This is a genomic window from Exiguobacterium sp. ERU653, assembly GCF_018617775.1.
Taxonomy (GTDB): Bacteria; Bacillota; Bacilli; order Exiguobacteriales; family Exiguobacteriaceae; genus Exiguobacterium; species Exiguobacterium marinum.
Genome location: NZ_JACSKV010000003.1, coordinates 115,343 through 172,187, shown reverse-complemented (window position 1 = coordinate 172,187; position 56,845 = coordinate 115,343). Strand labels below are relative to the sequence as shown.

At 46.8% G+C, this 56,845-nt stretch carries 58 protein-coding genes, 1 tRNA gene and 2 riboswitches (2 of these 61 cut by a window edge); of the genes, 39 read left to right on the top strand and 20 right to left on the bottom strand.

All coding sequences use genetic code 11. The features are described 5' to 3' along the window. Positions 1–146: the final stretch of a glutaminase A gene (glsA, locus tag KNO95_RS12360; RefSeq protein ID WP_026826866.1), read on the top strand. 796 nt of this gene lie to the left of the window's left edge; 146 of the gene's 942 nt are visible here — the last part of the coding sequence; the start codon falls outside the window, past its left edge; it ends in the stop codon at positions 144–146. Here glsA and KNO95_RS12355 read toward each other — a convergent pair. Further along, complete coding sequence (locus KNO95_RS12355) at positions 143–916, bottom strand: CHAD domain-containing protein (RefSeq protein ID WP_214704320.1); 774 nt, start codon at positions 914–916, stop codon at positions 143–145. The two genes, glsA and KNO95_RS12355, sit on opposite strands and share 4 nt — an antisense overlap. A gap of 38 nt (positions 917–954) precedes the next feature. Between KNO95_RS12355 and KNO95_RS12350 the strand changes: the two genes are divergently transcribed. The 4 genes from KNO95_RS12350 to KNO95_RS12335 all read left to right on the top strand — a co-directional run bounded on the left by KNO95_RS12350 (position 955) and on the right by KNO95_RS12335 (position 5,595). After that, positions 955–2,313 (top strand): MATE family efflux transporter, encoded by a 1,359-nt coding sequence (locus KNO95_RS12350; protein WP_026826864.1) that lies wholly within the window; start codon positions 955–957, stop codon positions 2,311–2,313. Between the two features lie 118 nt (positions 2,314–2,431). Continuing rightward, a complete protein-coding gene (gene nagA, locus KNO95_RS12345) occupies positions 2,432–3,580 on the top strand; it encodes an N-acetylglucosamine-6-phosphate deacetylase (protein ID WP_214879122.1) in 1,149 nt (382 codons plus the stop codon). After that, positions 3,577–4,341, top strand: coding sequence for a glucosamine-6-phosphate deaminase (nagB, locus tag KNO95_RS12340; RefSeq protein ID WP_026826862.1), 765 nt, complete (start codon positions 3,577–3,579; stop codon positions 4,339–4,341). Before nagA ends, nagB begins: the two co-directional genes overlap by 4 nt. Before the next feature lie 150 nt (positions 4,342–4,491). Further along, positions 4,492–5,595, top strand: coding sequence for an LCP family protein (locus tag KNO95_RS12335; RefSeq protein ID WP_026826861.1), 1,104 nt, complete (start codon positions 4,492–4,494; stop codon positions 5,593–5,595). Positions 5,596–6,095: 500 nt separating this feature from the next. Here the strand turns inward: KNO95_RS12335 and KNO95_RS12330 are convergent, their stop codons facing one another. Then, complete coding sequence (locus tag KNO95_RS12330; protein ID WP_026826860.1) at positions 6,096–6,824, bottom strand: GntR family transcriptional regulator; 729 nt, start codon at positions 6,822–6,824, stop codon at positions 6,096–6,098. Between the two features lie 99 nt (positions 6,825–6,923). Between KNO95_RS12330 and KNO95_RS12325 the strand changes: the two genes are divergently transcribed. The 11 genes from KNO95_RS12325 (at position 6,924) to KNO95_RS12270 (ending at position 17,400) form a co-directional block, all read left to right on the top strand. Then, positions 6,924–8,084, top strand: a complete 1,161-nt coding sequence (locus tag KNO95_RS12325; protein WP_214879121.1) for an alanyl-tRNA editing protein — start codon at positions 6,924–6,926, stop codon at positions 8,082–8,084. Continuing rightward, entirely contained in the window at positions 8,078–8,506 is a 429-nt protein-coding gene (locus KNO95_RS12320; protein ID WP_214879120.1) for a GNAT family N-acetyltransferase, read from the top strand. Before KNO95_RS12325 ends, KNO95_RS12320 begins: the two co-directional genes overlap by 7 nt. Positions 8,507–8,584: 78 nt before the next feature. Continuing rightward, positions 8,585–8,764: riboswitch (Lysine riboswitch) on the top strand. A 114-nt stretch (positions 8,765–8,878) separates the two neighbouring features. After that, the gene (locus KNO95_RS12310; protein ID WP_034771246.1) at positions 8,879–10,078 is read left to right on the top strand and encodes an aspartate kinase; all 1,200 of its coding nucleotides are present in this window, start codon (positions 8,879–8,881) and stop codon (positions 10,076–10,078) included. Between the two features lie 12 nt (positions 10,079–10,090). After that, a complete protein-coding gene (locus KNO95_RS12305; RefSeq protein ID WP_214879119.1) occupies positions 10,091–11,086 on the top strand; it encodes an aspartate-semialdehyde dehydrogenase in 996 nt (331 codons plus the stop codon). A gap of 12 nt (positions 11,087–11,098) precedes the next feature. Beyond that, entirely contained in the window at positions 11,099–11,980 is an 882-nt protein-coding gene (dapA, locus tag KNO95_RS12300) for a 4-hydroxy-tetrahydrodipicolinate synthase (RefSeq protein ID WP_214879118.1), read from the top strand. After that, entirely contained in the window at positions 11,977–12,726 is a 750-nt protein-coding gene (gene dapB, locus KNO95_RS12295; protein ID WP_214879117.1) for a 4-hydroxy-tetrahydrodipicolinate reductase, read from the top strand. Before dapA ends, dapB begins: the two co-directional genes overlap by 4 nt. Further along, a complete protein-coding gene (gene dapD, locus KNO95_RS12290) occupies positions 12,704–13,411 on the top strand; it encodes a 2,3,4,5-tetrahydropyridine-2,6-dicarboxylate N-acetyltransferase (RefSeq protein ID WP_214879115.1) in 708 nt (235 codons plus the stop codon). The genes dapB and dapD overlap by 23 nt, the downstream gene beginning before the upstream one ends. A 49-nt stretch (positions 13,412–13,460) precedes the next feature. Next, positions 13,461–14,387 (top strand): branched-chain amino acid transaminase, encoded by a 927-nt coding sequence (locus KNO95_RS12285; RefSeq protein ID WP_026826852.1) that lies wholly within the window; start codon positions 13,461–13,463, stop codon positions 14,385–14,387. Positions 14,388–14,401: 14 nt separating this feature from the next. Continuing rightward, positions 14,402–15,490 carry an alanine racemase gene (gene alr, locus KNO95_RS12280; protein ID WP_214879113.1) on the top strand — a complete coding sequence of 363 codons (1,089 nt, stop codon included), beginning with the start codon at positions 14,402–14,404 and terminating at the stop codon, positions 15,488–15,490. Then, positions 15,460–16,752: a diaminopimelate decarboxylase gene (lysA, locus tag KNO95_RS12275; RefSeq protein ID WP_214879111.1), complete on the top strand. Its 1,293-nt coding sequence runs from the start codon at positions 15,460–15,462 to the stop codon at positions 16,750–16,752. The genes alr and lysA overlap by 31 nt, the downstream gene beginning before the upstream one ends. 93 nt (positions 16,753–16,845) lie before the next feature. Further along, complete coding sequence (locus KNO95_RS12270; RefSeq protein ID WP_214879109.1) at positions 16,846–17,400, top strand: nitroreductase family protein; 555 nt, start codon at positions 16,846–16,848, stop codon at positions 17,398–17,400. Positions 17,401–17,502: 102 nt separating this feature from the next. On the opposite strand, the gene KNO95_RS12265 is transcribed toward KNO95_RS12270, so the two are convergent. Both KNO95_RS12265 and KNO95_RS12260 read right to left on the bottom strand, forming a co-directional pair. Beyond that, the gene (locus KNO95_RS12265) at positions 17,503–17,688 is read right to left on the bottom strand and encodes a hypothetical protein (RefSeq protein ID WP_214879107.1); all 186 of its coding nucleotides are present in this window, start codon (positions 17,686–17,688) and stop codon (positions 17,503–17,505) included. A gap of 112 nt (positions 17,689–17,800) precedes the next feature. Continuing rightward, complete coding sequence (locus tag KNO95_RS12260) at positions 17,801–18,334, bottom strand: gamma carbonic anhydrase family protein (protein WP_214879105.1); 534 nt, start codon at positions 18,332–18,334, stop codon at positions 17,801–17,803. Between the two features lie 119 nt (positions 18,335–18,453). Here KNO95_RS12260 and ade point away from each other — a divergent pair, with 119 nt between their 5' ends. From ade to KNO95_RS12245, 3 genes are all read left to right on the top strand, one after another. Beyond that, complete coding sequence (gene ade, locus KNO95_RS12255) at positions 18,454–20,163, top strand: adenine deaminase (RefSeq protein WP_214879103.1); 1,710 nt, start codon at positions 18,454–18,456, stop codon at positions 20,161–20,163. Positions 20,164–20,281: 118 nt separating this feature from the next. Next, complete coding sequence (locus KNO95_RS12250) at positions 20,282–20,566, top strand: hypothetical protein (RefSeq protein ID WP_026826845.1); 285 nt, start codon at positions 20,282–20,284, stop codon at positions 20,564–20,566. A gap of 57 nt (positions 20,567–20,623) precedes the next feature. Continuing rightward, a riboswitch (Lysine riboswitch) is annotated at positions 20,624–20,799 on the top strand. A 112-nt stretch (positions 20,800–20,911) separates the two neighbouring features. Further along, a complete protein-coding gene (locus KNO95_RS12245; RefSeq protein WP_026826844.1) occupies positions 20,912–22,504 on the top strand; it encodes a Na+/H+ antiporter NhaC family protein in 1,593 nt (530 codons plus the stop codon). A gap of 282 nt (positions 22,505–22,786) precedes the next feature. Here the strand turns inward: KNO95_RS12245 and KNO95_RS12240 are convergent, their stop codons facing one another. Next, on the bottom strand, positions 22,787–24,412 hold the full coding sequence (locus KNO95_RS12240; protein ID WP_214879101.1) for a peptide ABC transporter substrate-binding protein: 1,626 nt from the start codon (positions 24,410–24,412) through the stop codon (positions 22,787–22,789). A gap of 223 nt (positions 24,413–24,635) precedes the next feature. Here KNO95_RS12240 and KNO95_RS12235 point away from each other — a divergent pair, with 223 nt between their 5' ends. After that, a complete protein-coding gene (locus KNO95_RS12235; protein ID WP_214879099.1) occupies positions 24,636–26,039 on the top strand; it encodes a basic amino acid/polyamine antiporter in 1,404 nt (467 codons plus the stop codon). A 17-nt stretch (positions 26,040–26,056) separates the two neighbouring features. Here KNO95_RS12235 and KNO95_RS12230 read toward each other — a convergent pair whose 3' ends face one another. After that, positions 26,057–28,111 carry a sensor domain-containing protein gene (locus KNO95_RS12230; protein ID WP_026826841.1) on the bottom strand — a complete coding sequence of 685 codons (2,055 nt, stop codon included), beginning with the start codon at positions 28,109–28,111 and terminating at the stop codon, positions 26,057–26,059. A 155-nt stretch (positions 28,112–28,266) separates the two neighbouring features. On the opposite strand from KNO95_RS12230, the gene KNO95_RS12225 reads away from it, so the two are divergent. From KNO95_RS12225 to KNO95_RS12215, 3 genes are all read left to right on the top strand, one after another. Further along, on the top strand, positions 28,267–29,469 hold the full coding sequence (locus KNO95_RS12225) for an ornithine--oxo-acid transaminase (RefSeq protein WP_026826840.1): 1,203 nt from the start codon (positions 28,267–28,269) through the stop codon (positions 29,467–29,469). A gap of 79 nt (positions 29,470–29,548) precedes the next feature. Continuing rightward, positions 29,549–29,941 carry a fluoride efflux transporter CrcB gene (gene crcB, locus KNO95_RS12220; protein WP_026826839.1) on the top strand — a complete coding sequence of 131 codons (393 nt, stop codon included), beginning with the start codon at positions 29,549–29,551 and terminating at the stop codon, positions 29,939–29,941. Next, the gene (locus KNO95_RS12215) at positions 29,938–30,279 is read left to right on the top strand and encodes a fluoride efflux transporter FluC (RefSeq protein WP_026826838.1); all 342 of its coding nucleotides are present in this window, start codon (positions 29,938–29,940) and stop codon (positions 30,277–30,279) included. Before crcB ends, KNO95_RS12215 begins: the two co-directional genes overlap by 4 nt. A 34-nt stretch (positions 30,280–30,313) precedes the next feature. On the opposite strand, the gene yhfH is transcribed toward KNO95_RS12215, so the two are convergent. Continuing rightward, positions 30,314–30,472: a protein YhfH gene (gene yhfH, locus KNO95_RS12210; protein ID WP_074032998.1), complete on the bottom strand. Its 159-nt coding sequence runs from the start codon at positions 30,470–30,472 to the stop codon at positions 30,314–30,316. A gap of 151 nt (positions 30,473–30,623) precedes the next feature. Between yhfH and KNO95_RS12205 the strand changes: the two genes are divergently transcribed. After that, on the top strand, positions 30,624–30,986 hold the full coding sequence (locus KNO95_RS12205) for an ArsR/SmtB family transcription factor (protein WP_026826837.1): 363 nt from the start codon (positions 30,624–30,626) through the stop codon (positions 30,984–30,986). Between the two features lie 111 nt (positions 30,987–31,097). Then, entirely contained in the window at positions 31,098–33,140 is a 2,043-nt protein-coding gene (locus KNO95_RS12200; protein WP_026826836.1) for a heavy metal translocating P-type ATPase, read from the top strand. Positions 33,141–33,185: 45 nt separating this feature from the next. On the opposite strand, the gene KNO95_RS12195 is transcribed toward KNO95_RS12200, so the two are convergent. Next, positions 33,186–33,809: a hypothetical protein gene (locus KNO95_RS12195; protein ID WP_026826835.1), complete on the bottom strand. Its 624-nt coding sequence runs from the start codon at positions 33,807–33,809 to the stop codon at positions 33,186–33,188. Between the two features lie 158 nt (positions 33,810–33,967). Here KNO95_RS12195 and KNO95_RS12190 point away from each other — a divergent pair, with 158 nt between their 5' ends. Then, on the top strand, positions 33,968–36,037 hold the full coding sequence (locus KNO95_RS12190) for an alpha-amylase family protein (protein ID WP_026826834.1): 2,070 nt from the start codon (positions 33,968–33,970) through the stop codon (positions 36,035–36,037). Positions 36,038–36,063: 26 nt separating this feature from the next. Here the strand turns inward: KNO95_RS12190 and KNO95_RS12185 are convergent, their stop codons facing one another. From KNO95_RS12185 to KNO95_RS12175, 3 genes are all read right to left on the bottom strand, one after another. Further along, positions 36,064–38,679 (bottom strand): putative bifunctional diguanylate cyclase/phosphodiesterase, encoded by a 2,616-nt coding sequence (locus tag KNO95_RS12185; RefSeq protein ID WP_353048132.1) that lies wholly within the window; start codon positions 38,677–38,679, stop codon positions 36,064–36,066. 105 nt (positions 38,680–38,784) lie between these two features. After that, positions 38,785–39,651 (bottom strand): YitT family protein, encoded by an 867-nt coding sequence (locus KNO95_RS12180; RefSeq protein WP_026826832.1) that lies wholly within the window; start codon positions 39,649–39,651, stop codon positions 38,785–38,787. Positions 39,652–39,726: 75 nt separating this feature from the next. Further along, a complete protein-coding gene (locus KNO95_RS12175) occupies positions 39,727–40,134 on the bottom strand; it encodes a YkvA family protein (protein WP_026826831.1) in 408 nt (135 codons plus the stop codon). Positions 40,135–40,247: 113 nt separating this feature from the next. Between KNO95_RS12175 and KNO95_RS12170 the strand changes: the two genes are divergently transcribed. Next, positions 40,248–41,486, top strand: a complete 1,239-nt coding sequence (locus KNO95_RS12170; RefSeq protein WP_200868287.1) for an aminopeptidase — start codon at positions 40,248–40,250, stop codon at positions 41,484–41,486. Between the two features lie 38 nt (positions 41,487–41,524). Here the strand turns inward: KNO95_RS12170 and KNO95_RS12165 are convergent, their stop codons facing one another. Further along, positions 41,525–42,307 carry an alpha/beta hydrolase gene (locus KNO95_RS12165; RefSeq protein ID WP_026826829.1) on the bottom strand — a complete coding sequence of 261 codons (783 nt, stop codon included), beginning with the start codon at positions 42,305–42,307 and terminating at the stop codon, positions 41,525–41,527. Positions 42,308–42,422: 115 nt separating this feature from the next. On the opposite strand from KNO95_RS12165, the gene KNO95_RS12160 reads away from it, so the two are divergent. From KNO95_RS12160 to KNO95_RS12135, 6 genes are all read left to right on the top strand, one after another. Further along, positions 42,423–43,004, top strand: coding sequence for a TetR/AcrR family transcriptional regulator (locus KNO95_RS12160; RefSeq protein ID WP_214701061.1), 582 nt, complete (start codon positions 42,423–42,425; stop codon positions 43,002–43,004). Beyond that, complete coding sequence (locus KNO95_RS12155) at positions 42,997–43,341, top strand: DMT family transporter (protein WP_026826827.1); 345 nt, start codon at positions 42,997–42,999, stop codon at positions 43,339–43,341. Before KNO95_RS12160 ends, KNO95_RS12155 begins: the two co-directional genes overlap by 8 nt. Further along, positions 43,338–43,652 carry a DMT family transporter gene (locus tag KNO95_RS12150; RefSeq protein WP_026826826.1) on the top strand — a complete coding sequence of 105 codons (315 nt, stop codon included), beginning with the start codon at positions 43,338–43,340 and terminating at the stop codon, positions 43,650–43,652. The genes KNO95_RS12155 and KNO95_RS12150 overlap by 4 nt, the downstream gene beginning before the upstream one ends. Before the next feature lie 71 nt (positions 43,653–43,723). Further along, positions 43,724–44,281 carry a GNAT family N-acetyltransferase gene (locus tag KNO95_RS12145; protein ID WP_084483617.1) on the top strand — a complete coding sequence of 186 codons (558 nt, stop codon included), beginning with the start codon at positions 43,724–43,726 and terminating at the stop codon, positions 44,279–44,281. 85 nt (positions 44,282–44,366) lie between these two features. After that, a tRNA-Val gene (locus KNO95_RS12140) sits at positions 44,367–44,439 on the top strand. Between the two features lie 147 nt (positions 44,440–44,586). After that, positions 44,587–45,282, top strand: coding sequence for a DUF554 domain-containing protein (locus KNO95_RS12135; protein WP_026826824.1), 696 nt, complete (start codon positions 44,587–44,589; stop codon positions 45,280–45,282). Positions 45,283–45,305: 23 nt separating this feature from the next. On the opposite strand, the gene KNO95_RS12130 is transcribed toward KNO95_RS12135, so the two are convergent. The 4 genes from KNO95_RS12130 to KNO95_RS12115 form a co-directional block, all read right to left on the bottom strand. Then, a complete protein-coding gene (locus KNO95_RS12130) occupies positions 45,306–45,524 on the bottom strand; it encodes a FeoB-associated Cys-rich membrane protein (RefSeq protein WP_026826823.1) in 219 nt (72 codons plus the stop codon). An 11-nt stretch (positions 45,525–45,535) separates the two neighbouring features. Beyond that, complete coding sequence (gene feoB, locus KNO95_RS12125) at positions 45,536–47,512, bottom strand: ferrous iron transport protein B (RefSeq protein WP_026826822.1); 1,977 nt, start codon at positions 47,510–47,512, stop codon at positions 45,536–45,538. Next, positions 47,509–47,745: a FeoA family protein gene (locus KNO95_RS12120; protein WP_034771241.1), complete on the bottom strand. Its 237-nt coding sequence runs from the start codon at positions 47,743–47,745 to the stop codon at positions 47,509–47,511. The genes feoB and KNO95_RS12120 overlap by 4 nt, the downstream gene beginning before the upstream one ends. A gap of 145 nt (positions 47,746–47,890) precedes the next feature. After that, entirely contained in the window at positions 47,891–48,679 is a 789-nt protein-coding gene (locus KNO95_RS12115; protein WP_034771239.1) for a pyrroline-5-carboxylate reductase family protein, read from the bottom strand. A 192-nt stretch (positions 48,680–48,871) separates the two neighbouring features. On the opposite strand from KNO95_RS12115, the gene yidD reads away from it, so the two are divergent. After that, positions 48,872–49,141: a membrane protein insertion efficiency factor YidD gene (gene yidD / locus KNO95_RS12110; protein ID WP_015880777.1), complete on the top strand. Its 270-nt coding sequence runs from the start codon at positions 48,872–48,874 to the stop codon at positions 49,139–49,141. Positions 49,142–49,333: 192 nt separating this feature from the next. Continuing rightward, positions 49,334–50,623: an alanine/glycine:cation symporter family protein gene (locus KNO95_RS12105; RefSeq protein WP_251129403.1), complete on the top strand. Its 1,290-nt coding sequence runs from the start codon at positions 49,334–49,336 to the stop codon at positions 50,621–50,623. 17 nt (positions 50,624–50,640) lie between these two features. On the opposite strand, the gene KNO95_RS12100 is transcribed toward KNO95_RS12105, so the two are convergent. Next, positions 50,641–51,006 (bottom strand): potassium channel family protein, encoded by a 366-nt coding sequence (locus KNO95_RS12100; RefSeq protein WP_015880779.1) that lies wholly within the window; start codon positions 51,004–51,006, stop codon positions 50,641–50,643. 87 nt (positions 51,007–51,093) lie between these two features. On the opposite strand from KNO95_RS12100, the gene KNO95_RS12095 reads away from it, so the two are divergent. After that, positions 51,094–52,332 carry a cytochrome P450 gene (locus tag KNO95_RS12095; RefSeq protein ID WP_026826818.1) on the top strand — a complete coding sequence of 413 codons (1,239 nt, stop codon included), beginning with the start codon at positions 51,094–51,096 and terminating at the stop codon, positions 52,330–52,332. Positions 52,333–52,386: 54 nt separating this feature from the next. Here KNO95_RS12095 and KNO95_RS12090 read toward each other — a convergent pair whose 3' ends face one another. Continuing rightward, the gene (locus tag KNO95_RS12090; RefSeq protein WP_026826817.1) at positions 52,387–53,136 is read right to left on the bottom strand and encodes a sugar nucleotide-binding protein; all 750 of its coding nucleotides are present in this window, start codon (positions 53,134–53,136) and stop codon (positions 52,387–52,389) included. A 100-nt stretch (positions 53,137–53,236) separates the two neighbouring features. Here KNO95_RS12090 and KNO95_RS12085 point away from each other — a divergent pair, with 100 nt between their 5' ends. Then, positions 53,237–53,812: a GNAT family N-acetyltransferase gene (locus KNO95_RS12085; protein WP_026826816.1), complete on the top strand. Its 576-nt coding sequence runs from the start codon at positions 53,237–53,239 to the stop codon at positions 53,810–53,812. A gap of 73 nt (positions 53,813–53,885) precedes the next feature. After that, a complete protein-coding gene (locus KNO95_RS12080) occupies positions 53,886–54,695 on the top strand; it encodes a DUF368 domain-containing protein (RefSeq protein WP_026826815.1) in 810 nt (269 codons plus the stop codon). Between the two features lie 38 nt (positions 54,696–54,733). On the opposite strand, the gene KNO95_RS12075 is transcribed toward KNO95_RS12080, so the two are convergent. Beyond that, entirely contained in the window at positions 54,734–55,288 is a 555-nt protein-coding gene (locus tag KNO95_RS12075; protein WP_026826814.1) for a methyltransferase family protein, read from the bottom strand. Between the two features lie 169 nt (positions 55,289–55,457). Between KNO95_RS12075 and KNO95_RS12070 the strand changes: the two genes are divergently transcribed. Next, positions 55,458–56,504 carry an NAD(P)/FAD-dependent oxidoreductase gene (locus KNO95_RS12070; RefSeq protein ID WP_026826813.1) on the top strand — a complete coding sequence of 349 codons (1,047 nt, stop codon included), beginning with the start codon at positions 55,458–55,460 and terminating at the stop codon, positions 56,502–56,504. 11 nt (positions 56,505–56,515) lie between these two features. Here KNO95_RS12070 and KNO95_RS12065 read toward each other — a convergent pair whose 3' ends face one another. Then, a protein-coding gene (locus KNO95_RS12065; protein WP_407636720.1) for a VOC family protein crosses the window boundary here: on the bottom strand, positions 56,516–56,845 show its 3' portion. 84 nt of this gene lie beyond the right edge of the window; 330 of the gene's 414 nt are visible here — the last part of the coding sequence; its start codon lies beyond the right edge, outside the window; its stop codon occupies positions 56,516–56,518.

Sequence of the window (56,845 nt, the reverse complement as noted above, 5' to 3'; positions counted from 1 at the left end):
GTGCGATTTTAGCAGTCGGTAACCATGAACTGGATTTGAGTAATGTCGGGTTTGGAATCTTTGGTCCGGCGCTTGATTCGAAAGGGAATTCAATCGCAGGTATGAAACTGTTAGAACTATTGATTGAACGGTATACCTCGCGCTAAATCGATAAATGTTCCACTGACGTGTCTAACTCTTCTTGTAACGTTTCGATTTTTGCATCATACACAGACTGCAAATCTTCAGGTGGCTTGAAGGTCCGCCAACGCTTTAACAGTTGGTCATGGTCGTTCATCTCACCAAGCTCAGTTTGCATCCTCTTTAACGTGCGGACGGTATCCATGGAGGCATCTGTTTCATAGTTCAACAAATACTCATGTAAATAACGTTCACGCTTGACGGCTAAACGAACTTTATGGAGTGCTTCAACTTGTTCATTTCTGTCCGGTTGCTCATGATAAATACGGATTCGTTGGTTACGTTCTTCTTTCGCCTTTTCTAACATTGGAGAGGCGTTCATTTTTTTAAACGCACGAAATAACGGCCCACCGATGAAACGGCGAATTTGTTGATCGAGCGAAGGCGTCATTTTTTCACTGACGCGTGTCGAGAGAATGGTTCGTTCGATGGCGCGTTGCTTCTCGACCACTTGAAGAAACAATGCATCGAGTTCATTCTGTGACTCAAAGTTTTCAATCAGTACATCGAGGTCTCGTACATGTCCGAGTACTTCCATCAACTGTTTGAGTTGCCGGAACGTCGCAGGTTTTGTCTCATAGATTTGCATGAACGTGATCAGCTTTCGTAAATGAACGCGGGCGCGATGAATGTCCTCCGAATTGGTGAAAGTGAGGGCCTCGGTCACGTAATGATTAAACGTATTCCACGTTTCTAACAGCTCAAATTTTAATTTTTCTGCATGCCGTTGATTCATGATATTATTTCCTTTCTGAAAAGAGATGAGGGTTGTCCATGTACCAAACACATTCATTAAACGAAAAAACAAAACTGTTCTTTACGATTTTCTTTCCAATCTTAGTCACGCAAGTGTCTTTTTATTTGATTAGCTTTTTTGATACCGTCATGTCTGGACGTGCCGGAGCGGTCGACTTGGCAGGTGTCGGTGTTGGTTCAAGTCTTTGGATGCCGGTCTACACCGGACTCAGTGGCATCCTATTGGCCGTGGCGCCAATCGTATCGCAAGCACTTGGTGCACGGGACCGACAACAGATTCAACGGACGCTGTTCCAAGGCATCTATCTAGCCGTCATACTAAGTGTCATCACGTTGACATTAGGCTCGTTCCTCGTGCCAATTGCAATCGAGGGAATGGGGCTCAGTACGGAAGGGAAGCGGATTGCAACCCAATACTTACTTGCTCTTGGTTTCGGTGTCTTGCCGATGTTTTTGTTCAACGTGCTTCGCACGCTCATGGATGCGCTCGGCAAGACGAGAGTTTCAATGATCCTCATACTATTAGGGTTACCCATTAATGTCGGATTAAATTACATCTTCATTTTCGGGAAACTTGGTGTTCCGGCATATGGCGGCGTCGGAGCGGGAATTGCCTCGAGCATCACCTACTGGTTGCTCTTTTTCATGGCCTTGTTCTTCGTGAGGAATGGAAAACCGTTCCGAGAATACAAATTTTTACGGACGACTGAGCGTATCGTCTGGCTCAGACAAAAAGAGTTATTGCAACTCGGGACACCAATCGGGCTAGCAATCTTCGCCGAGGTCAGCATCTTTGCAGCAGTCACGCTATTGCTCAGCTCATACGGTGACCAAATCGTCGCGGCACACCAAGCCGCCATTAACTTCGCTTCGTTCGTGTACATGCTCCCGTTGTCGGCATCGAGCGCGTTGACGATTGTCGTCGGATACGAACTCGGTGCGAAACGATTACAGGACGCCGTTCGATATGCGAAAATCGGAATTTCGCTTTGTCTAGGTGTCTCCATCTTCTCTGGTGCCTTGTTGTTTTGGCAAAACGAGCGGGTCGCAGCCATTTATACGAATGATCCGACGGTCGTGGACCTCGCTGCCCACTTCATGATTTTCGCCGTGTTCTTCCAGTTATCAGATGCAGTCGCGGCACCGATTCAAGGGATTTTACGAGGATTCAAGGACGTCAATATCACGCTGCTTCTCTCGCTCGTTGCCTATTGGGTCATCGGCTTACCTCTTGGTTATGTCTTGACGGAACATGCTGGGTTTGGTCCGGATGGGTATTGGATTGGCTTGATTGCCGGGCTCGCAGCCGGAGCGGTCTTATTATTTCTCCGACTCGTATGGATTGTTCGACGCTACGGGACGCTCGAATCGACGTAATGATGCAAAGGTTGTTCGCAATTGTGAACAATCTTTTATTTATTATAAATTGGTCTATACAACTATACTTTTATTAGTTATGATAACATGGAGGAAAACAAAAAGGAGTGGTGAACCGATGTCGACATTGATCAATGCTCGTATCGTGTCAGCGGAGCAAACATGGGAACGTGGATATATCAGATGGAATGGTCAAACGATTGATGAGATTGGATCGATGGAACAGTTTGAACAACAGGATGAGCACGTGATTGATGTCGCGGGGGCGCTCGTGACACCAGGTTTGATCGATGTTCATATCCACGGGGGATATGAAGTCGATACGATGGACGCGGATGAATCACGACTTCGTCGATTGAGTGAACACATGCTACAAGAAGGTGTCACTTCTTTTTTCGCGACGACAATCACACAATCAAAAGAGGCGATTGAGCACGCATTGACGGCAGTCCGAAACGTAATTGAAGCGCAGGATACGACACTCATCGGGATTCACTTGGAAGGTCCTTTCGTCAATGTGGAGATGGCTGGGGCACAACCGGCGGAATATATTATCGATCCGGATGCCGAGCAGTTTCGGAAGTGGCAAGAGCTTGCGGGTGGGCATATTCGCCTCGTCACGTATGCACCGGAACGGCCGGGTGCCCGTGCATTTGAAGCGGCACTTCGCGAATCAAGTACAATCGGTTCAGCCGGTCATACGAGCGCGACATTTGAAGAGAACAAACAGGCGGGCATCAAACACGGGACACACCTGTATAACCAAATGCGTGGATTGCATCACCGCGAACCAGGTACGGTCGGATATTGTCTATTAGAGAAAGGTGTCATCGCGGAAATTATTCCGGACGGCATTCACAGCCGTCCAGAGATGGTTGACTTTGCGTTCCGTTTAAAAGGACCAGATGAACTCGTCGTCATCACGGATGCGATGCGAGCGAAGGGACTTCCGGACGGACAGTATGAACTCGGCGGTCAACCGGTCAAAGTCGAGGATGGGGCTGCGCGACTTCAAGCCGGGAATCTTGCGGGCAGTGTGTTGACGATGGATGCTGCATTCCGAAACATTCAGGCATATACGGGATGTACAGTGGAAGAGGCGGTCAAAATGACCGCGACGAATGCAGCTAAGGAATTTGGATTGACGACAAAAGGGGACATCAAATCGGGGTTTGATGCAGACCTAGTCGTATGGAATCGCGCGACACATGTTCAGATGACTTTTGTCAAAGGTAAGATCGTATATGAACGGGAGGAACAAGGATGAACGTACTAGTCGCAAAGACGGCGAACGATGCGGAACGAATCGCCTACACGCTAATTAAAGAACGGATTTCAGGGAAACATGACTTCGTACTCGGTCTCGCAACCGGTAGCACACCAGTCGGGATGTATCAGATGTTTAAGCAGGACGCGCTCGATTGTAGCCACGTGACGAGCGTCAATTTGGATGAATATATCGGACTATCACCCGAACATCCTCAAAGCTACAATCGCTTTATGAAAGATCGCCTCTTTGATGAAGTGCCATTCAAACAAAGTCATCTTCCAAAAGGTGATGCGTCGGACCCAGAAGCGGAGGCGGCGCGCTATGAAGGGCTCGTCCGAACGCTCGGTGTCGACTTACAACTTCTCGGGATTGGCGAGAATGGACACATCGCATTCAATGAACCGGGGACGGCACTCGATGCCAAGACACACGTGACCGAGCTCACGGAATCGACCCGTGAAGCCAATCGTCGCTTTTTTGACCGCCTTGAAGACGTACCGACTCATGCGATCACGATGGGACTCGACACGATTATGAATGCCCGTGAAATCGTCCTTGTGGCTATAGGTGAGCGGAAGGCGGAAGCGGTACAGCACATGATTGAAAGTGTTCCGACAGTCGACTGGCCGGCCACAATCCTTCAAGCGCATCCAGGTGTGACAGTCGTACTCGACGAAGCGGCGGCATCGCGCTGCGCAGATGCTCTTCAAGCCCGTGGACGAGAAGCAGCAACACGATTTTTCACCATTCGGGATTAACGAACCTGCGGAATCATCTCCGCGGGTTTTTCTGTGTTCAACTGTGGGAAAGTGTAAAGAAATGAATTTGTCATCAAAACGTTTTCGACAAATTTGACACTTTCCTCTATAATGAGTGAAGCTCATTATTTTGACTCGAAGGAGACCGCGATGAATTCTAGAACACATACTCGTAGACAGCGAAAAGGTCCGTCTGCGTTTTATAAGATATTTAGTGCCCTTGTGCTGATTGCGATTATTGCTGGATCTAGCATTTACGGTACAGCGTTTTATAAAGCTCACAATATGTTGTCCGGCACCCAAGTCACGCTAGAGGACGACCCGACAGTCGAACCGACTCGTTTTGACAAAGAAGATACGGAGTCGTTCTTGATTTTAGGGACAGACCTTTCGCCACAAAAGAAAGCACGTGGAGAATTCGGACGCTCGGACGTTATGATCGTTGTTATCTTGAACAAGAAAGAAAAACAGACGACGATGCTCAGCGTTCCGCGCGATTCGTATGTCAATATCGACTACACGGGCTACAACATCCCTTATGGAAAGACGGGACTTGACCAAGATAAGATTACACACGCCTATTACTTTGGTTCGATGGATGAAACGAATCCAAATAATGGGATGCGGATGGCGACGAATACGATTGAAGATTTGGTCGGCGTAGAAATCGATCATGTCGTTTCGTTAAACTTCCAAGGGTTTGTCGATTTCATTGATGCCGTAGGTGGCGTTGAAATTGATGTCCCGTTCTCTTCACAACAAAACAGCTATGATGCATCACGTGAAACGGTCCAAATCGAACAGGGACTTCAACAGCTTTCTGGCGAAGAGGCACTTGCCTATGTCCGAAACCGATATGACGATCCCCGTGGAGACATTGGACGTGGACAACGTCAAATGGAAGTAATCAATGCCGTGCTCGAACAATCACTCGGCACTTCACTCCTTAACAACTATGATAAGGTCCTGAAAGCCGTTGGGGACAATATGCAGACAACGCTTGGACCAAATGACTATATGCGTTTGATTGAAGATGTCGGGGCATTGCACGATACGGTACAATATCAACTGACAGGTGAAGGTGCCCGAGCAGATGACGGTCACTTCTACTATTTCTTGAATGAGCCGCTTCTTGAAGAAGTGCGTTATCGCGTGCAACAAGCGGATGCGGGTAACCGTGTCGAGCCGATGTCAGATACAGAACTTGAGTCTTACACGTTAGACCCGAACGGGGTAACGTACGAAGCTCAATAAAGTTTAACTTACGAAAAATGCAAAACGCGCTCAGAATTCATTTTCTGAGCGTTTTTTATGTGGCAATGTATTTCAGGTCAGACCGCTTTTTTGTGTGGGATTTCTCGAAAAATGATTTAGTTGATGATTTTCCCACTCAAAAATTTGGTATCACAGTAAGGACAGCGATATACATCCTCCACATCAGTGTCATGGTCAAATCGTAATGGGAGTCGTCTTTTACACTGTGGACATTTCCATAAAGTGAGGGATATGACGAGGAAGATTACAAATGAAGATGCTCCTAAAATCGCCAACCATGTCGAGCCTATAAGGATATTGATCAGACTAATTGGAATCGAGATAAATAAACAAAGTAATGCGATTTTTCGATATTTCATGATATCGATTACCTTATGCAATGTCCTCCCCCCCTTTAACATCTATATACGTAGAATAAGATTGTTTAGCTCCAATATGAGTCGAAAAGAGGGTAGAAAATCGTATTTCTGTTTCGTGCGTTATATGCGATCCATGGCGACGGTCAAAGAGTACGAGTCTCCACGGAAAAGGGAACGACTATATTCAAACATGCCGCCATCATCGAGATACGTTCGCTGGTCAATCAACAGTACCGGAGCGTTCGGAGAGATAGTGAGGAGCTTGGCTTCTTCAGGACCGGCGCTTCGAGCTTCGAGTGTCTGCGTGGCATTCTTCAGACGTAGTCCACGTTGTTCGGCGTACGCATAAATAGAGCCCGTGGCGTCATCTTGCGTCAGATCCGGCAATAAATGGACTGGGATATAGGCTGTTTCGAGCGCAAGCGGATTGTCATCTGCGAGTCGTAGCCGCTTCATTTCATAAACAGGTGTCTGATTTGGGATGCTCAGTTGCTGGGCGATGAGATCCGTTGCCGGAATGACCTCGTACGATAAGAGACGACTGAGTGGTCGCATGCCTCGATGTTTGATTTCTTCAGAAAAACTCGTCAGTCCGGATAATGTCATCGCAATCTTTTGACTCGCGACAAAGGTGCCCCGTCCTTTTTGACGGCTCAAATAACCGGCGTTGACGAGATTCATAATCGCTTGACGAATTGTCATTCGACTGACATGAAATTGCTCGGAAAATTCACGCTCTGAAGGCAGGGTGTCTCCTGGTTTTAACAATCCGTCATCAATTTGTTGCTTTAAGTACGCTTCAATTTGATAATAAATAGGTAACGGAGATTGTTTATCAATTTCTAACATATCATTTCGCTCCTGACTGAGAAGGTGTATGTTTCATTATAGACGAAATTAAACTAGTTGTCTGAACAGATTTTTTAAAGAGAAAAGGTGGAGGGGAAGATGAATCAACACACATTGGAAACAGTCGTAACTGCGGTCAAAATGGATCAATCAGGTTATTGGCATACACTTGAGAACAGTCCGTTTTATGCAGAAGGCGGTGGACAGCCAGCCGATCGGGGATGGATTGGATCACATGAAGTATTAGATATACAACTCATTGAAGACGAGGTTCGGCACCTCTTGCACGAGTCCTTACCGATTGGTACAACGGTAGAGGCTCGAATCGATGAAGATGTGAGACGTGATCATTCGATTCAACATACTGCTCAACATCTTTTAACGGCAATCTTAGAGGACCGTCACGGCATTCGCACGCTCAGCTTTGGAATCGGGTCAGCCGACTCGTCCATTGAGATTGAAACGACAACGATGGACTGGCCACAAATTAACGCACTTGAGCATGAGTTGCAACAACTGGTCTACGAGAACCGTCCGATTCATGTGTATGAGATACCGGAGGAAGAAGTGGATCGAACGCGTTTACGGAAGGCGACCGATCGCATGGGGATGATTCGCATCGTAGAAATCGAAGGGATTGACTACAATGCATGCGGCGGCACCCACGTGGGGACAACCGGACAACTCGGTACGATTCACGTGACGGCGATGAAGAAAGTCAGAGGGAATATTCGCTTGACGTATGTGGCCGGTGACCGGGCACTCAAGGCGACCCAACAAGCGCGAGAAGCGTTACGTTCGATTCACCATACATTCTCGACAACGAATGAATCCGTGGCAGAGCGTGTGATTGAAGAACATACGATTCGTCTAGAACGTGAAAAAGAGATTAAGACGCTAGAAGAACGGATTGCGAAAGCGAAAGTAGAGGCAGTGTTGAAAGAAGATAACTATGTAGCGTTACATGTGGGGCGGACCGAAGCTGAAACGTTGACGACCGCCATCATCGAACGGATTGCCGCGACGGGACGAATTGCGGTTGGAGCCAACTATGGCACGCAGAAATTGTTTGTCATGCATGATGGGACGCATGATATCGCCGTCGGTAAATTTTTGAAAACCGCCCTTCAAGAGATGCAGATTGGTCGTGGCGGCGGAAACCATAAGCAGGCACAAGCACGATTCACATCCGTGTCTGAGCTGGAGCGAGGGATGGAAGAAATCGTGAAACGATTGCAGGAAGGGGTGCTTTCATGTTGACGATTCAAAGTGGGCAAGAAGCTCATTTGATTCAACAGGCGAGACAAGTGAGAGAAGTTGTATTCATTCAGGAACAAGGAATTGATGCGAGTTTAGAATATGACGACTTAGACGATGTGTGTACACATGTGGTCGGTCTCCTTGACTCGGAGCCTGTGACGACGGCACGCCTTCGTCCCATCGATTCGAACATCGGAAAAGTAGAACGGGTGGCGACAATCGAGTCGGCACGGGGACATGGATATGGGAAAGATGTCATGAACGAAGTCGAACGTGTGGCAAAACATCGAGGGTTGGGTGAATTACGATTAGGCGCACAACTGACGGCGCTTCCGTTTTATGAAAAACTCGGGTACGAGGCATTCGGAAACGAGTTTTTGGATGCGGATATTCCGCATCGTATGATGAAGAAAACGTGGTAACTCTTTTTTTGAAATATCCCATTTTTCTAAAAAAAGGTTGGCAAGAAGATTTCGTTTTGTTATAACTAATACTAACAACTGACAGATAGAGGTTGCGAATGACATGAGTAAGCTTGGTTGAAACGGACGCATTCCGGACCGGGCCGAAAGGGGAAATTCGCCGAAGTCGACGTTCACGTGCGTGTGAACGAAGGCTGGGGTAGTCGTGAACAACGCCTACACTGCCATGGTCAACTACCATGGAGCGCTATCTACGGAACGATTCTTTAATCGTTTTTCAACTGCGCGTACAAGCGGCAGACCGTAGGGAGAGTGCTTCCTACCGGTCTGCCGCTTTTTCTGTTGGTGCACATCTTGAAAGTGGGGAACTTGATGACAACCGTACTGAAATTTGGTGGTAGCTCTGTTGCCACAATCGAACAAATACAAGCCATTTCAGATTATTTACAGACACGTGTGGCGACCGGAGAGAAGTTGGTCGTCGTCGTGTCGGCGATGGGCAAGACGACGGACTCACTCCTGTCACTCGCCAAACAAATCACCGACCGTCCGATGATTCGAGAACTCGACCGTCTACTCGCCGTCGGTGAAGAACAGACAATCAGTTTACTCAGTATCGCCTTGAACTCGAGGGGCGTGCCGGCCATCTCTCTCACCGGGCAACAAGCCGGGATCGATACGATGGGTATTCATACGAAGAGCAAAATCAAAGCGATTCGAAAAGAAGTGTTGCACGAGAAGTTGCGTCAATACGATGTCTTGATCGTCGCTGGATTCCAAGGCGTGAATGAAGCGGGTGACGTCACGACGCTCGGACGCGGCGGTTCGGACACGACGGCAGTCGCACTCGCAGCCGTACTCAGTCAACGCTGTGAAATATATACGGACGTGGCTGGTGTATATACGACAGACCCACGGATTCACCCGGCGGCGAAACGTCTAGACACCGTTTCATACGACGAGATGATGGAGATGAGTGCACTCGGCTCCAAAGTGATGGAAATGCGAAGCGTCGAGCTCGCAAAAAAATATGATGTCAATATTTTTGTCGGAAAGACGCTGTCGAGCGAAGGAGGAACATGGATCATGGATACGACGCAAGCAATGGAACAGAAAGCGGTCACGAGTGTGAGTGTCGTTAAGAACGTACTCAGTGTCTCAATCAAACATATCCCCCATACAGCAGCCGGGGTCGCGGACATCTTTGAACGATTGTCAGAACGTCATGTCAATATCGATATGATTTCGCAGACAGCGTTTGACGGGGAAGTGTTCCTATCATTCACATGTCCGCTAGATGAGGAAGCGTTTTTAGAAGAGGCACTCGCAGAGTTGACGGCGACCTTGTCGCAAATCAAAATCGATCGTCACACGGAACATGCAAAAATTTCTGTCGTCGGAATCGGTATGCGAGACGCGACAGGCGTCGCATCAGAGCTCTTTGCGACATTCCGCGAGATGGGGATTCCATTCTATCAAGTCACGACATCTGAAATCAGTATTTCCTATACGATTCAAGATCAAGACGTTGAAGCGGCAGTCGCAGCCATTGCGGCCCGATTCAACTTATAAGGGGGTAGCACGATGTATAATGTAGCGGTCGTCGGTGCAACAGGTGCCGTCGGACAAAAAATGATTGACGTCTTAACAGAATATGAATTTCCAATCAGCGAACTGAGACTCTATGCTTCAGCCCGTTCAGCAGGGAAAACGGTCGAAGTGAACGGGCAACCGGTCGTGATTCGCGAATTGACCGATGCGATTTATGCAGATCCGATCGATATCGCACTCTTCTCTGCTGGTGGGAGCATCAGTGAGCAATATGCCCCGCGATTGAGTGAGCAAGGGGTCATCGTCATCGACAACTCAAGCGCATTTCGAATGCAAGAAGGAATTCCACTCATCGTACCGGAAGTGAATCGGGTCGAACTCAGTCCGGAGAAGACGCTCATTGCAAATCCGAATTGTTCAACGATTCAATCGGTCGTCGCGCTCGCGTCTCTATCGGAAGTATACGGACTGACACGGGTTGCGTACACATCCTATCAAGCGGTATCGGGATCGGGTCAAAAAGGAATCGATGACCTCGAACGCGGTGCGCGTGGAGAGGCGCCGACGAATTATCCGTATCCGATTTATGATAACGTCTTGCCGCACATCGATGTGTTCTTAGAGAATGGTTACACGAAAGAAGAACAAAAAATGATTGAGGAGACGCGCAAAATTTTGAACGCGCCGAACCTCGGCGTGACGGCCACTTGTGTCCGGGTGCCGGTACGAAATAGTCACGCGGTCTCGATCACGGTGTCGCTCGAGCGGGATGCGACAGTCGCAGAAGTAAAAGCCGTCCTCGCCGATGCGCCTGGTGTCGTGTTAATGGACAATCCATCCGAACTGGCCTATCCGACACCACTTGATGCGAATGGGACGGATGAGGTGTATGTCGGACGAATTCGCCGAGACGACTCGCAGTCGAATACGTTCCATCTGTGGTGCGTCGCGGATAACGTTCGAAAAGGGGCGGCGGCGAATGCCGTTCAAATCGCACAATGTATGATTGGTCAAACAGCGACGAAATAAGGAGGAGATGACATGTTCACAGGAGTGGCAACAGCGCTCGCGACCCCATTTCAAGAAAATGGGCAGTTGAATCTAGAAGCATGGGCAGCATTGATTGAAGAGCAAATTCAGGAAGGTGTGAGTGGTCTTGTCATCGGCGGGACGACCGGCGAAGGGATGACGCTCACAGACGCAGAGTTTGAGACGTTGCTCGTTCGAGCGGTCGAGGTCGCGAACGGTCGAGCGTTGATTATCGCAGGAACCGGGTCAAACAATACAGCTGTCAGTATCGAAAAAACAAAACGGGCAGCAGAACTTGGAGCGGAGATGGTGATGGTCGTCACACCGTACTACAACAAGTCGACACAGGCTGGGCTGATTGCACATTTCACCGCGATCGCGGATGCGTCACCCATTCCGCTCATGCTCTATAACGTTCCGTCACGGACTGGTGTCGCGTTGGCGCCTGAAACGGTCGGAGAACTCGCAGAACATCCACGCATCACGGCCTTAAAAGAAGCGAGCGGGGATATCTCGGTCATGGCGCAGATGATGGCTCACATTCCAGAAGGATTCACCGTTTACTGTGGAAATGACGATCAAATTTTGCCATATATGGCTTGGGGCGCACAAGGGGTCGTTTCGGTTTTATCAAACGTTTACCCAGGTGCGACGGTCGCACTAGCTGAAACTCTCTTGGCAGGTGATCTAGAGACGGCCCGCGCATGGCAACTTCGCTTGCTCCCTGTCATCGATGAGCTGTTCGCAGAAGTGAATCCGATTCCGGTGAAGGCGGCTCTTCAAGCGAGAGGGTTCGCATTTGGTGCTCCACGCCTACCGCTCGTCCCGATGAGCGCGACGGCTGAAGCGAAGTTGCTGTCAGCAATGGAGCAATTCAATGAGGTGAGACAATGAATGTTCTCATCCACGGATTTGGTGCGATGGGACGGATTGTCGAAGAAGTCGCTCATGCGCAAGGTGTGAACGTCTCGGCAATCGTCTCACCGGGAAGTGAAGAGCATCTGGCATCATTAGACGAGGTAGACGCCCCGGTCGATGTCGTGATCGACTTTTCGAATCCGGCACTTCTCCCTGACTTACTCGCGTTCGGACGGTCACGCAATATTCCACTCGTCATCGCGACGACCGGCTTCACACCGGAAGAATTGGCCGCCATCGAGACGGCTTCACAAGACATCCCAGTTTTTCAGTCTTACAACACGTCTTACGGGATTGCACTCTTGAAACAGTTACTCGACCAACTCGTCCCTCTTACGCTCGGTTATGACATCGAAGTGATCGAGGCACACCACCGGAAAAAAGTCGATGCCCCGAGCGGTACGGCAGAATTATTGGCCCGTGCCATCGAAGCGAAGCGTGAGGTGACACCGATTTACGAGCGAACGTCACGGCGTGAAGCGCGTGGAACTGAGGAGTTGGGCATGCATTCCATCCGTGGTGGCACGATTTTCGGTGAGCATGCTGTGCTCTTCGCCGGAGATGATGAAATGATTGAATTGAAACATACCGCGTTATCCAAACGCGTCTTTGCAAACGGAGCCCTTGCCGCTGCGGCAACGATCATCGATCGCCCGGCAGGACTATATAATCTATCGAACTTATACGAGGAGGCTACTCATGTTACTCACAAACGCTTATGAAATCGCACAATATATTAAAGATGCTAAAAAGGAAACACCAGTAAAGCTTTACGTCAACGGTCAATTGGCGGGGCTTGAAATCGAGGAAGCAAAAGCATTTGGAACAGATGAATCGAAACTGTTCTTGACGACGGCAGAACGCGCGGCCACGTTCTTAGAAGCCAATGCGTCGGTCATCACGGATTCACATCTCGAATACGACCGTCGCAACAGTGCCGTACCGATGCTCGATACGACACAGCTCAATGCACGAATCGAACCAGGTTCGTTCATCCGAGACCACGTCCAAATCGGGAACAACGCGGTCGTCATGATGGGAGCTGTCGTCAATATTGGAGCTGTCATTGGAGATGGTTCGATGGTCGACATGAATGCTGTCATCGGGGCACGCGGAACGCTCGGGAAAAACGTTCACCTTGGCGCGGGTGCCGTGGTCGCTGGTGTCCTTGAGCCACCTTCAAAAGATCCGGTCATCATCGAAGATGGCGTCATGGTCGGAGCGAACGCGGTCATCTTGGAAGGGGTTCGTGTTGGTGAAAATGCGGTTGTCGCGGCAGGCAGTGTCGTCACACAAGACGTCCCTCCAGGTGTCGTCGTTGCGGGAACACCGGCACGAATCATCAAACAGAAAGATGAAAAAACTTCTGAAAAAACGCAACTTGTTGATGACTTACGCTCTCTCTAACGTATAATAGACAGAAAATATAAACAACGAGGAATGGGAGAGTTTTATTATGGAACAGTATGGACAATGGATGTGGAAAGACGGGGCTTGGATTGAGCCGACTGACGCAAACACGAGTATCATGACACACGCGATTCACTACGGAAGTGGGTTCTTTGAAGGGATTCGTGCCTACCATACGGAGGAAGGCCCCGCCATCTTCCGATTGCGTGAGCACTTGGAGCGACTCGTTCGCTCGTGTGCATACTACCACGTCACACTACCGTATACGGTGGATGAGCTCGAACAAGCGACGATGGAATTGATTGAACGAAACGGATTTGAAGCATGTTACATCCGTCCGTTCGTCTTCCTTGGAACACCATGGCAAGCACTTATGCCGACGACGGAGACGAAGGTACATGTTGCCATCTCGTGTTGGCCGCTCGGCGAATATTTCAGCAAGACAGTTGGGATTCGGGCAAAAGTGGCCTCGTATCGCCGTGTGTCTTCTACAATGATGCCGATGCAAGCGAAAGCGGCATCAAACTATATGAACTCACAACTATTAAAAGGAGAGGCGCTTCGTGATGGATTTGATGAAGCGATCGCCCTCGATATGAATGGGAACGTCAGTGAGGCGAGTGTCGCGAACATCTTCCTCGTCAAAGGGAAGACGATCACGACACCATCACTCGACTGTTCTGTATTAGATGGCATCACACGTCAAACGGTCATGCAACTTGCGCGAGAAGCAGGTTATGAAGTCGTGGAGCGCCATATCGGACGCGACGAGCTGTACGTGGTCGATGAAATCTTCTTGACAGGAACAGCGGCCGAGGTGACGAGCGTCATCGAAGTCGACCATATCTCGATCGGTAGCGGCGTCCAGACGGTCGCGACAGAAATGTTGTCACGCTATCGTGAGGCCGTGACAGGACAACTTCCAGAACACCGCGACTGGATTACGTTCGTTAAATCAGCAGTGAAAGAGTAAAGGGGTTTTACAGTATGGGAGTCACAATTGACTTGAGTGCGATTCGCAAAAACAAACGTCGGATTGAAACGCTAGGACGCCCTGTGTTTGCGGTCGTGAAAAACAATGCCTATAACCTAGGAATGGAGCCAGTTGTGACGACTTTGTACGATGAAGGGGTCCGTCATTTCATGGTGACCACGCTCGAAGAAGCGATTGAAGTACGAACGCATGCGGAAAAGGCTCGTGTCCTCGTCATGAACCCGGTATATACGTGGCAACACGTGCATGCCCATGACTTTGATGTTGCTATCGGGTCGTATGAATGGCTCGTCTCACAGCGGGAGCATCTCGATGGTGTTCGCCTACATCTAAAACTAGATGTCGGCATGAATCGATTCGGTGCCAAAACATTTGAAGAAGCGCTACAAATCATCGCCTTCTGTCAGGATGAAGGGTTAAACCTCGTTGGGTTATGTACACATTTCCCGCTTGCGGATGCAGACAATGCGGAAGTCGAGCATAGCGTTCAAGTCGAACGTTTTGCCGACTGGTCGACACGTTTGATGGAACGTCATACGTTTGAATTGATTCATGCGGCAAACAGTGCGGCCACGCTTCAAGATGATTCACGTCTGCATCATTGCACACATGTGCGTGTCGGGATCTTCTTATACGGCTATTCTTCGGTCGAGCCGGTCGAATGGTTAGTTCCTGCTTTTCACTGGGAGACGGAAGTGGTCGCGGTCCATGACATTGAAGCGGGGGCTCATGTCGGATATGGGACGGGATACAAGGCCGAAACGAAGGAACGAATCGCCGTTCTTCCGGTCGGATACGGGGATGGATTGATGCGAGCGAGACGTCATTTACCCGTTCACATTGACGGGAAAGCTTATCCGTTCGTCAGTAACATTTTTATGAGCCATAGCTTCATCAAAGTCGACGAGGATGTGCACATCGGCGACCAGGTCACGTTGTACGGTATAGAAACAAAAATCGATGATGTGACACGTATTGGCTACGCCAACAACTCAGAACAGCTCTGTGCCCGTTCGTGGCGCATTCCACATCGCTTTGAAGGAGGAATTGTATGTACACCACCAATCAATCAGAATGTTTGATCGAAGGTGTGTCCGTCCGTGAACTTCAAGCGACGTACGGGACACCTTTATACATCATGAGTGAAGGAGAACTAGAGCGTCGTCTCGGGATTGTTCAGGATACGTTTTTAGACAAGTATCCGAACACGTATGCGTTATACGCGTCAAAAGCGTTATCGATTGCGGCCGTGTATGAAAAAGTAATGGCGGCAGGAATGAGCATCGACGTCGTCTCAAGGGGTGAGATGTACGTGGCACTGCATGCCGGTGTACCGGCGGAGCGCATTCACGTCCACGGGTCGAACAAGACGATTCTTGACTTCACATACGCGCTCGAACAAGGGATTACACACTTTACCATCGACAATATGCGTGAAATTAGCCTCTTGTCAGGACTTGCGGCTGAATATAATCGCGAAGTCGATGTGCTTCTCCGCATCGTGCCTCAAGTCGTTGGAGGTGCCCATGCGGCGATTCAAACGGGTGGGGTTGATACAAAATTCGGTTTCCCGACGCATGACGATACGTATTTAGATGCTGTTCGTGCGACGTTGGAAGCCGAGCATTTACAGTTGAAGGGAATCCATTGTCACGTCGGCTCTCAAATTCAAGATCCGACTCTCTTTACCAACACGGTGAAGACGATGGTCCGGTTCATGGATAACATTCGTCAGGAAACCGGGTATACGACGGACGTCTTGAACATCGGTGGTGGCTTCGGTGTCGCTTACTTGGATGAAGACGAATATCTCGATTTTGCCCGGACGATGGAGCAAGTCATGGAGACATTGGTTGAAGAAGTGAGCGCTCGCGAGCTCCCACTTCCGAAAGTCGGAATTGAGCCAGGGCGTTGGCTCGTCGCCAATGCAGGTGCCACGCTTTATGAAGTGGGGACCATCAAAGAAGTGAGCGGTGTTCGTACATTTGTGTCCGTCGATGGCGGGATGACGGATAATATCCGTCCGGCATTGTATGACGCGGAGTACGAAGTCGTGGCAGCGACACGAATGAATGAAGAGAAGACGCTCGAGGCAAAAATTGTCGGAGCGTGCTGCGAGTCGGGAGATATCATCTCGAACCGCTCGTTGATTCCTTCTGTCACACCGGGTGATTTATTACTCGTCAAGGCAACGGGGGCGTATAACTTCTCGATGGCGAGCAACTATAACCAGATGCTTCGTCCCGCTGTTGTCTTCGTGAAGGACGGGACACATCGCCTCGTCGTCCGTCGCCAAACGTTTGAAGACTTGGTGGCATGTGAAGTCATTGGACAATCGACGTAAGACTACAGAGCAATCTGTAGTCTTTTTTGATTTTGAAATGAGAACGTTTTTCAATTATGATAGAGAAGAGAAAAAAAGGGGGAAGTGACGGTCATGACAAGGACAGTAGCACAAAAGTTAATTGAAGAAAGACGTACGGTCCGTATGTTCAGAGAAGAACCCATTGATACGAAAGTGCTCTATGAAGTGTTGCAATCGGCACATCATGCACCATTTCACAATAAAGTCGAACCATGGAACGTGTATGTGTTCAACGGGGACGGGAAACAGGTATTACTCGATGCGCTCGAACCAGCCTTCTCGGAGGCGTCAGAAGGGCAACGTGAAAAGGTGACCGGTCGTATTTTAAATGCGGCAACCTGTATATATGTGACGGCAAAACATTTTGAGACGGACAAAGGAAATCGTGATGCGTTGCTCGCGACGGCGACGTTTATTCAAAATATCCAACTCTTGTTTAATGAACGTGAAATCGGGATGGTGTGGCGGACAGGTGGACTATTTGACGATGCACGGTTGAAAGAGATGATTGGAGCGGAAGGGGAAACCTTTATCGGTTTACTTCAAATCGGTAAATATGATGTCGAGGATATCCCTTCACCAAAAGCGCGACAACCGATTGACTCACATCTCATCATGTTCGAATAAAAAAGCGAGCGAGGGGATGGCCCTTCGCTCGCTTGATCTATATATTGGTCATTTATCGCTTCAATTTAGTTGCGAGCCAATCTTGAATCACAGGTGTTGGAATCATCTAGTCGTTCCTCCGTTTTTAGAATCTTCTTCTCTACTATTATCCAAATGCATACGTTCCCAAACCTCACGATGCGTACCGTGAAGAGTGTCATCGAAAGAATCATCGATATGAAGGCCATAACTCGGATCGATGGATGAGGCGTACAGGTCTAGCATGAGTTGATCATGGTTCGGATACATAGAGTGGGCTCCTTTCAATACGTCAGCTTGGCTACAACTTCAGTATACAAAGGAACTATGTAGAAAATTCGAGAGAAACGTTAACATTTTATGAATCTTGTAAACGCTTTCATTAATTAGGTGTCTCACATAGTGGGATACACGACTGTTTATATTGTTCAGCGCGTTTCGCATACTTCTTTACCGTTCTTTCCATAATAAAACGGTCTTCATCGTTCAACGGACGGACGACTTTTGCGGGAACACCCATCACCATCACCCCTTCAGGAATTTGCATGTTCGGCGTGACGAGCGCACCGGCTGCAACGAACGATCCTTTTCCGACCTTCGCTCCGTCGAGTACGGTGGCATGCATACCGATTAGGCAATTTTCTTCGATCTCACAACCGTGAATCATCGCCATATGACCGATTGAGACACGGTCATGGATGATAGTCGGTGAGCCTTCATATTGATGGATCATCGAACCATCCTGGATGTTGACGTAAGAACCGATTTGAATAGGCCCTTCGTCTCCTCGAATGACGGTATTGAACCAGACTCCCGAGTGAGCCCCAATCGTCACGTCACCAATCACATGTGCTCCCGGTGCAACATAAGCCGTCGGATCGACTTGAGGTATCAGTTTTTCTAATTTATATTGCATCTTTGTAACCCCTTTCAGATAAATATGTTATCATTGTCGCACAACTTGAAAAAGAAATTGCAACGAAAAGAATATTCTTGGTAAGATAGTTAAAATACGTGGAATAAGGAGAACGAGAGATGGAGAAACAACATTTGATTGACATCGCCGCAAAGAAAAAGAAAGCGGCCGTCGTCTTTAAAGACGTCGCTGTGATTGACGTGTACAGTCGTGAAACGATTCGTACAGACGTCGCCATCGATGCAGGGTATATCGTAGCAATTGGGGACGGATATGAGGGGGAAGTCGAATACCACGACCCGGCATGGACACTCGCACCATCCTTTATCGACTCACACGTCCATATCGAGTCATCGATGGTCCCGCCACATGAGTTTGCAAAAGCCGTCTTGCCACTAGGCGTCACGACAGTGATTGCCGACCCGCACGAAATTGCGAACGTGAACGGAGCGCTCGGAATTGAATATATGTTAGCAGATGCGAAAGGTCTTCCACTCGATGTCCGGATGATGCTACCGAGCTGTGTACCGGCGACACCGTTTGAACATGCGGGTGCAAAACTGTATGCTGAAGACTTGGCTCCATTTTTAGGGGACCCAGGGGTGCATGGCTTAGGTGAAGTCATGGACTATCCATCGGTTGAAGCGGGAAGTGAAGACATGCTTCAAAAGATTGCGCAGACGGAGCAAGTGGGTAAAGTGGTCGACGGACATGCTTCAGGTCTAAATCCTGACCAATTGAACGTCTATCGCTCTGCTGGAATCATGACAGACCATGAATGTACAACTGCTGAAGAGGCGATGGAACGGGTACGGCGCGGCTTTTACGTTCAGATTCGTGAGGGCTCAGTTGCTCGAAACGTGGAAAAGGTCAGTCTAGCCGTGACAGAAAGCAACGCCCATCGCTTCCTTTTCTGTACGGACGATAAGCACTTAGATGACTTAGTCGCGGAAGGTGGGATCGACTACAACATCCGTACCGCCATCAAGCAAGGCGTCAAGCCGGAAACGGCTTATGCTATCGCAAGTCTGCATGCTGCAGAGGCCTATGGATTGAAAGAGGTCGGAGCGATTGCGCCTGGTAAGAAAGCGAACTTCGTTATCTTGTCAGACGTCGAATCCGTTAAAATCGAACAAGTGTATGTCAATGGTGCGCTCGTCGCCGAAGCGGGGAATGCGACATTTGAAGCCGCTGGAGTCGAAGTACCAAAGCCGATGAAAGGTGAGCTCGCGTTACCTGAATTGACAGCTGACTCATTCCAACTCGAGCCAAGTGAGGAAGCGGTCGATGTCATTCAAGTGCTGCCGAACAGCTTATTGACGAAACGACAGCGCCTTTCGTTCCAACCGGATTCTTCAGGAGCGGATTTATCACAAGATATCGCAACGCTCGCTGTGATCGAACGCCATCACGGAACAGGGCACATGGCGCTTGCTCCGGTCACGGGATTCGGGTTAAAACGAGGAGCGCTTGCGGCTACTGTAGCCCATGACAGTCATAACTTGGTCATTGCTGGAGTCAGCCCGGAAGATATGTTGCTCGCAGCTCAAACGCTTGAAAAAGTAGGTGGTGGAGTCGTGGCTGTATCGGAAGGGAAAGTGCTCGCCGTGCTTCCACTTGAAATCGGAGGCCTCATGACGAAACGTCCATACCGAGAAGTGGCGGACATTTTGGAACAGTTGAATGATGCACTCGATATTGTTGGGGCACACCGCCATTTCAATCCGTATTTGACAATGTCATTCCTCGCTTTACCGGTCATACCTGATTTGAAATTGACCGATATGGGGTTGTTCGACGTGACCACTTTCTCATTTATCAAGTCTTGACTCGGTCTAACGTATGATTTTTGTTAAGAACGGTCGATAACGATTGAATGCCTGACAGTAAGTTGGTATAGTTACGTCAAGTTTCATCGGGTCAACATTGAAAGGGGGGATATTACAGATGGAACAAGTTGCCTATAATCGGTCGTATGATGAACATGAGGAATTGATCAATTCTGTATATCGTGCTTTCAAGGACCGATGTGAAGAATTACCGGAAGAAACGCAAACGAAACGTCGTTTGCGACGACTGATTTTTTCTACGATCAAGGAACAGACGAAGTCTCATCCTGACCGGTTCGTGTTGTATCACTTCTTCAACGATTTCTTTAAAGCAGTAGAGTCAAATGACCAAGAAGCGCTTGCGGTCTTGAAACGAATCATTCGTGATGAAAAAAACTATTGATATGTGACATCAACCTGTGATAATTTAGACGTAACTTTAAATGAATATTCGTGCTATCGATGAGGTAGAGGTGCGATGCTGATGAGTAAGTAGTCGGAGGATGACAACGATGAGGACTACAAAAAGGCAGGATCGCCGAAGTGCAACACCATGTCTGTGTGGTTGTGCTGGGCTGACGGGAAATACCCGTCGGACTGCCATACATATTATACGTATGGAGCGCTCCAAGTCGGCTAAGAAAGACGGAACATCCAGCGAGGGTGTCGGCTTTGTTGCCGATGCCCTCGCTTTGCGTTTTTTTAAGCATAGGGGGGCCTCATCCTAATCAAAAAGGAGGAATTTAGAATGGTAGATTATTCAACTTCGGTACTCTCGCTCGTACCGGCATTACTTGCAATTATTATGGCGATTACAACAAGAAAGGTCATCCCGTCGCTCGGTGCCGGGATTATCGCAGGGATATTACTACTGCACAATTTTAATCTGCTCGACTCGATTCAATACTTGTGGTCGAACATCATTGCTCTATTTTGGTCGGACGGAGCAATCAATGAATGGAACGTCTTGTTGATTGCGTTCTTGCTCCTTCTCGGTATTTTATCGTCGATTATTCAGACATCAGGTGGGGCACGTGCATTCGGTGAATGGGCTGCGGCGAACGTCAAGACAGCGCGCGGTGCACGTCTCGTGTCGTTCGGACTTGGTATTTTGATCTTTATCGATGACTACTTCAACAGCTTAGCGGTTGGTAACATCAGTCGTCCACTTACGGATCGAAAAAACATCTCACGTGCAAAACTGGCCTATACGATTGACTCAACGGCAGCACCTGTCTGTGTCATCAGTCCACTTTCGAGTTGGGGCGCATATATCATCGCCATCATCGCGGGGATTTTAACGAAATACTCGATTGACAGCTACTCATCTTTTTCAGCGTTCATTCAAATCATTCCAATGAACTTCTATGCAATCTTTGCACTTTTGTTGACAGCTTATGTAGCATTTACTGGACTTGCAATCGGACCGATGCGCACGCATGAACTTCGTGCCCTCCAAGGCGAATTGTACGATTCCGCAAAAGGGAAACCAATGGGAATGAGTGAAGACTTACATGAGCACGAAGGTGGAAAAGTACGTGATTTGATCGTTCCGATTATCACGCTCATCATTGCGACGGTATCAGCCATGCTGTACACAGGAGGCCAAGCACTCGCGGCAGACGGGCAAGACTTTTCGTTGATTGGCGCATTCGAATCGACAGACGTGACACGTTCGCTCGTAGCCGGTGTCGTCATTAGTTTAATTGTCGCACTTCTTCTTCTCGTCGGACGTAAAATTCCTGGACGTGACTATGGGAAGGCGGTACGAGAAGGTGTTCGCGCGATGTGGCCAGCTGTCCTTATTCTGTTATTCGCTTGGACAATCATTGCGGTCATCAGTGATATGCAGACAGGTGAATATTTGGCAAGTTTCGTGACGGATACGATTGCCGCTTCTTACTTGCCGCTCCTTCTCTTCTTGATTGCCGGTCTCATGGCGTTCTCTACAGGGACGAGCTGGGGAACGTTTGGTTTGATGCTTCCGATTGGAGCTGACTTGATCATGGCGGTTGAGCCAGAACTTCTCCTTGCGTCCCTTGCTGCTGTGTTGGCCGGTGCGGTGTTCGGCGACCACTGCTCACCAATCTCCGATACAACGATTCTCAGCTCAACAGGCGCTGGATCACACCATATTGATCACGTGTTGACGCAACTGCCATATGCAATTCTCGCAGCGACTGTGTCCGCAATCGGATACTTAGTGCTCGGGATTTCAGGGTCAATCTGGATTGGTTTCTTCGCTGCATTGATTTCGTTCATCGTATTGGTTGGAATCGCACAAGTGATTTCAAAACGCGGGAAAGTACCTGCTGAACTTCGCGCAAAGCGTGAAGCATAATAGCTTGAAAATGACTTCCATCTCACCGATGGAAGTCATTTTTTGTGTTACCTTCAACATGCGAATAAGACTGTCGAGCAGTGTACGAACCAAAAAACAACTGTGATGAGGTAAAGAGATGGGTGTCGAAGTGAGGTCAGATGGAAAGAGAACCATGGTATTTCGAGTAACCGGAATGGGGGATGTCAAAAAACAATACGATGTTCTTATCATCGACTCCAAAAAATATTTAATACAGAAAAACCTCCCTAATCCCCGTAGGAATCAGAGAGGTTACACTCATTATTTGACGTCAAGCCATTTGAAACTTGCATCGGCACCGAACGGGTGGCGATACATGTTTTCGATGTTTGAGCGTTCTAAGTATGCCTCACCTTTTTGATAAATCGGAGCGATGGCATAGTCTTCTTCGAGAAGGATGCGTTCAGCTTCTTGCATTGATTCCCAACGCTTCATCTGATCAGCTTCTTTTTTCGCTGATTGAACCAACTGATCATACTCGTCGTTTGAGTACTCCATACGGTTAAATGGACCATCTGTGACCCACATGTCGAGGTATGTCATCGGATCCTGATAATCAGGGCCCCAACCAGCGGCAGAGACATCATATTCGCCTTTTCCTTCGAGATCAAGGAAGTTTTTAAACGGTTGTTGTTTAATATTGAGTGTCAAACCAGGCAAGTTTTTCTCGAGCTCACCTTTGATGAATTCGTTGACTTTCTTGAACGCTTCCTCATCACGTGAGAGGAATTCGAGTTCAATCGTTTCGACTCCAAGTTCCTGTAATCCTTTCTCCCAAGCTGCTTTTGCTTCATCCACGTTATAGCTGAGGAGATCTGGATGTTTCTCCCGGAAGTCAGCACCGTCTTCTGTGAACGTGAAGTCTTTCGCCACGATAAAGTTCGCTGGTTCTGAACCGTCCGTTAAGATAACATCCGTCACACTCTGCTTGTCGAACCCTTTCGCAAGTGCTTCACGAATGTTGACGTTTTGAAGATACTCATTTTTTTGATTGAAGCGAAGGAAGTTGATTCGAGCATCAGCACGTGTCTTGAATTCGTCGCTATCCTCAAATTGTGGAACGAACTCAGATGAAAGGAGCGTGTAGTCCGCTTCGCCTGACTCGAACAAGTTGACACCTGTTGACACGTCTTTTACGACCTTGACGTTGATGGTATCCATCTTCACATTTTCTGCATCCCAATACTCTGGGTTTTTCTTATAGACCCAACCGGCATTGTCTTGCCACTCACTCAAGACGTAAGGACCGTTATAAAGCGTTTGGTCGACTGTCATCGCGAATTTTTCGCCCTGCTCTTCGACGAACTCTTGTTTTTGCGGCATATACGTAGGGAAGCCGGTCAATCCTAAGAAATACGGAGCTGGCGCTTCCAATTGCACCTCAAGCGTCTTCTCGTCGACTGCTTTCGCACCGAGGTCGTCAAGTGATGCTTCGCCTGCAAGAATTTTGTTCGCATTTTTTAAGTCTTGAAGAATATACGCATACTCGGCACCTGTTTCAGGGTTGAGTGCACGCTTCCAAGAGTAGACAAAATCCTCAGCTGTAATGGGAGAACCGTCTGACCAGTTAGCGTCACGTAGTTTGAACGTGTATGTAAGACCATCCTCTGATACTTCCACATCTTCAGCAATCCCTGGTGTCGGTTGGTTGTTCTCGTCTAAACGATATAACCCTTCAAATACGTTGTTTGTCACGATGATTGATGTCGAGTCTGTTGTAAGAGTCGGATCGAGCTGCGGTAAATCCGTTGCCGATACCATCGTAATTTCTTTTTTATTGTCGCTCGAAGATGAACCTTCTGAACTTGATGAATCGTCTCCTGTACTACAAGCTGCCGTCGCAAGTAATGCGACCCCCGATAAAGCTAGCCATTTTTTATTACGCATTATACAACCTCCCGAAAATTCTGATAATTTAGAATATGTTGTAATTAAACTACATATGAGATAAATATGCAATGGAATTTTGCAAATTATTCGAAAATATAAACTTATTTAGAATGTCTATCCTTCAATCCTTTCAGGAAGTACAATAAACAAAACTCCGAATGATTATACAGTATATATGTATAGTTATTCGAAGGCTTAGAGTGATAGTGGAGGCGTTAACTTGAAACAAAATTCAGCCGGAATCGGCTTTTTCGGTCTCGCGGCAATGGTCGTCGGGACAATGATTGGAGGGGGTGCCTTCAATCTCCCTGGTGCTATGGCACAAGGGGCCGGGGTAGGTCCTGTTTTAATTGGATGGGGAATTACGGGTGTAGGCATGATTATGCTTGCCTTTGTGTTTCAGTTTTTAGCGAACACGCGGCCGGAGCTAGAAGGTGGAATTTACGCCTATGCCCGGGAAGGTTTCGGGAAGTTTGTCGGATTCAACAGCGGATGGGGGTACTGGATGTCGGCTTGGATTGGGACGGTAGCCAATATCACATTGATTTTCAGTACATTGGCTTATTTTTTTCCTATATTCTCAGCAGAACACCGACTGTTCCGATTGTTCATGAGTGTCGTCCTGATTTGGGGTTTGTTTTGGCTCATCTCACGTGGGATGCGTGAGGCAGCTCTTCTCAATATCGTCACAACGATTGCGAAACTCGTGCCGATTTTCTTGTTTATCGTATTTATTCTGTTCGCGTTTCAGGTTACTACGTTCCAAGTCGACTTTTGGGGAGAGTCGGGTTTTGTATGGACGGATGTCTTCCCTCAAGTAAAATCGACGATGCTCGTGACGCTTTGGGCATTTGTCGGCATTGAAGGTGCAGTCGTCTTATCATCTCGCGCACGTCACAAAAAAGATGTCGGTCGTGCGACGGTGATCGGTTTGATTGGAACGTTGTTGATTTATATGATGATTTCAATCTTCTCCTTTGGCGTCATGACACAAGAGCAACTTGCGGCATTACCAGAGCCTTCAATGGCATACGTGTTAGAGGCCGTTGTCGGACCGTTTGGCGCTACGCTAATCAACATCGGACTACTCGTTTCGTTGACAGGTGCGTTGCTCGGGTGGACGATTTTGGCGACTGAAATTTCTTATGTCGCGAGCAGAGATCGTGTTTTTCCGAAAGTGTTTAATCGATTGAATAAAAATGATACACCGGTGAACGCGTTGTTCATCACCCAAGTATTCACCCAAGTGGTCACAGTCATCGCGTTGTTCTCGGAACAGACGTATCTCGTCTTGTCGAGTATCGCTGGTATCGCGGCGCTTGTCCCATATTTATTTTCAGCACTTTTTGGGTGGATTGAGGCGAAGCGGACGACATCATTGCGGATGATGATGATTTCCGGTATCGCTTCGTTGTATGCGGCTTGGTTACTCTATGCATCAGGTTTGGAATATGTCTTGATTGCGATGATTCTTTATGCGCCTGGCATCTTCGTTTTTCTTTTAGCAGAGCGGGAACAAGGACGACCGTTCTTGACTCGTACGCAGTCGATGATTGCCTTGATTATTTTATTGTGTGCGACATACGGTGTTTACGGAATTTGGACAGCCTCGATTGCCCTATAAAAAAACTCACCGACGCGTTATGCGTTCGGTGAGTTTTTTGATGACCGGAGTAATTGTTCGATTGCACTTGGAGAAGCAGGTCTGGCGTATAGGTAGCCCTGGAAAGAATCACAATCCGTCGACTTTAAGTGCGCCAACATCTCTTTATCTTCGACCCCTTCCGCGACGACATGGAGATTTAAGCTTTTCCCGAGATGAACAATGACGTCGAGGAGATGAGATTTGGACGTCATCCAATCATCAAGAAAGACTTTATCGATTTTGAGTTCATCTACCGGGAAAGATTTCAAGTATTGTAAAGAAGAGAAACCGGTGCCGAAATCATCAATCGACAGTCGATAGTTCAAACGCTTGATTTGCTCCATACGTTCGATGATTTCATCAGTTTGTTGCATGACTAGACTTTCTGTAATTTCTAAGATGACATCTGCCGGGTCGAGTTGGAATTGTTGCTTGATATTTCGAAGCGTATTCAAGAAACTTTCGCTTCGGAACTGGTTTGGCGAAATATTAATCGCCATCGAGAGTGATTGATTGAACTCATCTTTCCACTCCTTCAATTGTTTCGTCGCCTCTAAGATGACCCAGTTGTTGATTGGGACGATGAGTGCCATCTCTTCAGCAAGTGGGATGAACTCAGAAGGTGGGATTTGTCCTAGTTCATCATGATGCCAACGAAGGAGTGCTTCGAACCCAATGAGTCGATCTGTGGCTAATTCGTATTTTGGCTGATATTCGAGATAAAAATGCTTTTCGTCAAGTGCCCGATACATCGCCTTTTCAATATGGATTTGTCGCGAGAAGGCGGCATCCATATCCTTTGTCACAAATTGAATCGTACCGACCCCGATTTGTTTTCCTTTGAAAAGGGCACTCTCAGCACGTGTATACAGTTCCTCGAGCGAACTTGTCGAAGATGGATAAAATACACATCCGACTGAAATCGATACCATGATGGAGTGATGGTAAATACGAAACGGTCGTTGCAGTTCGTGTTGCAGATGCCGTAATACTTGGAACACTTCTTCTTTCGACTCCTCGAAGAACATGACACCGAACAGTCCACCTGTTGGATGGAACAATAAAGCAGACTCTGGAATGAGGTGCAGTGCGCGCTCTTTGATTTGGATGAGGAGTTCATTTCCGACACGAGACCCGAATGACTCGTTAATGATTTTGAAACGGTCGATATCGAACAAAGCGATGTGAAGCAGGCCTTCACGCTCATCGGTTTGTTGAAGAATCGAGTCATATCGACGTAAGAAGCCTTTTTTATTATAGAGTCCGGTCAATTCATTTTGATAGGCGAGAAACTCGACTTCTTTTTCAAGACGTTTTTTCTCAGAGACATCAAAACCAAAAGCTGTGTACTGAATCACATCTTTCTTCTCACTGATGATTGGTACGACGGTCAAATTGAGCCAACACGGTTCTTGTTCATGTTCCTTACAGGAAATAGCAAGTTCTCCGTTCCATATTTGATTTGTGGCCAAAGATGTTAAGACATCACGTGAAATCCCATTTCGGTCACTTGAATCATGAATGAGCTCGAACCAGCTATGGCCGATGAGTTGTTGTTCCGTCACATCGAGCAGACGACATAACAAAGGGTTCGCGTCGACGATTTCACCTTTCGCGTTCGTCGCCAAGTAATGGGTGGACTGCTTAATCATTTCTTGAAAGTGATGAAGTAAATTGAATTGTTCGGTGCTGATGAGTGGTCCGAATCCTTTCGGAAGAAAGGCCAAGAAATAGCCGTAAATCTCTTCGAGTGAAAAGGACTGTAAGTATGCGGTCGCATAGATGACCGATCCATCTTTATGTTGAAATGGTGTCATCGCCGTCGTCGAGAACGGATATTGAAGGAGGAGCGGTGTCCATGTTTCCAGCGCATGGTCAAGTTGCTGGACGACCGGCAGTGGCTGATGGAGGACTTCTTCACGTTCCCACCCGAATAACACTTCGGCATGCTCGTTCCATAATAGAACCGTACCATCTTGAGAAATATAACAACAAGGCACAGAAAAAGCATCGATGAATTGATCAACCGATAAATCACGCAATGAAGACACATCATTTCCCCCAATCTGTCATGCTAAATGCATATTCTAATGTCAGTGTACCTGATTTTGCCAATTCAAGGAATGCTTAAGTTCGTCATTGTCAAAAGAAAGAGGGGCATCATATACTGAAGGAGTAAGATAGTTTTGAATAAGGGGGAAGCAATATGACAAAGACACATGATGTGATTGAGATGACAGAAAAGTTCGGGGCACACAACTATCATCCACTACCGATTGTTATTTCGGAGGCGAAAGGGATTTGGGTAACCGATCCTGAGGGGAATCGCTACATGGATATGTTAAGTGCATACTCTGCCGTTAACCAAGGTCACTGCCATCCGAAGATCATTCAAGCGCTCAAGGATCAAGCAGATAAGATCACGTTGACGTCACGTGCCTTTTATAACGATCAACTGGGACGTTTTTATGACAAAGTGGTAGCGCTTACAAATAAGCAAATGGTATTACCGATGAATACGGGAGCAGAAGCGGTCGAAACAGCCGTGAAGACGGCTCGGCGCTGGGCATACGATGTGAAGGGAATCCCGGGACAAGCTGAAATCATCGTCTGTACAGGAAACTTCCACGGACGGACGATGGCTGCTGTTTCGATGTCGACAGAAGCAGAGTATCAGCGTGGGTTCGGACCGTTACTACCGGGATTCAAAGTCGTACCATACGGTGATATCGAGGCGTTCGAGGCAGCAATCACAGAGAATACGGCGGCGTTTATCGTAGAACCGATTCAAGGTGAAGCCGGAATCATCATTCCGCCGAAAGGGTATTTGAAGCGTGCATCAGAGCTGTGTAAACAACATAACGTTCTCTTCGTCGCAGATGAGATTCAGTCGGGGCTCGGACGTTCCGGGAAATGGTTTGCCATCGAGTGGGAAGGTGTAACACCGGATATGTATATTCTCGGAAAAGCTCTTGGAGGAGGCGTCTTTCCAATCTCGTGTGTGGCGGCTGACAAAGAAGTCCTTTCAGTATTCAATCCAGGCTCACACGGCTCCACATTTGGTGGAAACCCCCTCGCGTCAGCTGTCTCTGTCGCAGCTCTTGAAGTATTGGAAGAAGAAAAACTCCCAGAGCGTTCGTTGGAGTTGGGAACGTATTTCATGGATCGTTTAAAGTCGATCGACAATCCGATGATTCGCGACGTTCGCGGACGCGGACTATTCATCGGCATTGAATTGACAGAGTCAGCTCGTCCTTACTGCGAGGCACTGAAAGAACGTGGTCTTCTCTGTAAAGAAACGCATGAAACAGTGATTCGGTTGGCACCACCTCTCGTCATCACAAAAGAAGAATTGGATCAAGCATTTGAAGCAATCGAAGCCGTACTTGCTCCGGCAGCTATTTCGTAAAAAGCGACAGCTTGGTATAATAGTTTGAGATGAATCGACACCTGCAGCGCAGGTGTCTTTTTCGTGGAGGAGGAATCAGATGCTGTACATATACGTTGGGTTAGCAGGTGCAGTTGGAGCTTTGGCACGGTACGGACTTGGATTATTAGTCGATTCATTCGAAACGAGCCCGTTTCCCGTCGCGACACTGTTCATCAATTTAATTGGAAGCTTTCTATTGGGATGGCTGACGCATCGATTTCTTCAAGCGGGAAAACATTCTCCTCAAATCGTCACGATTGTCGGAACCGGAATGATCGGGTCATTTACAACGTTTTCCACGTTTAGTGTAGAGACGATTCAATTAGTTGAAAATGATCATGCACTTCTCGCTGTTGCATACGTGTTCCTAAGCATCACACTCGGTTTATGGAGTTCTTGGTTTGGCTATCGCATCGGAACAAAAACGTCGACAAGAGGTGAAGTCTTATGACTATTCTCTGGATTGCAAGTGGCGCTTTCATCGGTGCGATTCTCCGCTCCACAATCGGTCAGGTCATGAAAAAGTGGACTGATTCAACTTTTCCGTGGGCGACGTTGTTCGTCAATGTAACAGGTTCGTTTGGTCTCGGATACTTGTACGCGCATACCGCTCAACAATCGCTCATCCTCTTTTTAGGTATCGGATTTTTTGGTTCGTTTACGACTTTCTCGACTTTAAAACTGGAATTGATGCGGTTTGTAACGAGAGATTGGATTCGATTCGGACTCTATTTACTCACGACTTATTTGTTTGGATTAGTAGCGGCATATATCGGATGGTCAATATAAAACAACGCCCCTTCCATTTCGAAGGGGCGTTGTTTTATTCTGCGAGTTGAAGCTTCTCTGTACATGAAGCACAAGTCGTTTCGTATGACTCGCACTGTTCGTCCATATGGTTCCCGCATTCCTGGCATGTCTTATCCGGTAATTTTTGATAAAACTCGACAGATGATTCGAGTCGGCTCGCCCATTCATTCATATGAAAATGCCTCCTTCGGTAAATTGTCTGACAGTTTTGGTTGTTGTTACGATTGTATTATAACAGAAGTGTATAAGTCAACTATAATATATAACAGATATGTTGCCGAATTTTTGCTACACTATACACATCAAAAGACGAGGTGAAAAAAATGAAAGTGCCACAGTGTGAAACGATTGGAATTCAATCAGAGGACGTTCCTACGCTACAATCCGCCTTGGCGCAATTAGACGCGCCACGAGTCAGTCGATTGTTTAAAGCGTTCGCCGATCCGACCCGTCTAAAAGTGCTATATGTGTTGACGCTCGAACACGAACTTTGTGTATGCGATGTGGCGGCCGTTATCGGTCATTCAAACGCGACCGCATCTCACCATTTACGGACGTTACTGGAACAAGGATTGGTGAAGTATCGTAAAGAAGGGAAAGTCGTTTATTATTCATTAGATGATGAGCACGTGCGACAGCTTGTTGAAATTGCATTGGCACATAGTGAAGAACAAAAAAACGTTTAAATTCGATGACCGATCCCATATGTACAGGGTCGGTCATTTTGCCTATTGTCATTGAATTCGATTCACGATACGATATATTCAAATGAACGTTTGAATGTTAGGGGGAGAATGATGGGAAAACGAGACGTGTTACCCGTGTCTGGAATCACCTGCACAAATTGTGCAGCCAAAATCGAGCGAGATGTCACGAAGCATGAAGAAGTGGCATCTTGCCAAATTGACTTCGCGACAAGTCGAATGGTGATTGAATGGATAGATCCTTCAGAGCGTGACGTGATGCTCCAGTCGATCGAGCAGACGATGGAGCGGATTGAACCGGGGGCTAAATTTGTAAGAGCAGAGGACGATCAAACTGAAAAACGTGATGTTACGCTCTGGCGCTTCCTCGCAGCTACTTTTATCTTTTCACTTGCTCTTTGGACCGATTCGATTCCGGGGTATATTGTGGCCTATGGATTGGCCGGATATGATGTGGTATACGGTGCATTTCGAAATATATGGCATCGAGAGTGGTTTGACGAAAAATTCCTCATGACGATTGCGACGATTGGGGCATTTGCGATTGCTGAATATCCAGAAGCTGTTGCCGTCATGTTGTTTTATCAACTTGGAGAATATGTGCAAGGACGGGCGGTGCGGGCATCTCGAAAATCGATTCAGTCTTTATTGAACATGAGACCGACCCTTGCTCGTGTGTTAGAAAACGAGGAAGAGGTTGAACGATTGCCAGAGGACGTTTCAGTTGGATCGTATCTTGTCATCCGTGCGGGTGAATTGGTACCGATGGATGGCATCGTTGTAACAGGTGCGAGCTCGATGGATACAGCCTCTCTAACTGGAGAATCTGTACCACGCCAAGTGGATGCAGGAGAAGAAGTATTGGCCGGGATGGTCAATATAGAGGGGCGTCTCATTGTTCAAACGACCAAATTAGCAGCAGAATCAAGTCTTCAAAAGATGATTGCGCTTGTGGAAGAGGCCAATGGGAAGAAAGCGAAAACAGAACAGATGATCACGCGACTGGCGAAAGTATACACACCGTTCGTGGTTGTTATGGCCGCGCTCGTGGCCTTTGTTCCTCCGTTTTTTGTGGGGAACTTGGAAGAATGGGTTTATCGTGCACTCATCTTCCTCGTGATTAGTTGTCCATGCGCACTCGTGATTTCAATTCCACTCGGCTATTTTGGTGGAATCGGAGCGGGTTCCAAACGAGGCATTCTCGTGAAAGGTGGCGAGTATTTAGATACGTTAACAGAAGTGGATACGGTAGTCTTCGATAAAACAGGGACGTTGACGACTGGACGATTTGAAGTAACAGACGTGGTGACGGCAGGCGGTGTCAGTGTGGAAGAACTGTTATATCTTGCTGCCCGTGTCGAAGTAGCGTCCAATCATCCGCTCGCGCAAGCCATCGTTCAGCGTGTCGGAGAGGTTCAAGCTTTCGAATCGATTCAAGAAGAACCTGGATATGGTCTCCATGCCTGTGATGGAGAGGATCACATTTATGTCGGAAGTGCACGGTACATGAAGAGATTAGGACGAGCCATTGATGATTCGTCCGTCAGTACGAGTGTGCATGTTATGAAGAATGATCGGTGGCTTGGACGAGTTGAATTGATGGATACGGTGAAAGAAGATGCGTTCGAGGCAATCCAAGCACTAAAAGAAGCAGGATATCGAACGGTTATGTTGTCAGGAGATCGCCGTGAGGTCGCAAAAAAAATCGGGGATCAACTTGGACTTGATGAAGTGCAAGGTGAATTGCTTCCACATGAGAAAGTTGAAGCGGTAGAGCGGATGACAGCTACCCGTAAAGTTGCATTTGTTGGAGACGGAATGAATGACGCGGCTGCCTTAGCTCGTGCAGATGTCGGTCTTGTCATGGGCGGTGTCGGAAGTGATACGGCGGTAACGGCGGCAGATGTCGTCTTGATGCATGACGCTCCAACCGATGTCGTTCAGGCTATTCAGTTAGGCAAACGGACAAAACGCGTTGTCTGGCAGAACATCTTCTTTGCCTTCGGAACAAAAGCACTTGTATTGCTTTTAGGATTGTTCGGCATCGCGACGATGTGGGAAGCAGTGTTCGCTGACGTTGGGGTAGCGCTTCTTGCCATCGCAAATGCGACAAGGTTACTTCGTATGACGAAATAAATCAAAGAAGTGTCTCAGGTATGATCACCTGGGACACTTCTTTTTTCATTCTATTGTCTCGTGCTGAGGTTTGATACGGAACAATAAGAAGCTGAGGATGGCAATTATAGCGATAAGCAAAAAAGTGATGGTGAAAAGTATTTGGGTCAAGAAAGATATCTGATTCTCTGCAGAAAGAAGTTCTTGATGAATATCTTTGTATTGCATTTGCTTTAACGAACGCAAATCTTCCAAGATAGTCTGTCGTTGCTCGGTCATTGTTTCTGCGACTGCTGTAGCTTTTGTTAGGTCGCCATCTTCATAGATGTCGAGTACACGATCAGCTTCTGTTTCCCAAATGGCATCCCTTTCAAGTAAATCGAGGACGGAACTCGGTGTATTGGGGTCAGCGACGACGGACTGTTTTAGCGTTTTGGCTTGACGGGACATGCTATAGTACATTTCTAAAAAGTGTCGGTCGTCATATGCAAGTAAACCACGGATGGCATTTGCCCGCTCGATGTTATAATACATGATGTCTTCAATCACTTCATACGAGTCGAGTTGTTCACCTTGTATGATTTCTAAACGGTCATTTGTTCCTTTTAATTGAAAAATAAAAATACCAATAATTGAGATGGATAAAATGCATAAGCTAACCCATAATAAAATCCACTTTCGTTGTGACATCGTGACACTCCTTTCTACTCAATCGTACATGATTTTATAAATGTCGACAGAAATTATTCTTTGAAAAAAGGAAAAGACGAGGAAACGTATAATCAATTAGTGTAGTGTCTTTTAATGAAAAATGAAAAAGGACAATCAGATGCATAAGGAGAGTCAATATGCCAGAGAACTCATCGTTACAAAAGCTGTACCAGGTGTTACAAGACAAGCGTCAGGATCTTACTTATGAGGTTCCAAGTCTATGGAATCGCATGCGTTTCCCTTCTGAACCAGTTCGCGACGGTGTCGAGCGTGTCAATCCGTATGATTTTTTGGTTGAAACGATTGAAAAAACGATTTTTCCGTATGCGATTGAAAGCCGGGATTACCAAACGTCCATTGCGCTTGCAGACGGACATTTGCAAACAGGAGGTGATTGGATCAAGCGAGCCTCTGTCTATTCGATGCAAGTTCGTACATCGACCACCTGGGATCATGATGGATCGGGCTATGTGGAGATGGAGAACTCGTTCGGAATGAAGGACACTGGCACTTTCGTCAAAACGCTTGCGTTGATTCCGCACCTCCTTTATATGGGAATCGATACATTGTTTCTCTTACCGATTTCTCAACATAGTCATAAGAATAAAAAAGGAGAATTTGGTTCTCCTTATGCCGTTCAAAATTTCTTTGCCATCGATGAAGAGTTGAAAGAAACGCTGACTGGAGATGCAATGACAGTCGAAGAAGAATTTGCGGCATTTGTGGAGGCTTGTCACATGGTAGGGATTCGCGTCGTCATCGATGTCATCCCTCGTACATGTGCCCGAGATAACCGTCTCATTCTTGAAAACCCAGAATGGTTTTATTGGATTCCATTGACGGAAGTCGATTATTATCATCCTCCTTATGTGCCCGGGATTGGGGAGAACGTAAAACCGGAATTTGCCTTTTTGCCGATGGTGTATAACTCGGAGGATGTATGGCAACACTTAAGACGATTCTCGATGGCACCGAATTTGATTGATGCTGAGAAATGGGGACGTGTCCGTGGCTTTTTGCTTGAGCACCCGGAAGAAAATGTGTTAGCAACGATTGAGCGAGAGTTCGGTTTGACAACAGCGCCTGCTTTCTCTGACTGTATTAATGATCCACAACCACCATGGTCGGACGTGACATATTTCCGTCTCTTCTTAGATCATCCACTTGCAGCAGCACCTTATGTCAATGAGGCGAATGTTGCTCCTTATATTTTGTTTGATTCAATCAAGTCGAATCAATTCCGAGGAAATGAGATTAACGAGCCCCTCTGGGAGATGCTCGCTGATATTATCCCGCATTATCAGCGTGAATTTGGCATTGATGGGGCGCGTATTGATATGGGGCACGCTCTTCCTGTCGACTTAGCGCAGCAGATTTTGTCAACACCACGTTCTATCGATTCAAACTTTAGTTTTATCGCCGAAGAGTTGATTGAGTCGGGTGCTTGGACTGCCAAGGATGCCGGTTATAACATGATTATCGGATATGGATTTTATAAAGAACCTAGGTTCCAAACGCACGAAACACATCAATTTCTATACGATTCACGCTTTTTACCGCTTCCAGTATTTGCGGCAGGTGAAACGGCGGATACTCGTCGTCTTGCTACGCGGGAAGGCGGACGACAAGCGAGTAGATTATTGTCGGTGTTAAATGGGTTTATGCCGAATGGGGTACCGATGACAAACTCAGGGTTAGAATTATATGAAACACAGCCGATGAACACCGGACTAGATTGTCGACCTGAAGAAGCGTACCAACTGTTCCCGACGGACCCTTATTTCGGCAAACTCGCCTTTTTTGATGCATATCAGTTCCATTGGGATCACCCAGAACGGGATGAGATGATTGAAGTCATGCACCAAGTTGCTGAAATTCGTCGACGGTGGTTAGACGTACTCGTGGATCCAAACCATTTTGAGCCACTCAATTTGGATGAGCCGTTCGCACCGTTTGTCGGGTTTGCCTGGCTACGTCCGGAGACGAATGATACATTGTTGGTTATAGCGAATACGAACATGAATAACTCATTGCAAGGAACTGTCGCTCTTGATGGAGTACGGCGCCGAAATTGGAACGCGAGTCGTTTTGCGGAGATGATTTATTCACCATACTCATGGCCATATGCTGAGTATGCGTTTGATGAACAATGGAACCTTTGGATTGACCTGAAGCCAGGTGAGGTCAAAGTGTATGAAATGAAATAAAAAAGCGCCTTGAACCGAATAAGGGTTCAAGGCGTTGTGTGTTTCATATAGTAAATGACAAACTCATCAAGTGGCATCGGTTTTGCATAGCGGTAACCTTGCATGGAATCACATCCGATTTTACGAAGAAAGGTTTCCTGATACTCGGTTTCGACGCCTTCGGCAACAAGCGCCATACCGAGTTGTCGTGCCATTGCGACGATTGTCGTCGTGACCATTTGATATTCGCGGTTCTCTTCGAGTTGCATCGTGAACTCACGAGGGATTTTCAGTTCATCGATTGGATATCGTACGAGATAAGCGAGTGAACTGTAACCTGTTCCGAAATCATCAATGGATAGTTTGATACCGAGCGCTTTTAACTCTAAAATCCGATTTAGCACACGATCCGAGTGGTGGGCGGCGACAGTTTCTGTCAATTCGAAATTGAGGCGTGACGGTTCAATCGGGAAACGTTCGAATAGCGTATTCAAGTAATCAATCAAATGTTCATCGAATAACTGTCGAACTGACAAGTTGACCGAGAGCTTCGGTAAATGGATATCGCCTTGTTCAAACACATGAATTAACTGGAACGTCTCATGAATCATCCACCGACCTAAATCGTGAATATGTCCTGTTTCTTCGGCAATCGGAATGAATTGACTTGGCGGAATGAATGTTCCGTTATGTTGCCAGCGCATGAGTGCTTCCGCTCCGATGACCGCTTTCGTCGAGGCATCGACTTGAGGTTGAAGGAAAAGAGAAATTTCTCCTTTTTCAAGTGCGGTATCGAGACCTCCCATTAACACTTTCCGTTCTTCTTTGTCTTCTCGTAACTCAGGTTCAAACATGACGGTTTCGTCACGTCCTTTATCCTTCGCACGATACATCGCGAGATCCGCGTTTGAGAGTAAGTGCTTCAATTTTTCCCCATGTTCAGGGAAACGTACGATTCCAATCGAAGCATGTACTTCAACGAGTGTTCCGGCCATGTAATAAGGGGGGCGGTAGACGAGTCGCCGTAAACGTTCCGTCAACATTTCGTGGTCACCGTGTTCTGCGACAACAATGAATTCATCACCTCCGAGGCGTCCGGCGTACTCATTTGGAAGAAGTGCGGTTCGTAACCGCTTCCCGATGTGTTGCAGAAGTTCGTCTCCCATGTGATGACCGAATTGGTCGTTGATTTCTTTAAAGCCATCTAAGTCAGAGAACATGAGCGTGAACGTGCGACCTTCCTCGATTAAACGCTCGATTTGTTCTTGTAGCGCGTAACGATTATGAAGACCCGTCAAACTATCGAACTTGGCTTGATACAGAATTTGCTCTTGCTGCTCGATCATTTGCGTAATATCTTTGGCGATGGCGTAAATCCCTTCTACTTCTCCATCGATAATCATCGGGACGTTGACGAGTTGCCAGACACGTGTCTCGCCTTCGTCGGTCATCACCCGCACATCAATCGTTCGTGGTCGACCATTCGTCAACTCTTGAAGAATGGCTACATATGGGGGCCGATCTTTCGATTCGATGATATCGAGGATGTTCGACCCGAGTAATTTATCTGTCGACAATCCTAAAATCGAGCTACCGGCCTCATTGACAGACAATACTTCTCCGTGTAAATCGAATAAAAAAATTGGTTCTGAGTGGTAGGCAAAGAGCGAACGGTATTGTTGCTCGCGAATCTCGAGCTCATGCGCTTTTGTAGACACGGCGACTTCTAAATCTGTATTGACCGTATGTAGACGATAACTGATCAGTGCGTTTTGTTTTGAGACGACAAATTGGCGAATCAGTAGTAAAAGCACGGCATTTGCAATCATCGAGTCTAGTACAGACGTTCCAAGAAGGCGATCGGATGAGAGTAAAAACATCATCACGACTACGCTGTATAATACATAATCTAAAATTGAATCATACGCGAGTGCATCTTCCGACAGATCATCGACCCAGTAACTGATGGAGATCATGAGTATGCTGCTTATTTGAACTAGGTGAACTAGCTCGTGTGTAATCCCTGAAAACAAAAATAGTGCGTTTGTAATTGAGGCGGTTGTGAAACCTAGAATTCCGACGAGTAAAAGAATCCGGAATTGTTGACCGGTTGAAACGACTCGATTCAAGTAAAGGAATCCGAGCATCATGTAAAGGCTGATGAGTAACATCTGTTCTTCAAAGCCACTCAGATGAGAAACGAGCGAGACATCTCGTGTGGAGTAGAACCAAATATGTAGTCCACCAATCACGAGAAAGCTAAACAAGGCAAATAAATCGAACGTTCGTAGTTTCAATGTCCGAATCTCAATCGATTGAGTGATGACGATCAAAGACATAATCAAATAAAAGAAATTCTGTAAAAACAATAACGATTGTGTATTTGCGCTAGGTGAATAGTGGTGCATCAGTAAGTAAAGCACAAAACATACATTTCCGGCACTAATCAGAACATGAATAAAGCGGCGCATCCCTCTATGCTTAAAAATAGCCACTCCACTAAATAGAATCGCTGCTCCTAGGATGACGAGATAATAGATAAGTAACGTGATGTGTAGCAGGTCATGCGGGGTTAAAAATAATAATAAAAGTCCGGTAGAAAAAGTTCCGATGAGAACCGCCGGAACGTATTGGCGCAACGAATAAAATGACAACTCATGCACCTCCTCCTGTTTTGAAATAGGGCTCTTATCTATTATCGGAATAGATGATTGAAAATTACACAAAAAATCGACAACAAAAATAGATTGTTGTCGATTTTTATGAATTTAGAGCGTATATGAATGTTCTTTGAAGTTTCCAACGATCGAATCGATTTCGGACACTGTTACAAACGCCTCAGAATCAATTTCAGAAACGATTTGACGTAGTCGTGGAATTTCATTGTTTTGGACGACGACATACAACATTTTTTTAGAGTCGTTTGAATATCCGCCTGTTGCATCCATAATTGTGACCCCGCGTTTTAAGTTCTGCTTGATGACCAAATTGATTTCTTCTGCTTTTTGGCAAATGATAAAACATTGTTTCTGTGCGGAGAAGAACTTGTGAATCGTGAGCAACGTTCGTGATCTTACAAAACTTAGTACAAGAGCATACATAACGGCTTTTATATCAAAGACAATAAACACGAGAATGTAAACAATCAGGTCTTGTGTCAAAAAGATTTTAGGTAAAGATAAATTTCGATTATTCATATAGATGACTTTCCCTAAAATATCAAGGCCACCCGTGGAAGCTCCTGCAAAGAGGAGAAGTGCGAGTCCGAGACCTGAGACAATTCCGCTGAACACCGAAGCGACGAGTGGGTCGTCAAGTGGGGTTGGCGGAATAAGGATTGGCAAGCTATCAATCAGAATCGAAGAGAGCACGACGACAATTCCTGTCATTAAAATGAAGCGACGTCCTAAATATTTTAGTCCCAACAGGAAGAGGGGGATATTGAGCACGAGTTGGGTCATTCCAATTGGTGTTCCGAGCAGTTCGTTGAAAATCAATGTGATCCCGACGATTCCTCCCGAACCAATCTCGTTCGGTTTGAGCAGTAAACTGACAAAGATAGACTGAAGGATTGTCCCGGCGATGATGAACAGTACCGTTTCGAGAGCAACCCGTTTTCGAGATTTTGCATACATAAATAATGGCTAGGCCTTACGCCTCCTTTAGCTAAGTCTCATGCTAGCGTACTGCTACTCCCACATCATTTCAAGTCACAATTCGTTATGGAATCGGTCAATATCACTTGCTAATTGTTCATGCACGTAATCAATCACCTGGGCATCATCAAAAAGTCCGAGCGGAACATCGTCTGGAATCGCATCGAACGGAGAGACAAAGTAAAGAATGGCCGCAATCAGTTCTTCCTGTTTGTCTGATTGCATCTCGAATTGATTGTTGTACAGCGCGCGCAACATATTGAGCATTTGTTTCATTTGGAAGTAGAGGGTGAGCTCTTCTTCACGCTCGATATTGCTGATTTCATTTGAGGCCACGTCAATCGTCACTTTCGCGAGTGCGCGTTCACCTTGAACGAGCAAGTCACCGAGTGATTCACGATTGTGGATGTCTTCCTTTGCTTGTTTTAAAAAGTGTGTGTATGTTGTTTTCCAATCTGCCATAGTGTATTCCTCCTTCATTCTTCATCTATTAATATGCCCGTTTTTGCGCATTGGTTGCAACTTTTCCTGAAATTTAAGAAAATAAAGATAATCGAAAAGGAGGAACGATACATATGTCTATGATTTCAATGCCGACAGAGGCAGATTTTTCTCGCTATGCAGAGCTAGCGGTAAAAAAAGGTGTGAACATTCAACCGGGGCAACAATTAGAAGTACGTGCTGATATTAGCCAAGCACCACTTGTACGCCATGTGGTGAAAGCTGCTTATGCGGCAGGAGCGAAACAAGTATTCGTCAACTGGAGCGATGAGGAGACTTCAAAGATTCGTTATTTTGATGCACCGGCTGATTCGTTTAAAGAGTTTCCGGATTGGTTAAAGGCTCGTTTTGAGCAATTGGCTGAAGAAAAAACAGCCTTCTTGTCAATTGTAAGTGATGACCCGGATGCCTTGAACGGTGTCGAGTCGTCACGAATCTCCGACGCGAACCGTGCGGCAGGTCAAGCACTTGCGAAATGGCGTCAATATGTGATGAGTGACAATGTTAGTTGGTCAATCGTCGCAGGTGCGTCAGAAGCGTGGGCACAAAAAGTATTTCCAGGACGTGAGGATGCAGTCGCTGCGCTATGGCAGGCCATCTTCGCAGCAACTCGAATGGATCAAGAAGATGTCGTCGCAGCATGGGACACACACGACCAATCTCTTCGAAGTCGCGCGAAGTTGTTGACAGAGAAAAAATACGCGAAACTACATTACAGCGCACCGGGGACGGAACTCACAATCGGCCTTCCGAAAAAGCACGTCTTCCTTGGCGGTGGCGGTCCAAACGCCGATGGCATCGACTTTATCGCGAACATGCCGACAGAAGAAGTGTTCACACTCGCAGATAAAGATTCTGTGGAAGGGCATGTGTCGAGTACGAAGCCACTCAGCTACAGCGGAAACTTGATTGACGAATTTACTCTTTGGTTTGAGGGTGGTAAAGTCATCAAGGCGGAAGCGAAAAAAGGGCAAGCGGCCCTTGATGAATTGTTAAATATGGATGAGGGAGCACGTCGCATCGGTGAAGTGGCACTTGTTCCTGATGATTCTCCAATCTCGAACTCGGGTCTCCTATTCTACAACACGTTGTTCGATGAAAATGCATCGTGTCACTTGGCATTAGGTCGTGCATACTCGACATGCCTAGAAGGCGGTCCTTCGATGTCTCAAGATGAACTCGCAGAGAACGGCGCGAATGATTCGATGACACACGTTGACTTTATGATTGGGTCGGCGGAAATGAATATTGATGGTGAGCAAGAAGACGGCACGCGAGAAGCAATCATGCGTGACGGGAACTGGGTCATTTAAATGAACGGGCGAATTCCAATTTCGGAATTCGCTCTTTTTCATGTGATGTCATATAAATAACGAAGAACGTTAGGCAAGCGACGGCGCCAAGCGGATTCGTGGTGAATTGCGTCCGGCTCGACCTCGTATCGGAAGGCGATGCTTTTTTGCGCGATGGCTTCAATCAGTTTCGCATTCGTGAACAGGTAGTCGCTTGGAGTGATTGACCCGCTCTCTTCGTTTGTACCGATATCCATATACAGTTTACAAGCGATCTTAGCTTGTTTCATTTCGCGAATCAAAGGATCAAGATTTGCCCATGCTGCAGTGGAGAGCGAGCCGACTCTGCGAATGGAAGGATAGGTCGCCATCATATAAAGAGAGATGACACCACCCATTGAACTCCCCATGACACCGATATCTTCCGGATTTGTCGCGTACTCTTTATCGATTCGTGGTTTTAACTCGTGCATGAGCCAGTCTGTATAAAGACGTCCTCGACCACCAAGTGTTGGACGTGTTTTCGCGAGTTCTGGACCGATACGACGATATAACATCTCATCCTCAGCGTATGAATACTCATCATAGCGATCTAACCAATTCGGGGCACTCGCGATGGCGACGACCATGAGGGGGAGACGTAGCGTGTCGATACATCGGTCGATTTCCCAACCTTCCCCGTATGTAGCCGCGTTTCCGGAAAATACATTTTGTCCGTCATGCATATACAGGACAGGAAGCGGGGTGCTAGCTTCGACCCAGTCCGGTCGAAACACACGGACAATCCGTTTTTGTCCGGTCGCTCTCTCCGTCGGAATCGATACAGTCAAGTGTTCAATCATTATTCGTCACCTCTTTCTATTTCGTATTTTGGGGAAAAATGAGTCAAAAAACAATCACCTCGTTTGACTACCTACCGTTCGTTAGGTAGAGTGTTGTGGAAGGAGAGTGAAAGTCATGAATACAAAAGACAAGATTATGCAATCCGCTCGGAGACGGTTTGCCCGTGAGGGATATGAAGGACTGTCGCTCGCAGCGGTTGCAGAAGATGTAGGAATCCGAAAGGCCTCGTTGTATGCCCACATCGATGGGAAAGAGCAACTGTTTAAGCAAGTCGTGACGGATATGGCGAATCGGTACGAAGAGGCGTGGCAAAAAACATGCGATAACACCGTTGAACGACCACCTTTAGAACGGATTGACTCGATTGTTAGTACACTCACGTCATTCTTCAGCGATCACGAGACATGGATGTTGACGAAACGGATGTTGCTCGTACCACCTCCGGAATTTCGGGATTATATCGAGAAAGTCATTGGAAAGGTTGAAACGGAATTAAAACGTTTTGAAAAAGAACAATTCCGTCTAGCGATGGAGCGTGGGGATTTACCGGTCCAACCGCTTGAAGAGTTATATGCTGCCTACTATTGTTTTTTAGATGGCGCCTTGCTGTCTTTATTTATGTTTGAAGATGATCGGGAGATGAGGCAACAAGCCGCGTTCCGGATTTTCAAGAAAGGAGTGGGTTGGAATGAATAAGGAAAGCGTTGCTTGGATGTCACTCTTGTTTGCCGGATTGCTTGAAATCATTTGGGCTACGACGATGAAGTTATCAGAAGGATTCACAGTTCTCACTCCGACGCTATGGACGATTGCCCTCTTGATTGTCAGTTTCGGCTTATTGGCGAAAGCATTTCGAGTTCTTCCTGCAGGTACGGGCTATGCCGTCTTTACTGGAATTGGAGCAGTCGGAACGGTTATTGTCGGCGCCCTTTTATTTGACGAGGCGCTTAGTGGATGGAAACTCTTACTTGTGACGACGTTGATCATCGGAATCATCGGCTTGAAACAAGTGACAGGAGGAGAAGAAGTATGAGTTGGATATTTTTGATTAGTGCAGGGATTGCTGAGATGACGGCCGTCTTCTTTATGGGGAAATCAAAAGGCTATCAAATTTTAAAATGGTCAATCTTGTCGATTTTATCGTTTGCGCTCAGTTTTTATTTGTTGTCGAAGTCACTTGAAGTCATTCCCCTTAGTTTGGCCTATTCCATCTGGGTCGGTATCGGGGCAGCGGGTGGTGTCATTTTAGGAATGCTCTATTTAGATGAATCGACAAGTCGTTGGCGAATCTTTTATTTGACGATGATTATCGGCAGTGTGGTCGGCTTAAAAGTTGTAGCGTAATGGATTAAAACAAGCTGAAAACGGGAATTGAATAGTTCAGATTATGAGATGAAAGAAAGGGGCGGAAAACGATGCATCTTGTTGAGTTGCAATCCGAACGTTTGCGGTTTGAACCGTATACGATCTCCGATTTTTATTTTGTCAAATCGCTTCTCCAAGATCCTCGGGTGATGCGCTTCATCAGTCCGGACGGAAGACCGTATACAGATGAACAGACGATTGAATGGTTCGAACGTCAACTGGCCCGTTATGAAACTGGTCGACAAACAGGTCTATTGAAGCTCATGACGTTTGAAAACGATGAACCGATTGGTCATGCCGGTACGTTATTACATGAATTAGATGGCAAAATCGAATTAGAAGTCGGCTATTGGCTGTCACCTAAGCATTGGCATATGGGGTACGGACGAGAAGCGGCTGCGCGTTTGATGCAGTATGCTTTCACCGAAGGAGAAAAGGAAATCATTTCGCTCATTCATCCAGAAAACGTTCCATCTCAGCGTGTCGCCAAAGCGAATGGTCTTCACTGGGATCGAGACACGTTGTACAAGGACATGCTCGTATCTGTCTATGCTGGTGACTTGGAACGTCTTTGCCGACACATCAACCGTCAGCACATGTCGCGATAAAAAAATATAAAAAATATAAAAAAGTAGTTGCCAACTCAATAGTTTCTTGATATATTAATAGTGTCCTTAAGAGAGGACACGACCTGATTCTGTAGCTCAGCTGGGAGAGCGCTACCTTGACAGGGTAGAGGTCGCTGGTTCGAGCCCAGTCAGAATCACTTGGGTGCCAAACCCGATGCGAAACCCATAGGAACGTGGGTTTCCGCGATGCCACTTCTTGCGAGAAGTGGCTTTTTTTGTGAATTGACAATGAACGAAAGCAATTGGTATATTCCTTTCAATACATAAGAGAGGGGGAATGTAAAATGGTGCTAACGGGAACCCTCGTCAATGCCGGATTAATCATCATCGGTGCATTGTTAGGTCTCTTATTTCACCGCATTCCAGAGCGTATGAAAGAAACAGTGACGACCGCGATCGGACTTGCAGTTATCTTACTTGGCATTCAAATGGGGATGAAAAGTGAAAACTTCTTGATTGTCATCGGGAGTCTTGTCGTCGGGTCTGCGCTCGGGGAATGGTGGAAATTAGATGAATTATTGAATGAAGTCGGTTATCGCCTTGAGCGGCGCCTTGGGAGTCAATCTAGTGTGGCAGAAGGATTCGTAACTGCAACGCTCATCTTTGTTATCGGAGCAATGGCCATCATTGGCGCGCTCGATAGTGGGTTACGCGGTGATCATGACGTCTTATATACAAAAGGATTGATTGATGGATTTACGGCCCTCGTGTTAAGTTCGACGCTCGGGATTGGCGTCATGTTCTCAGCTGTTCCTGTCTTGTTGTACCAAGGCGGAATTGCCCTTCTCGCTATTCAAATCATGAAGTTTATTCCAGAGTCGCTCATGGATAGCTTTATTTTAGAAATGACAGCGACCGGTGGCGTGATGATTGTGGCAATCGGCTTGAACTTGGTAGGTATCACTAAAATTCGCGTGGCCAACTTATTGCCAGGAATTTTGGTGGTCGCGATGATTGTCTCCGTCATACATATACTGTAATCAAAAAAAGACTGAATCGGAATTCAGTCTTTTTTTGTATTTGAATTGAAAGCGGAAGGGTCTTTCTGAAGAGCCTCCGCAATGATTTTATCCCAATCTGCAGCATCACATGCCGTTGTACATGTAGGCTCAATCTCACATGTTGCACATTTTCCACCCTTTGCTTTCTGCGTGTAGCGGTAAAGGGAGAAGGCGGCATATCCAAAGACAACAGATCCGATAAGTAAGTCAAAGAATGGCATGGTGTTCCTCCTTACGCAAATCCGAACAGACGACCGACTTGATAAATGACAAGCGATACCACATAGGCAACCCCTAAGCCATATAAACTGGTGAACCATGTGAGTTTGGCACTCCCGACTTCACGACGTATGACAGCGACCGTCGCTAAACAAGGTACGTATAGCAAGACGAAGGCCATGAAACTATACGCGCTGAGTGGCGTGAAGACTGGCAATAACGACTCAGATAAATCAGATTCGCTAACGGCATAGATAATCGCCATAGTGGAAACGACTACTTCCTTTGCTAAGAAGCCGGTAATGAGCGACGCGCCGGCTTGCCAAGTACCGAATCCGAGAGGAATGAGCAAAGTGGCGATTGCCCCACCAATCATAGCTAGAAAACTATCGTTCATGGGCACATCAAAACCGCCCGGGCCTGAATACGCAAGGAGCCAGATAAATACAGAGCCTCCAAAAATAAAAGTACCGGCTTTGCGAACGAATCCTTTGGCTTTTTGCCAAGTGCTGCGCCATAGAGTGAGTCCTTGGGGGACGCGGTATGGGGGTTGCTCTACGATGAATAAGCTCGTCTGATCTTCGGCAGCTAATGCTTTCGTAAATAGTTTTGCAGCAATCAAGGCGAGGAAAATGCCTAGCATATAAAGCGATAACACAACGAGAGCTTGATGAGCTGAGAAGAAACTAGCTGCAAACACAGCGTAAATCGGAAGCCGGGCCGAACATGACATGAATGGTGAGATGAAGATTGTGACGAGGCGTTCTCTCTCCTCTTCGACCGTTCGAGCTGCCATGATTCCAGGAACGTTGCAGCCAAATCCGATAATCATCGGGATAAAACTTTTTCCGTTCAGTCCGACGAGTTGCATGAAACGGTCCATCACGATGGCGACCCGCGCCATATATCCCGAGTCCTCTAAAAATGAGATGAAGAAAAAGAGGACAAAGATTTGTGGGACAAAGACTAATATCCCTCCGACACCTGCGATGACACCGTCTACGAGAAGTGCTTGAATGAATGACGAGGCACCTAAAGCATCCAATATCCAAAAGGTTCCTGATGTGATGGGGCCAGACAACAATCCGTCTAATAAATCGGAAAAGGGTGCGCCAATCCAATTAAACGTCACATGGAATAGCGCATAGAGTACCCCGAAAAAGATGGGCAGACCTAAGATAGGATGTGTCACAACCGCATCGATACGATCCGTCATCGTCACTTCTTGCATACGTTGATTTTCAATGACTTGATGTCGGATTTGTTTCGCCCAATCGCGACGACGTTCGGTGATATGGGCATGTGCAAAACGTCCGAGTGTCGCTTCGAGATCTTTACGGATGGCGACAATGTCTGGAGATGATGCTTCCAAATGGTCAACGACAATCCGGTTACCTGCTAAATATTGAATTGCAATCCATCGATCCGTTCTCGATAGACCTACCTCTCGAAGGATGCGTGCAATCGCTTCTTCGGTCTCTGGCCCATAGTTTAATTCGAACGGTTGACGTTTTTCCATTTGAATCGATGAGAGTAAGACGTCACAACCATCACCTGTTCGTGCCGTAATCGGAAACACATCTACTTGAAGAAGTGTTTTTAATTTATCGAGATGGACATGCATCCCACGGCTTTCTGCGACGTCGACCATGTTTAAACCGATTTGAAGCGGACGTCCCATCTCTAGAAGTTGCAAAGTAAGTTGTAAGTTGCGTTCTAATTGTGAGGCATCGACAATATTGATCATCCCGTCAAACGGTTCATGCAATAAAAAACGGGAAACAATCGCTTCATCTGCCGAGAGCGGATCTAAATCATAAACCCCGGGCAAATCGATTAATTGTCCGACCTTCCCATGTAACTGACCGATTTTTTGTTCGATTGTAACCCCGGCCCAGTTGCCGACATGTGCGAATGAACCTGTTAATCGATTAAACAATGAAGTTTTACCTGTATTTGGATTGCCAATCAATGCGATACGTTGACTCATGGTACAATCACCCCGATTTTTTCGGCATCTGATCTTCGGATGGCGATAATTTGTTGATGATCGACTTGTTCAATGGTTAGCGGTCCTGAAAAAATAGCTCTGCGCTTCACACGTACCGAGCATCCCTCATAAAAACCAAGAGAAATCATTCGCCGGCGCAAGCGATCATCAATTTTAGTCAAATCAGATAGAATGACGGTTTGATTCAACGCGACATGTCGTAATAGACTCATAAGTAACCTTCCCTATCTTTTGATAACGATTCTCATTCGTTATCTTATCATGTTCAAGGTGAAAGTGAAATATTGTTCATGTAAAAAGTTATATTTTATAAATAATAAGATCGAATGAACATAAAAAAGCGTAAACGAGTATCGTTTACGCTTCTTCAATCGTTTCATGATTTTCTTTGGCGCTCTCACGCAAAGCTGACGACATGACGTCGGCAAGGTCACGTTTGCGAAGTACACCGACACCTCGATCGGTCGGTCCGCCTGGGGCAGCCACGTCGGCAATCAATTCATTTGTCTCACGTGTTTCGTGTGACAGTAACTCTGCAGAACCTTTCATCGCCTGAGCGACAATTTGTCGCGCCGTCTGTTCATCGTATCCGACATCCGTCAAGACAGGGGTCATCGCACCGACGATTTCATAGAAGAAGGCTGGACTACAACCTGCAGCGGCCATAAAGGCGGACATCGTCTTCGCATCGGTGACGGCCGTTCGACCGACACGTTCAAAGAGAGAAGTCGCTTGATCGCGGTCGGTATCATCCGTTTCTGGACCAAACCATAGTCCCGTCATCCCGCTGCGATACGCGACAGGTGTGTTTGGCATCGCGCATACGGCAGGAAGCCCTGAAGCTTCTTCTAATTGGCTCGGTTCGATGTGTGCCGCGACCGAGACGAGTAGTGGGGTCTTCCATTCTTTCGATTCTACGTACGGAATGACGCCATCTGGTTGCATCGCTAATACAACGATGTCATAGTCGTTGACGTTTTCGTCCTCGACGATTTGAACACCGAGTTCATCTTGTAGGAAGTGCAAACGTTCCCGGTCACTTCGGTTTGTCATTGTGATGTGTGTCGGTTCGACTCCCGATTCGATCCACCCGCGAACGAGCGCCTCACTCATCGATCCTGCACCGACCATTAATAATTGATTCATGATTCGTCACCTCTTCTTTTCGATTCGGTCAATAGTTATGTTGACTATCATAACAAACTTGCTCTCGAATATCGCCTATCTCGCTCATTTGTAAGGAGATGGAAAACAATCTGACACATGAAGCGATGAACATGACAAACGATTCAAATCGCGCTATGATGGCACTAATTCAAAAGAGTGAGGCGAAATCACGTGAAACGTGTACTAGTTAAAGGAATTCAAGGATACCAGCGTTTTATCTCACCGTTGAAGCCACCGACATGTCGATTTTATCCGAGCTGTTCGCATTACGGAATTGAAGCGATTGAAAAACATGGGGCTGTCAAAGGGAGCTACTTAACAGCACGCCGACTCATCCGATGTCAACCGTTTCATCCGGGTGGGCTTGATTATGTACCGGATACATTTGATTGGAAAGCACCTTTGCAACGAGAGAAACCAGAATCACAGCGAGACGATTAAGTTCGTCTCGCTGTTATATATACAGGGATGTTGTTTATCCGTTGTTTTATCACAATACTTTTGCATTGTTCTAAGTATTCTGAAAAAATAGAAGTGTACACTATTTTTCGGGGAAGGGGATACAGTATGATGGAGCAATCATTTAGTGATTGGGTGAGTACAGCATCCAATTTCGTATGAGGACCACCGCTCTTGATCTTGCTTGTGGGGACAGGCATATACTTGACGGTGCGTTTAGGTGGGATTCAAATCACTAAGTTACCGTATGCATTGAAACTGGCGTTTTCGAAAAATCAAGATCAATCTTCTAAAGGGGATATCAGTCACTTCCAAGCACTCATGACCGCTCTTGCGGCGACCGTCGGTACGGGGAATATCGTTGGTGTCTCGACAGCAGTCGTGTTAGGAGGACCGGGCGCCATTGTTTGGATGTGGGTATCTGGATTCTTTGGAATGGCGACAAAGTACGCAGAAGCAGTACTTGCCGTCAAATACAGGGTGACCGATGAACGCGGTCAGATGGCCGGTGGGCCGATGTATTATCTTGAACGAGGATTGAATCAACGTTGGTTAGCGGTGGCGTTTGCAGCATTCGCTTCGATTGCGGCGTTCGGGATTGGAAACGGGGTCCAGACGAACTCGGTTGCGTTGGCACTAAAAACAACATTCGATGTACCACTCTACATATCAGGAATTCTCATTATGATTTTTACAGGTGCGGTCATTCTCGGGGGCGTACGTTCAATCGGGAAAGTTGTGAGTTATTTTGTTCCTGTCATGATTGTATTTTACTTAGGCAGCGGCTTATTGATCATGTTCATGAACTACTCGCTTATTCCGGATGCGCTCGCACTCATTTTTAGCAGTACGTTCAGTGCGGAAGCAATCGGTGGGGGAGCTATCGGGGCGGCCATTCGATATGGTGTCGCGCGTGGTGTCTTCTCGAACGAAGCGGGTCTTGGTTCTGCTCCGATCGCAGCGGCTGCGGCGAAGACGGATATGCCGGGTCGTCAGGCGCTCGTCTCAATGACGCAAGTCTTCTTAGACACGCTTGTTGTCTGTTCGGTGACCGGTTTGACGCTCGTCATGGGTGGGCAAATCGGGACAGGACTTGAAGGGGTCGAATTGACTTCCGCTACATTTGAATTGTTCCTCGGTCCGGCGGGTGGCTACATTGTCACGATCGGACTCGTCTTATTCGCCTATTCGACCGTGCTCGGTTGGTCGTATTACGGAGAACGTTCCATCCACTACTTGTTTGGGCAAAAGTCGATTCTTCCATATCGGATTGCTTTCGTCCTCGTCGCCGGACTCGGTGCGATGACGACCAACTTGAACTTGGTATGGGCGTTATCCGACGTCTTTAACGGCTTGATGGCCATCCCGAACTTAATTGGTCTCTTGTTCTTGTCGGGCGTCGTCATCGCCGAGACGAAGCGATTTAATCAACAGCTTGAGATTGAAAATCGAAAAGTATCCTAAACATATAGACGCCATCCTCACGAATCAGAGGGTGGCGTCTTTTGTTTTGCTTCCAATTCATCGAGTCGTGCTTTTTGTAAATGGTCAAACACTTTTGTGATAAAGCCGACCATAATACCGACCCCGGTTAATACATATCCGATTGTGAATATTTTTCCGATGTCGGTCTGAGGTGCGAAATCACCATATCCGATGGTTGTCAGGGTGATGACACTGAAGTAAAGTGCATCCAACCAACGCATCGCCTCGAATCGGGTGTAAAAAAGTGTACCAGATAGGACTGTGAGGAAGGCGAGACTGAACAGGACCTGAAACTCAGGATCGCGAAGCCCGCGCCAAATTCCGCGAACGATTCGTCGTAGTGTCAGTAAGAATGGTAACATGTCACTCGCTCCTTTCGATATTAGGTTTGTTCGCTAACAACACGGGAACATCCTCTATAGTTCGAAAAAAGAGAAAGGGTGAGTTGAATGGGGAAAGTCATACCGAAACAAGAAGGAATCGACCACAGTGTCGATTTTTTACGAGAGGGGTATTTGTTCGTCGCCAATCGACGCAAAAGTTTTCAATCAGACATCTTTGAGACTCGTTTACTCGGGGAACGTGTGATTTGTGTTGGGGGTGAAGAGGCTGCAGAGGTGTTTTATGATGCCAACAAATTTATGCGTCAAGACGCGGCGCCGAAACGTCTCCTTAAAACGTTATTTGGGGAAGATGGTGTCCAAACATTAGATGGAGCGGCGCATACGCATCGAAAACACATGTTCATGTCACTGATGACGAAAGAGAATATTGATCGATTGCTCCGATTGACGCATCGCGAGTGGAAACAAATCGAACAAAACGAAGAGGAAGTCGTCTTATATGATGTGTCTCAACAGGTGTTGATGAAGGCAGTATGTGAGTGGGCTGGGGTTCCGCTTGCGCCAGAAGAAGTAGTAAGACGAACAGACGAGATGAGATTATTATTCGAATCCGGCACGTCCCTTGGGCCAACCTATTTGCAAGGGCGCAAAGCGAGGGCTTCGGCTGAATCTTGGATTCGTCAAATGGTAAAAGAAGTACGGACGAACCGATTACTGCCGAACGAACAGACGGCACTTTATGAGTTTTCATGGCATCGAGACGAGTCAGGCGAATTGTTGCCTGAAGAAGTCGTGGCTGTTGAAGTGTTAAATATTCTACGCCCGACTGTCGCAATCTCTGTCTATATTCTCTTTACTGTCCTGGCATTACATCAGTTCCCGAACGAGACGGAACAAGTGAGGCAAGGTATGCTTACAAAAACCGAGTTCGTCCAAGAAGTGAGACGGTTCTATCCATTCTTCCCTGTAGCGGCAGCTCGTGTCAAATCGGACTTTGAATGGAACGGATATACGTTTTCCGAAGGCACGCTCACGCTATTAGACTTGTATGGAACGAACCATGACTCATCCATTTGGACAGAGCCTGATCGGTTTGATCCCTCTCGCTTTAAGGGCTGGAAAGAGAGTCCGTTCAACTTTATCCCACAAGGTGGGGGAGATGTGGACTTTGGACATCGTTGTGCTGGAGAACATGTAACGATTGCAGTACTAGAACAAGTCATCGAACTGTTTACAGAGGAGTTTTCCTACACGGTTCCTCCTCAAGACTTGAGTTATAGCTTTGTGGATATGCCGAGTCTTCCGAAAAGTAAACTGCGATTGGCCGATGTGAAACGAATCTAATTAAGAACCCGCCTGCTCTTGATCATCGAGCAGGCGGGTTTTGTCGTATAGGATTTATTTGGTTTGCAGATTCAAGCGTTTTGAAATCGGACGAATGGATACAGATGAATCAATCATCCGATTGTCTCGTTTCGGTTCATCTGTACTTTCGATTTGCCAATCCGCATCGTGAAGTTCTTTTAACCCTACCGCAATGTCGTACAAGGAATAGTTCGCGTTGCCGTTTAATTGATAGATTCCAGGACCACGTTTTGTCAAAATTTCGAATAAAGCGTCTGCTGTATCCGGTAAAAATGAGCAAGATGGATACCAATGCTCACTCGCTTGAATGACACCTCGTTGTTTCATCTCGTTTGTAAAGTAGTCCATCATATTATTCGATCCGGCCTCTTCTCCGATTTGCCATCCGAGACGGACGATTTGTGCACCTGGATTGACGCGAACAATCGCACGTTCACAATCACGCTTATACCGCCCATAGTCATCTTCCGCATCTGGTGAGGTGTCCGGTGTAATTGGTCCGGTTACATCGTCTGAAAAAATGGAGACGGTACTCGTGAACAGAAACGGAATATTTTTCTCTGCACATAATCGAGCGAGTGTCTCGGCCCATTCCACTGCACCCATACCGATATGTAAAAAATAATCAGGACGGATGCTATCGATAAATCGTCGCATCTCCTCTTCATTCGTCGTTGACACACGTTCACGGTCCCACGCAACTCCTTCAATTCCATGGCGCTGTAACGTATCGGCGACGACTGGTGCTACAGTACCGTTCATTCCAGTAATGATTGCTTTCATTTTGATTCGCCCCTTTCACTCTATATGATGCCACAAAACGAGTGTGGACAAACAATCGTTTTGTGCGGCTATGCTAGACTAGAGGGTGGAGGGATCAATCATGAATATTCGACAAGCAACGAAACAAGACAGTAAACAGATTGCACCACTCATGTATCAAGCAATTCATGAGATTGCGTACACGTTAACAGCGTCAAAAAATACAAGTGAAGTCTTGGAACGTCTTGCGGGTTGGGTGGAGCATCCGAAAAATCGCTTGAGTCACAAAAATATTTGGGTGGTCGATGTGGAAGGTGAAGTGGCCGGGATAATCATTTCGTACCGTGGAGACGAAGCAGAGGAGCTAGATCGTCCGATTCGAGAATGGTTGAAGGCACGTGGAAGTGAGGAAGAGTTGGACGTTGAAACGGAAGGGCACGTTCAGTACATCGACTCACTCGCTGTCGCAGAGGCGTTTGGAGGACAAGGAATTGGGACGAAGTTAATCGAACATATTTGTACAGTCGCGGAAGAGCATCGTGTTCCAGCAGTCACATTGAATGTGGACCAAGAAAATGTTGCGGCGCATCGCTTATATACACGTCTCGGATTCCAAAAAGAAAAAGAAATCAATATTTCCGGGGCGAAATTTGACTATATGAAAAAAGAAATCAACTCGCCTCCTTTCTCAGTCTAAAAGCGGATGCGTAAACCGTTCTTCTCGACTATACTAAGTGCTTGAGGAAAGATATACGCAAAGGAGATACGTTATGGAGTGGAAAAATATTTGGCGAGGGATGGCCATGGGAACAAGTGATTTGATTCCAGGTGTCAGTGGCGGCACCATCGCAGTCATTTTAGGTATCTACGATCAACTCATCGAAGCAATCAGCGGCGTGTTTAGCCGATATTGGAAGAAATATATCGGGTTCTTAATTCCGTTGGCAATTGGAATGGGGACAGCCATTATCGTCCTAAGTCGAATCATCGAATACTTATTACTTGAGTATTATGCACCGACACAGTTTTTCTTTATCGGACTGATTTTAGGGATTATTCCATTGTTATTCATGGAATTCAAATCGCGCGCATCGATTCGCCCGATTCATGTCATCGCAATGACGTTGGCAATGTTACTCGTGGCTTGTATGGCATTTCTTAATCCGGTTGATTCATCAATCATTACCGACATGACGTTCGGGACAGTGCTTCTATTATTCTTATCTGGGTGGTTAGGCAGTATGGCTATGCTACTTCCCGGTATTAGTGGTTCATTCGTTTTGTTGCTGATTGGGGTGTATCCAACGGTTATCAGTGCCATTTCAAACTTTAACCTGTTGATTATCGGGATTGTTGGTGCAGGAGTGGCAGTCGGCTTTATTGTGAGTAGTAAAGTCATCCGCTACTTGCTAGCGAATTTCCCTGGAATGACGTTTTCAGTCATTATCGGATTAGTGATTGGTTCGCTCGCCGTCGTGTTTCCAGGAGTTCCGGCTTCCGGTCTTATATGGGTACTCAGTATCGTCGCGTTTATCGCAGGTGTTATTGTCGTCCGATTACTCAGTAGATATTCTGCTTAAATAGTCAAGGAGTCCGGTTCATTTTCCGGACTCCTTTTTTAATAGATAAAGGGGAATAAACGTTTGCGTGACTTCGACCAAGTACGATAGGCTTGCCCAAAGTGACGAATCAGCATTCCTTCTTCGATGTGAATCCGGTATAGTAACGCAAGTGATGTTATACCCGCACCGATTAATGCGATGACCCAATGGAGAAAATATAGAGAAAATCCGAACGTGATCAGTAACAAGCCTGTATACAACGGATGACGCAAATAGCGATACGGTCCTGAGCTGACGAGCTCATCTTCAGGTCGAACGACGACGTGTCGAGTAAATTGGTGACGGAGGTGTAAAATTCCCCAATATCGTAAGGACACACCGGCTATGTAAAATGTAAGTCCAATCATTTGTTGAGTGATTGATGGAGGCGTTTCAAAAACAACAGAAGATATGATGGATAACGAAAAGACAGCAATCATCGTTGCTGCTACGAAATAAAAGCTTTTCCGCTCGACCGATCCATCTGTTGCCTCTTTCCGATTACGAAATCGCCATACTTCCACAATCCAAAAACAGGACACGATGATCAATATGAGATCCATCCATTCCATAGTACACACCCTTCCCTCTGATTCATCTTTCATTACCCGACCTTCGCATAAGAAAAACCAAATGAGCGTCACCGACTTACGAAAATAATTTGTCAAAGTGAGGAAAACGAGTTATCATCTAATGAGAATGATTATCATTTTTACGTATAGAGAGAGGAAGGGTGCGACGATGAACGAGGAAGTATTCGACGTGACGATTATCGGTGGGGGACCTGCCGGATTATATGCCGCTTTTTACAGCGGTTTACGAGGCATGAAGACGAAAATCATCGAATTTCAACCTTTTTTAGGCGGAAAAGTGCACGCGTATCCGGAAAAGATGGTCTGGGATGTAGGTGGACTCCTTCCGACAACAGGTGCGAATCTGATTGATCAGCTAGTCGAGCAAGGCCTCACATTTTCTCCAACGGTTCATCTTGGCGAGAAAGTAGAGTCGATTTCGAAACACCAAGACGGATTGTTTAGAATCGATACGACGAATGGGCATCATGTGTCGAAAACCATCATCGTTGCGACCGGAAGCGGGATTCTCAAGCCTCATAAAATCGAAGTGAGCGGAGCGGAACGATTCGAATTGTCAAATCTTCATTATACGGTCAAATCGCTTGAACGCTTCAAAGGGAAGCGTGTATTGATTTCCGGTGGAGGCAATAGTGCTGTTGATTGGGCCAATGCCCTTGAGCCGATTGCAGAACAGGTCGTACTGACGTATCGAAAAGAAGAACTCGGTGGACATGAGGCACAAGTCGAGAAGATTAAACAGAGTCGGGTTGATTGTTGCCCACAATCTAAAGTGACGGATTTGATTTCTCACGATGGGAGATCGATTCAGCAAGTATGTTTGACACATGTAGAAACAGGTAAGTCGCGTGTGATCGATGTGGATGAAGTAGTGATCAATCACGGGTACGAGCAAGATACGGAGTTGCTTCGTCACAGTGATTTACAGGTAGAAATGAAGGATGGATTTTATGTGAAAGGCAATTCAGGTAGCGAGTCATCCGTATCGGGATTATACGCCGCCGGTGACATCCTCACACATGAAGGGAAAGTACATCTTATCGCGGGAGCGTTTCAAGATGCTGCGAATGCGGTAAACCGGGCCAAAACATACATTGACCCGAATGCGACCGCAACGGCAATGGTGTCCTCTCATAACGAACGATTAAAAGAAAAGAACCGTCAACTGATAGAAGAAACCATGATGAAGCGGTAAGAGGGACACTCTTACTGCTTTTCTGTAGGATAATCACAAAGTTCGGTGATCACGCCACCTGAATGACGCGGATCCATATAGATTAATCGTCGACCTTTAGCGGTCGTACGAAGCGTATCCTCTAAAAACGTGATTCCGTTTTGCATGTGTTTGGTAATGGCTTGATCTAAATCGTCCACGCGGTAAGCGATGTGATGGACCCCTTTCCCTCGAGCTTTCATAAACCGGGCAATCGGACTCGTATTACTTGTCGGACGTAGTAATTCGATAACATCTTCCCCGATATGGATAACGGCTAACTCGGTTTCGACCCCGGTAGCCGTATTTGTATAGCGATCCAT

What these genes read in the sequence shown, in the direction of transcription:
- KNO95_RS12145 (WP_084483617.1), top strand. Translation starts at nt 43,724, where the DNA reads ATGCATCTTGTTGAGTTGCAATCCGAACGTTTGCGGTTTGAACCGTAT.
- KNO95_RS12100 (WP_015880779.1), bottom strand. Translation starts at nt 51,006, where the DNA reads ATGTTACCATTCTTACTGACACTACGACGAATCGTTCGCGGAATTTGG.
- KNO95_RS12250 (WP_026826845.1), top strand. Translation starts at nt 20,282, where the DNA reads ATGGAACAAGTTGCCTATAATCGGTCGTATGATGAACATGAGGAATTG.
- KNO95_RS12135 (WP_026826824.1), top strand. Translation starts at nt 44,587, where the DNA reads ATGGTGCTAACGGGAACCCTCGTCAATGCCGGATTAATCATCATCGGT.
- nagB (WP_026826862.1), top strand. Translation starts at nt 3,577, where the DNA reads ATGAACGTACTAGTCGCAAAGACGGCGAACGATGCGGAACGAATCGCC.
- dapB (WP_214879117.1), top strand. Translation starts at nt 11,977, where the DNA reads ATGAATGTTCTCATCCACGGATTTGGTGCGATGGGACGGATTGTCGAA.
- KNO95_RS12150 (WP_026826826.1), top strand. Translation starts at nt 43,338, where the DNA reads ATGAGTTGGATATTTTTGATTAGTGCAGGGATTGCTGAGATGACGGCC.
- KNO95_RS12325 (WP_214879121.1), top strand. Translation starts at nt 6,924, where the DNA reads ATGAATCAACACACATTGGAAACAGTCGTAACTGCGGTCAAAATGGAT.
- nagA (WP_214879122.1), top strand. Translation starts at nt 2,432, where the DNA reads ATGTCGACATTGATCAATGCTCGTATCGTGTCAGCGGAGCAAACATGG.
- KNO95_RS12095 (WP_026826818.1), top strand. Translation starts at nt 51,094, where the DNA reads ATGGGGAAAGTCATACCGAAACAAGAAGGAATCGACCACAGTGTCGAT.
- KNO95_RS12160 (WP_214701061.1), top strand. Translation starts at nt 42,423, where the DNA reads ATGAATACAAAAGACAAGATTATGCAATCCGCTCGGAGACGGTTTGCC.
- KNO95_RS12190 (WP_026826834.1), top strand. Translation starts at nt 33,968, where the DNA reads ATGCCAGAGAACTCATCGTTACAAAAGCTGTACCAGGTGTTACAAGAC.
- KNO95_RS12240 (WP_214879101.1), bottom strand. Translation starts at nt 24,412, where the DNA reads ATGCGTAATAAAAAATGGCTAGCTTTATCGGGGGTCGCATTACTTGCG.
- lysA (WP_214879111.1), top strand. Translation starts at nt 15,460, where the DNA reads ATGTACACCACCAATCAATCAGAATGTTTGATCGAAGGTGTGTCCGTC.
- KNO95_RS12205 (WP_026826837.1), top strand. Translation starts at nt 30,624, where the DNA reads ATGAAAGTGCCACAGTGTGAAACGATTGGAATTCAATCAGAGGACGTT.
- alr (WP_214879113.1), top strand. Translation starts at nt 14,402, where the DNA reads ATGGGAGTCACAATTGACTTGAGTGCGATTCGCAAAAACAAACGTCGG.
- KNO95_RS12115 (WP_034771239.1), bottom strand. Translation starts at nt 48,679, where the DNA reads ATGAATCAATTATTAATGGTCGGTGCAGGATCGATGAGTGAGGCGCTC.
- KNO95_RS12080 (WP_026826815.1), top strand. Translation starts at nt 53,886, where the DNA reads ATGGAGTGGAAAAATATTTGGCGAGGGATGGCCATGGGAACAAGTGAT.
- yhfH (WP_074032998.1), bottom strand. Translation starts at nt 30,472, where the DNA reads ATGAATGAATGGGCGAGCCGACTCGAATCATCTGTCGAGTTTTATCAA.
- KNO95_RS12195 (WP_026826835.1), bottom strand. Translation starts at nt 33,809, where the DNA reads ATGTCACAACGAAAGTGGATTTTATTATGGGTTAGCTTATGCATTTTA.
- KNO95_RS12180 (WP_026826832.1), bottom strand. Translation starts at nt 39,651, where the DNA reads ATGTATGCAAAATCTCGAAAACGGGTTGCTCTCGAAACGGTACTGTTC.
- KNO95_RS12165 (WP_026826829.1), bottom strand. Translation starts at nt 42,307, where the DNA reads ATGATTGAACACTTGACTGTATCGATTCCGACGGAGAGAGCGACCGGA.
- KNO95_RS12225 (WP_026826840.1), top strand. Translation starts at nt 28,267, where the DNA reads ATGACAAAGACACATGATGTGATTGAGATGACAGAAAAGTTCGGGGCA.
- KNO95_RS12285 (WP_026826852.1), top strand. Translation starts at nt 13,461, where the DNA reads ATGGAACAGTATGGACAATGGATGTGGAAAGACGGGGCTTGGATTGAG.
- dapD (WP_214879115.1), top strand. Translation starts at nt 12,704, where the DNA reads ATGTTACTCACAAACGCTTATGAAATCGCACAATATATTAAAGATGCT.
- ade (WP_214879103.1), top strand. Translation starts at nt 18,454, where the DNA reads ATGGAGAAACAACATTTGATTGACATCGCCGCAAAGAAAAAGAAAGCG.
- KNO95_RS12310 (WP_034771246.1), top strand. Translation starts at nt 8,879, where the DNA reads ATGACAACCGTACTGAAATTTGGTGGTAGCTCTGTTGCCACAATCGAA.
- KNO95_RS12200 (WP_026826836.1), top strand. Translation starts at nt 31,098, where the DNA reads ATGGGAAAACGAGACGTGTTACCCGTGTCTGGAATCACCTGCACAAAT.
- crcB (WP_026826839.1), top strand. Translation starts at nt 29,549, where the DNA reads ATGCTGTACATATACGTTGGGTTAGCAGGTGCAGTTGGAGCTTTGGCA.
- KNO95_RS12305 (WP_214879119.1), top strand. Translation starts at nt 10,091, where the DNA reads ATGTATAATGTAGCGGTCGTCGGTGCAACAGGTGCCGTCGGACAAAAA.
- KNO95_RS12075 (WP_026826814.1), bottom strand. Translation starts at nt 55,288, where the DNA reads ATGGAATGGATGGATCTCATATTGATCATCGTGTCCTGTTTTTGGATT.
- KNO95_RS12155 (WP_026826827.1), top strand. Translation starts at nt 42,997, where the DNA reads ATGAATAAGGAAAGCGTTGCTTGGATGTCACTCTTGTTTGCCGGATTG.
- KNO95_RS12085 (WP_026826816.1), top strand. Translation starts at nt 53,237, where the DNA reads ATGAATATTCGACAAGCAACGAAACAAGACAGTAAACAGATTGCACCA.
- KNO95_RS12130 (WP_026826823.1), bottom strand. Translation starts at nt 45,524, where the DNA reads ATGCCATTCTTTGACTTACTTATCGGATCTGTTGTCTTTGGATATGCC.
- KNO95_RS12270 (WP_214879109.1), top strand. Translation starts at nt 16,846, where the DNA reads ATGACAAGGACAGTAGCACAAAAGTTAATTGAAGAAAGACGTACGGTC.
- KNO95_RS12120 (WP_034771241.1), bottom strand. Translation starts at nt 47,745, where the DNA reads ATGAGTCTATTACGACATGTCGCGTTGAATCAAACCGTCATTCTATCT.
- feoB (WP_026826822.1), bottom strand. Translation starts at nt 47,512, where the DNA reads ATGAGTCAACGTATCGCATTGATTGGCAATCCAAATACAGGTAAAACT.
- KNO95_RS12265 (WP_214879107.1), bottom strand. Translation starts at nt 17,688, where the DNA reads ATGTATCCGAACCATGATCAACTCATGCTAGACCTGTACGCCTCATCC.
- KNO95_RS12330 (WP_026826860.1), bottom strand. Translation starts at nt 6,824, where the DNA reads ATGTTAGAAATTGATAAACAATCTCCGTTACCTATTTATTATCAAATT.
- KNO95_RS12350 (WP_026826864.1), top strand. Translation starts at nt 955, where the DNA reads ATGTACCAAACACATTCATTAAACGAAAAAACAAAACTGTTCTTTACG.
- KNO95_RS12170 (WP_200868287.1), top strand. Translation starts at nt 40,248, where the DNA reads ATGTCTATGATTTCAATGCCGACAGAGGCAGATTTTTCTCGCTATGCA.
- KNO95_RS12245 (WP_026826844.1), top strand. Translation starts at nt 20,912, where the DNA reads ATGGTAGATTATTCAACTTCGGTACTCTCGCTCGTACCGGCATTACTT.
- KNO95_RS12070 (WP_026826813.1), top strand. Translation starts at nt 55,458, where the DNA reads ATGAACGAGGAAGTATTCGACGTGACGATTATCGGTGGGGGACCTGCC.
- KNO95_RS12260 (WP_214879105.1), bottom strand. Translation starts at nt 18,334, where the DNA reads ATGCAATATAAATTAGAAAAACTGATACCTCAAGTCGATCCGACGGCT.
- KNO95_RS12320 (WP_214879120.1), top strand. Translation starts at nt 8,078, where the DNA reads ATGTTGACGATTCAAAGTGGGCAAGAAGCTCATTTGATTCAACAGGCG.
- KNO95_RS12355 (WP_214704320.1), bottom strand. Translation starts at nt 916, where the DNA reads ATGAATCAACGGCATGCAGAAAAATTAAAATTTGAGCTGTTAGAAACG.
- KNO95_RS12215 (WP_026826838.1), top strand. Translation starts at nt 29,938, where the DNA reads ATGACTATTCTCTGGATTGCAAGTGGCGCTTTCATCGGTGCGATTCTC.
- KNO95_RS12090 (WP_026826817.1), bottom strand. Translation starts at nt 53,136, where the DNA reads ATGAAAGCAATCATTACTGGAATGAACGGTACTGTAGCACCAGTCGTC.
- dapA (WP_214879118.1), top strand. Translation starts at nt 11,099, where the DNA reads ATGTTCACAGGAGTGGCAACAGCGCTCGCGACCCCATTTCAAGAAAAT.
- KNO95_RS12335 (WP_026826861.1), top strand. Translation starts at nt 4,492, where the DNA reads ATGAATTCTAGAACACATACTCGTAGACAGCGAAAAGGTCCGTCTGCG.
- KNO95_RS12175 (WP_026826831.1), bottom strand. Translation starts at nt 40,134, where the DNA reads ATGGCAGATTGGAAAACAACATACACACACTTTTTAAAACAAGCAAAG.